This is a genomic window from Lachnoanaerobaculum orale, from assembly GCF_003862485.1.
Classification (GTDB): domain Bacteria; phylum Bacillota; class Clostridia; order Lachnospirales; family Lachnospiraceae; genus Lachnoanaerobaculum; species Lachnoanaerobaculum orale.
Window position 1 is genome coordinate 456,443 of sequence record NZ_RRCM01000001.1, and the last position, 57,671, is coordinate 514,113.

The 57,671-nt window shown below is 39.0% G+C and carries 57 protein-coding genes and 1 tRNA gene (1 of these 58 cut by a window edge); 48 read left to right on the plus strand and 10 right to left on the minus strand.

All coding sequences use genetic code 11. The annotated features are described in order from the left end of the window. Positions 1-146 precede the first annotated feature (146 nt). From EHW90_RS02280 to EHW90_RS02345, 14 genes are all read left to right on the plus strand, one after another. A complete protein-coding gene (locus tag EHW90_RS02280) occupies positions 147-1,025 on the plus strand; it encodes an Rpn family recombination-promoting nuclease/putative transposase (RefSeq protein WP_124950922.1) in 879 nt (292 codons plus the stop codon). A 246-nt stretch (positions 1,026-1,271) separates the two neighbouring features. Further along, entirely contained in the window at positions 1,272-2,003 is a 732-nt protein-coding gene (cas6, locus tag EHW90_RS02285; RefSeq protein ID WP_124950924.1) for a CRISPR-associated endoribonuclease Cas6, read from the plus strand. Positions 2,004-2,211: 208 nt separating this feature from the next. Further along, positions 2,212-3,360 carry an MBL fold metallo-hydrolase gene (locus EHW90_RS02290; RefSeq protein ID WP_124950926.1) on the plus strand — a complete coding sequence of 383 codons (1,149 nt, stop codon included), beginning with the start codon at positions 2,212-2,214 and terminating at the stop codon, positions 3,358-3,360. A gap of 12 nt (positions 3,361-3,372) precedes the next feature. Continuing rightward, positions 3,373-4,458: a hypothetical protein gene (locus EHW90_RS02295; RefSeq protein ID WP_124950928.1), complete on the plus strand. Its 1,086-nt coding sequence runs from the start codon at positions 3,373-3,375 to the stop codon at positions 4,456-4,458. Further along, positions 4,455-7,235 (plus strand): Hsp70 family protein, encoded by a 2,781-nt coding sequence (locus EHW90_RS02300; RefSeq protein ID WP_124950930.1) that lies wholly within the window; start codon positions 4,455-4,457, stop codon positions 7,233-7,235. The genes EHW90_RS02295 and EHW90_RS02300 overlap by 4 nt, the downstream gene beginning before the upstream one ends. Before the next feature lie 20 nt (positions 7,236-7,255). Further along, a complete protein-coding gene (locus EHW90_RS02305; protein ID WP_124950932.1) occupies positions 7,256-8,236 on the plus strand; it encodes a M29 family metallopeptidase in 981 nt (326 codons plus the stop codon). A 205-nt stretch (positions 8,237-8,441) separates the two neighbouring features. Further along, entirely contained in the window at positions 8,442-9,143 is a 702-nt protein-coding gene (locus tag EHW90_RS02310) for a DUF969 domain-containing protein (protein ID WP_124950934.1), read from the plus strand. Then, entirely contained in the window at positions 9,143-10,105 is a 963-nt protein-coding gene (locus EHW90_RS02315; protein WP_124950936.1) for a DUF979 domain-containing protein, read from the plus strand. Before EHW90_RS02310 ends, EHW90_RS02315 begins: the two co-directional genes overlap by 1 nt. An 11-nt stretch (positions 10,106-10,116) precedes the next feature. Next, complete coding sequence (gene pcp, locus EHW90_RS02320) at positions 10,117-10,764, plus strand: pyroglutamyl-peptidase I (RefSeq protein ID WP_124950938.1); 648 nt, start codon at positions 10,117-10,119, stop codon at positions 10,762-10,764. A gap of 168 nt (positions 10,765-10,932) precedes the next feature. Further along, positions 10,933-11,277 (plus strand): cupin domain-containing protein, encoded by a 345-nt coding sequence (locus tag EHW90_RS02325; RefSeq protein WP_060930259.1) that lies wholly within the window; start codon positions 10,933-10,935, stop codon positions 11,275-11,277. A 12-nt stretch (positions 11,278-11,289) separates the two neighbouring features. Beyond that, positions 11,290-11,898: a hypothetical protein gene (locus EHW90_RS02330; RefSeq protein WP_060930260.1), complete on the plus strand. Its 609-nt coding sequence runs from the start codon at positions 11,290-11,292 to the stop codon at positions 11,896-11,898. Between the two features lies 1 nt (position 11,899). Continuing rightward, entirely contained in the window at positions 11,900-12,463 is a 564-nt protein-coding gene (locus EHW90_RS02335; RefSeq protein ID WP_124950940.1) for a hemerythrin domain-containing protein, read from the plus strand. Between the two features lie 132 nt (positions 12,464-12,595). Further along, the gene (locus EHW90_RS02340; RefSeq protein WP_124950942.1) at positions 12,596-13,519 is read left to right on the plus strand and encodes a nucleoside/nucleotide kinase family protein; all 924 of its coding nucleotides are present in this window, start codon (positions 12,596-12,598) and stop codon (positions 13,517-13,519) included. A gap of 9 nt (positions 13,520-13,528) precedes the next feature. Further along, positions 13,529-15,238 carry an alpha-amylase family glycosyl hydrolase gene (locus tag EHW90_RS02345; protein ID WP_124950944.1) on the plus strand — a complete coding sequence of 570 codons (1,710 nt, stop codon included), beginning with the start codon at positions 13,529-13,531 and terminating at the stop codon, positions 15,236-15,238. A 41-nt stretch (positions 15,239-15,279) separates the two neighbouring features. Here the strand turns inward: EHW90_RS02345 and EHW90_RS02350 are convergent, their stop codons facing one another. Further along, positions 15,280-15,738 (minus strand): carbohydrate ABC transporter permease, encoded by a 459-nt coding sequence (locus tag EHW90_RS02350; RefSeq protein WP_330383480.1) that lies wholly within the window; start codon positions 15,736-15,738, stop codon positions 15,280-15,282. Between the two features lie 2 nt (positions 15,739-15,740). Between EHW90_RS02350 and EHW90_RS02355 the strand changes: the two genes are divergently transcribed. From EHW90_RS02355 to EHW90_RS02385, 8 genes are all read left to right on the plus strand, one after another. After that, positions 15,741-16,097 carry an ASKHA domain-containing protein gene (locus tag EHW90_RS02355; RefSeq protein WP_060930264.1) on the plus strand — a complete coding sequence of 119 codons (357 nt, stop codon included), beginning with the start codon at positions 15,741-15,743 and terminating at the stop codon, positions 16,095-16,097. Positions 16,098-16,113: 16 nt separating this feature from the next. Continuing rightward, complete coding sequence (locus EHW90_RS13405; RefSeq protein WP_060930265.1) at positions 16,114-16,374, plus strand: hypothetical protein; 261 nt, start codon at positions 16,114-16,116, stop codon at positions 16,372-16,374. Further along, positions 16,334-16,636, plus strand: a complete 303-nt coding sequence (locus EHW90_RS13410; RefSeq protein ID WP_243113889.1) for a uroporphyrinogen decarboxylase family protein — start codon at positions 16,334-16,336, stop codon at positions 16,634-16,636. Before EHW90_RS13405 ends, EHW90_RS13410 begins: the two co-directional genes overlap by 41 nt. A 179-nt stretch (positions 16,637-16,815) precedes the next feature. Continuing rightward, the gene (locus EHW90_RS02365; protein WP_060930267.1) at positions 16,816-17,421 is read left to right on the plus strand and encodes a TetR/AcrR family transcriptional regulator; all 606 of its coding nucleotides are present in this window, start codon (positions 16,816-16,818) and stop codon (positions 17,419-17,421) included. Beyond that, positions 17,418-18,293, plus strand: a complete 876-nt coding sequence (locus EHW90_RS02370; protein WP_243113890.1) for a CPBP family intramembrane glutamic endopeptidase — start codon at positions 17,418-17,420, stop codon at positions 18,291-18,293. Before EHW90_RS02365 ends, EHW90_RS02370 begins: the two co-directional genes overlap by 4 nt. Before the next feature lies 1 nt (position 18,294). Continuing rightward, positions 18,295-19,521: an MFS transporter gene (locus EHW90_RS02375; protein WP_124950946.1), complete on the plus strand. Its 1,227-nt coding sequence runs from the start codon at positions 18,295-18,297 to the stop codon at positions 19,519-19,521. Positions 19,522-19,588: 67 nt separating this feature from the next. Then, on the plus strand, positions 19,589-19,984 hold the full coding sequence (locus EHW90_RS02380) for a hypothetical protein (RefSeq protein ID WP_124950948.1): 396 nt from the start codon (positions 19,589-19,591) through the stop codon (positions 19,982-19,984). Beyond that, entirely contained in the window at positions 19,981-20,952 is a 972-nt protein-coding gene (locus tag EHW90_RS02385; protein ID WP_124952619.1) for a ketopantoate reductase family protein, read from the plus strand. Before EHW90_RS02380 ends, EHW90_RS02385 begins: the two co-directional genes overlap by 4 nt. A gap of 74 nt (positions 20,953-21,026) precedes the next feature. On the opposite strand, the gene EHW90_RS02390 is transcribed toward EHW90_RS02385, so the two are convergent. Together EHW90_RS02390 and EHW90_RS02395 are read right to left on the minus strand one after the other, a co-directional pair. After that, positions 21,027-22,604 carry a vWA domain-containing protein gene (locus EHW90_RS02390; RefSeq protein WP_124950950.1) on the minus strand — a complete coding sequence of 526 codons (1,578 nt, stop codon included), beginning with the start codon at positions 22,602-22,604 and terminating at the stop codon, positions 21,027-21,029. A gap of 114 nt (positions 22,605-22,718) precedes the next feature. Then, positions 22,719-22,898 carry a helix-turn-helix domain-containing protein gene (locus EHW90_RS02395; RefSeq protein ID WP_243113891.1) on the minus strand — a complete coding sequence of 60 codons (180 nt, stop codon included), beginning with the start codon at positions 22,896-22,898 and terminating at the stop codon, positions 22,719-22,721. 102 nt (positions 22,899-23,000) lie between these two features. Here EHW90_RS02395 and EHW90_RS13415 point away from each other — a divergent pair, with 102 nt between their 5' ends. Together EHW90_RS13415 and EHW90_RS02405 are read left to right on the plus strand one after the other, a co-directional pair. After that, positions 23,001-23,252: a hypothetical protein gene (locus EHW90_RS13415; RefSeq protein ID WP_243113892.1), complete on the plus strand. Its 252-nt coding sequence runs from the start codon at positions 23,001-23,003 to the stop codon at positions 23,250-23,252. 164 nt (positions 23,253-23,416) lie between these two features. Further along, the gene (locus EHW90_RS02405; protein WP_124950952.1) at positions 23,417-23,965 is read left to right on the plus strand and encodes a GNAT family N-acetyltransferase; all 549 of its coding nucleotides are present in this window, start codon (positions 23,417-23,419) and stop codon (positions 23,963-23,965) included. A gap of 44 nt (positions 23,966-24,009) precedes the next feature. On the opposite strand, the gene EHW90_RS02410 is transcribed toward EHW90_RS02405, so the two are convergent. Then, positions 24,010-25,053 carry a cell wall-binding protein gene (locus EHW90_RS02410; RefSeq protein WP_124950954.1) on the minus strand — a complete coding sequence of 348 codons (1,044 nt, stop codon included), beginning with the start codon at positions 25,051-25,053 and terminating at the stop codon, positions 24,010-24,012. A 361-nt stretch (positions 25,054-25,414) separates the two neighbouring features. Here EHW90_RS02410 and EHW90_RS02415 point away from each other — a divergent pair, with 361 nt between their 5' ends. Genes EHW90_RS02415 through EHW90_RS02430 form a run of 4 tightly spaced genes read left to right on the plus strand, consistent with a single transcriptional unit; the run spans position 25,415 to position 29,795 of the window. Then, complete coding sequence (locus tag EHW90_RS02415; RefSeq protein WP_124950956.1) at positions 25,415-26,410, plus strand: metal ABC transporter solute-binding protein, Zn/Mn family; 996 nt, start codon at positions 25,415-25,417, stop codon at positions 26,408-26,410. 17 nt (positions 26,411-26,427) lie between these two features. Beyond that, positions 26,428-27,138, plus strand: a complete 711-nt coding sequence (locus EHW90_RS02420) for a metal ABC transporter ATP-binding protein (RefSeq protein WP_007596019.1) — start codon at positions 26,428-26,430, stop codon at positions 27,136-27,138. 3 nt (positions 27,139-27,141) lie between these two features. Next, the gene (locus tag EHW90_RS02425; protein ID WP_124950958.1) at positions 27,142-28,029 is read left to right on the plus strand and encodes a metal ABC transporter permease; all 888 of its coding nucleotides are present in this window, start codon (positions 27,142-27,144) and stop codon (positions 28,027-28,029) included. Beyond that, positions 28,026-29,795, plus strand: coding sequence for a metal ABC transporter permease (locus EHW90_RS02430; RefSeq protein ID WP_124950960.1), 1,770 nt, complete (start codon positions 28,026-28,028; stop codon positions 29,793-29,795). The genes EHW90_RS02425 and EHW90_RS02430 overlap by 4 nt, the downstream gene beginning before the upstream one ends. A 79-nt stretch (positions 29,796-29,874) precedes the next feature. On the opposite strand, the gene pckA is transcribed toward EHW90_RS02430, so the two are convergent. The 3 genes from pckA to EHW90_RS02445 form a co-directional block, all read right to left on the minus strand. Beyond that, positions 29,875-31,482 (minus strand): phosphoenolpyruvate carboxykinase (ATP), encoded by a 1,608-nt coding sequence (gene pckA, locus EHW90_RS02435; RefSeq protein ID WP_124950962.1) that lies wholly within the window; start codon positions 31,480-31,482, stop codon positions 29,875-29,877. Between the two features lie 196 nt (positions 31,483-31,678). Further along, positions 31,679-32,359, minus strand: coding sequence for an adaptor protein MecA (locus tag EHW90_RS02440; RefSeq protein ID WP_124950964.1), 681 nt, complete (start codon positions 32,357-32,359; stop codon positions 31,679-31,681). A gap of 95 nt (positions 32,360-32,454) precedes the next feature. Next, a tRNA-Gly gene (locus EHW90_RS02445) sits at positions 32,455-32,525 on the minus strand. A gap of 222 nt (positions 32,526-32,747) precedes the next feature. On the opposite strand from EHW90_RS02445, the gene ssnA reads away from it, so the two are divergent. From ssnA to moaC, 11 genes are all read left to right on the plus strand, one after another. Continuing rightward, a complete protein-coding gene (gene ssnA, locus EHW90_RS02450) occupies positions 32,748-34,091 on the plus strand; it encodes a putative aminohydrolase SsnA (protein WP_124950966.1) in 1,344 nt (447 codons plus the stop codon). After that, positions 34,091-37,078: a putative selenate reductase subunit YgfK gene (ygfK, locus tag EHW90_RS02455; RefSeq protein ID WP_124950968.1), complete on the plus strand. Its 2,988-nt coding sequence runs from the start codon at positions 34,091-34,093 to the stop codon at positions 37,076-37,078. Before ssnA ends, ygfK begins: the two co-directional genes overlap by 1 nt. A gap of 59 nt (positions 37,079-37,137) precedes the next feature. Then, positions 37,138-38,529 carry a dihydropyrimidinase gene (hydA, locus tag EHW90_RS02460; RefSeq protein ID WP_124950971.1) on the plus strand — a complete coding sequence of 464 codons (1,392 nt, stop codon included), beginning with the start codon at positions 37,138-37,140 and terminating at the stop codon, positions 38,527-38,529. Between the two features lie 207 nt (positions 38,530-38,736). Further along, entirely contained in the window at positions 38,737-39,768 is a 1,032-nt protein-coding gene (locus tag EHW90_RS02465; protein ID WP_124950973.1) for a molybdopterin-binding protein, read from the plus strand. Positions 39,769-39,785: 17 nt separating this feature from the next. Then, a complete protein-coding gene (locus EHW90_RS02470) occupies positions 39,786-40,814 on the plus strand; it encodes an XdhC family protein (RefSeq protein WP_124950975.1) in 1,029 nt (342 codons plus the stop codon). A gap of 2 nt (positions 40,815-40,816) precedes the next feature. Next, positions 40,817-41,788 (plus strand): GTP 3',8-cyclase MoaA, encoded by a 972-nt coding sequence (moaA, locus tag EHW90_RS02475; protein WP_124950977.1) that lies wholly within the window; start codon positions 40,817-40,819, stop codon positions 41,786-41,788. Position 41,789: 1 nt separating this feature from the next. Next, positions 41,790-42,719, plus strand: a complete 930-nt coding sequence (mog, locus tag EHW90_RS02480; protein ID WP_124950979.1) for a molybdopterin adenylyltransferase — start codon at positions 41,790-41,792, stop codon at positions 42,717-42,719. Between the two features lie 26 nt (positions 42,720-42,745). Next, on the plus strand, positions 42,746-43,657 hold the full coding sequence (gene modA / locus EHW90_RS02485) for a molybdate ABC transporter substrate-binding protein (protein ID WP_124950982.1): 912 nt from the start codon (positions 42,746-42,748) through the stop codon (positions 43,655-43,657). Next, positions 43,650-44,318 (plus strand): molybdate ABC transporter permease subunit, encoded by a 669-nt coding sequence (modB, locus tag EHW90_RS02490; RefSeq protein WP_124952620.1) that lies wholly within the window; start codon positions 43,650-43,652, stop codon positions 44,316-44,318. Before modA ends, modB begins: the two co-directional genes overlap by 8 nt. Position 44,319: 1 nt before the next feature. Further along, positions 44,320-45,351: a sulfate/molybdate ABC transporter ATP-binding protein gene (locus tag EHW90_RS02495; protein ID WP_124950984.1), complete on the plus strand. Its 1,032-nt coding sequence runs from the start codon at positions 44,320-44,322 to the stop codon at positions 45,349-45,351. Between the two features lie 11 nt (positions 45,352-45,362). Next, positions 45,363-45,827, plus strand: a complete 465-nt coding sequence (gene moaC, locus EHW90_RS02500; RefSeq protein WP_124950986.1) for a cyclic pyranopterin monophosphate synthase MoaC — start codon at positions 45,363-45,365, stop codon at positions 45,825-45,827. Between the two features lie 46 nt (positions 45,828-45,873). On the opposite strand, the gene EHW90_RS02505 is transcribed toward moaC, so the two are convergent. Continuing rightward, positions 45,874-46,752: an SH3 domain-containing protein gene (locus tag EHW90_RS02505; RefSeq protein ID WP_124950988.1), complete on the minus strand. Its 879-nt coding sequence runs from the start codon at positions 46,750-46,752 to the stop codon at positions 45,874-45,876. A 275-nt stretch (positions 46,753-47,027) separates the two neighbouring features. Next, positions 47,028-47,396, minus strand: coding sequence for a RidA family protein (locus EHW90_RS02510; RefSeq protein WP_060930289.1), 369 nt, complete (start codon positions 47,394-47,396; stop codon positions 47,028-47,030). Between the two features lie 192 nt (positions 47,397-47,588). Between EHW90_RS02510 and EHW90_RS02515 the strand changes: the two genes are divergently transcribed. From EHW90_RS02515 to EHW90_RS02550, 8 genes are read left to right on the plus strand one after another with little or no spacing between them, the layout of a single operon-like run. Continuing rightward, positions 47,589-48,884 (plus strand): SPFH domain-containing protein, encoded by a 1,296-nt coding sequence (locus EHW90_RS02515; RefSeq protein ID WP_124950990.1) that lies wholly within the window; start codon positions 47,589-47,591, stop codon positions 48,882-48,884. Between the two features lie 21 nt (positions 48,885-48,905). Then, complete coding sequence (locus EHW90_RS02520; protein ID WP_009446670.1) at positions 48,906-49,382, plus strand: methylglyoxal synthase; 477 nt, start codon at positions 48,906-48,908, stop codon at positions 49,380-49,382. Positions 49,383-49,384: 2 nt separating this feature from the next. Further along, on the plus strand, positions 49,385-49,720 hold the full coding sequence (locus EHW90_RS02525) for a zf-HC2 domain-containing protein (protein WP_009446671.1): 336 nt from the start codon (positions 49,385-49,387) through the stop codon (positions 49,718-49,720). Between the two features lie 10 nt (positions 49,721-49,730). After that, entirely contained in the window at positions 49,731-52,373 is a 2,643-nt protein-coding gene (gene polA, locus EHW90_RS02530; protein ID WP_124950992.1) for a DNA polymerase I, read from the plus strand. Further along, the gene (coaE, locus tag EHW90_RS02535) at positions 52,373-52,930 is read left to right on the plus strand and encodes a dephospho-CoA kinase (RefSeq protein WP_060930292.1); all 558 of its coding nucleotides are present in this window, start codon (positions 52,373-52,375) and stop codon (positions 52,928-52,930) included. The genes polA and coaE overlap by 1 nt, the downstream gene beginning before the upstream one ends. A 4-nt stretch (positions 52,931-52,934) precedes the next feature. Next, a complete protein-coding gene (locus tag EHW90_RS02540) occupies positions 52,935-53,729 on the plus strand; it encodes an MBL fold metallo-hydrolase (protein WP_124950994.1) in 795 nt (264 codons plus the stop codon). Positions 53,730-53,753: 24 nt separating this feature from the next. Beyond that, positions 53,754-54,026: an ACT domain-containing protein gene (locus EHW90_RS02545; RefSeq protein ID WP_242867617.1), complete on the plus strand. Its 273-nt coding sequence runs from the start codon at positions 53,754-53,756 to the stop codon at positions 54,024-54,026. A gap of 9 nt (positions 54,027-54,035) precedes the next feature. After that, positions 54,036-55,400, plus strand: a complete 1,365-nt coding sequence (locus EHW90_RS02550; protein WP_124950996.1) for a PFL family protein — start codon at positions 54,036-54,038, stop codon at positions 55,398-55,400. Between the two features lie 44 nt (positions 55,401-55,444). On the opposite strand, the gene lepB is transcribed toward EHW90_RS02550, so the two are convergent. Then, entirely contained in the window at positions 55,445-55,984 is a 540-nt protein-coding gene (lepB, locus tag EHW90_RS02555; RefSeq protein WP_124950998.1) for a signal peptidase I, read from the minus strand. Between the two features lie 294 nt (positions 55,985-56,278). Between lepB and glgB the strand changes: the two genes are divergently transcribed. Continuing rightward, positions 56,279-57,671: the 5' portion of a 1,4-alpha-glucan branching protein GlgB gene (glgB, locus tag EHW90_RS02560; RefSeq protein ID WP_124951000.1), read on the plus strand. 851 nt of this gene lie beyond the right edge of the window; 1,393 of the gene's 2,244 nt are visible here — the first part of the coding sequence; it begins with the start codon at positions 56,279-56,281; its stop codon lies off the right edge, out of view.

The window sequence follows — 57,671 nt, forward strand, 5'->3', positions numbered from 1 at the left end:
AAGAATATTGTTATTGCAAAATATATGTATTCATCATAAAATAAAGTCATATACACGGTTTTATTTTTTCTATGTTCAGTTTAAAGTTTATATCTTATTAAAGTAATTTTTAACGAGTCAAATAAGTCTTATTAAATGGAGGTCGTATGAGAGGAAGCAAGGAAAAAGATATTACACAAAAGGCACTTGAGATGTATAATGATGTTTTTGCAGATATTATAAATGTACTACTGTTTAATGGGGAGAATGTAGTAACGGAAGACAGTTTGACAGATGTATTGCAGGAAAGTATTCTAAAGATAGATGGTAGAATAAGAGCACAGTATAGGGATATCGCAAAATACTGGTACAACAGTAAGATAAAATTATCAATGTTCGGTCTGGAGAACCAAACAAAACCTGAGAAACTGATGCCACTTAGGATCTTTGGATATGACGGAGCGGAGTATACGAGGCAAGCTAAAAAAGAGAACAGTAAAGAAGCAAGATATCCCGTTATTACATTAGTATTGTACTTCGGATATAACGGCAGATGGAGTCATCCAACGAATTTACTTGAACTTTTGGATATAGATAAAAGAATCAAACAATATGTGAATGATTTCAAGATGAATCTATTTGAAATAGCATACCTTGACAGAGAAAAGATAGATATGTTCAAGAGTGACTTTTGGATACTTGCCGATTATCTGTATCAGATGCGTGTAAATAAGGATTATGTAGCCAGTGACACAGTAATTGAACATGTGGATGAACTTTTGATGCTGATGTCGGCAATGACAAAGGACTACAGATTTGAAGAGACCATAAATGAAGTGAAAGGAAAGGAGCATGTGACTATGTGTGAGGTGCTTGATAGAGTAGAGGCAAGAGGAAGAGAAGAAGGGATTAAAGAAGGAATTAAAGAAGGTACTGTAAATACCCTTATTTCTCTGGTAAATGATGGAATTCTAAGCATTGCGGATGCAGCAAAAAGAGCCGACATGAGCGAAGAAAGATTCAGAGGGTATATAGAGCGAGATTGATGCAAATTAGCATATGATTTTGAATATATTTAAATAATATAGACAGACTGGCGGTATAGAATAATAGGAACGAAAAATAACAGTACAAAAAATTATATTGAAGAGTTCATTTTTGAAATAATATATTCTGAAGCCTTATTATACCTTATAATAAATCTTATAGAGGATAAGGTTTTAGATGAAACTGCGTCTAATGTAAGGATTGTGGAAGAGAACAATTAGCGAACATAGAGAGGAAGAAGCTTCATGCTAAATTCACTTAAGATAGAACTTGAAGGTGAGATTGAAAAGAGTAGAAGTGACCTGCTTGGCTCTCTTTTTCAAGGTTTTATAATGGAAAATATTGATAAAAATTATGCAGATAAATTGCATGTGAGTGCATTGCATCCCTACAGTCAGTATGTGACTATGTCGGATGATAAGATTATATGGACGTTGAATACACTTAATAACGAAGCTAAGGAAAAGATAGCTGACAGAGTCAAGCAGATGGAAAAGGTAAATATCAAGTACAAAGGAAAGGAGTACAAGATAGTTTCAACTAAAGAAGGAAGTATCACTTATCAGAGCTTAGTAAAGGAAAGTTATTTGAAAGACGGAATCAGAAGATTAAAGGTATCGTTTTTGACTCCTACATCTTTCAAGCAGAATGGAAGATATGTGATATTTCCAACTGTGAGGCTTATTTTTCAGAGCCTTATGATGAAATTTGATAAGTCATCAAGTGATATGGAGGTATTCGACAAAGACATACTTGAGACTTTTGAAGATTGTACGGAGATAACGATGTATAAGTTAAGAAGTACATATTTTCATTTGGATGGAACAAAAATACCTGCATTTATCGGTGATATTACAATAACAGTAAAGGGACCGGCTCAGCTGGTTAATCTTGCAAATTTGCTCCTGAGATTCGGAACATACTCAGGGGTTGGAATAAAAACAGGAATAGGAATGGGTGGAATAGCATTTGAATAGAGATATGAAAAACTTGTATTGGGTGGGTTACCTATAAACCCACCTATATTTATTTCATGCAAAAATAATCAAGTTTTTTGTAAAATTCTTAGGTTGACTTTTATATAGCTAATGTCTAAAATTTTAATTAGGGCATAGATGCGTGCGTTTTCTATACAGTTTTGCAGAGATAATTATATGAGATAAGTAAATAGTTAAAGGGGGGAAGATGCAACAAGATATAATATTTATACCTCTTGGCGGAGGACAGAGAGTGGGAGCAAGCTGCTACTACTTAAAAGTTGGAGATGCCAACATCATCTTGGATGCGGGAATCGGCATTGACGACGGACTTGAGTTCGGACCGGATTTTCAGTTTCTTATAAGGACACCTTTTATACAATCAATGACACAGATCAATAATATCTTTATATCCCATGCACATATGGATCATGTAGGATACTTGCTGAAGCTTATGAATCAAACAAGCTATGCAGGTGTATATATGACGGAGATTACAAAAGTTTTATCGGAATATCAGCTTTACGACAGACTGTTTATAGGCAAGTCAAGTGATGAGAATACAAGGCTGGCTGCAAGAAGTCTGTTGGAAAGAATTGCAACTGTCAGCTTTATGCAGACTATGGATTTTGGAAAGTACAAGGTTACATTTTATCCGGCAGGTCATATACCCGGTGCGATGATGATGCTCTTTGAAATAGGAAAGAAAAGAATACTGTATACAGGAGATTATTCATTGAATAGTACCGCATTGACACAGGGATGCATGATACCTAAGGACGTTGAAATAGATACTGTTATAATATGCGGACTTCATGCCAAGCATCCTGACTACACCAAAAAGTCGGATGCGATATATAAACAGGCAGGGTATGTGCTACATACGGTAAAAGACAACCGTAGGTCTCTGCTTTGTCAGATACCGCAGCTTAGCAAAGGAATAGAATTCATAAAAAAACTGAATGATTGGAATAATACCGGAGTACCGATATATATAGACAGCTCCATTATGGATATGGTGGTAAAGATGGAAAAACTCTCAGTACCCGTTCTTAACAAATATAACAAAGTGATGGGTGATGAGAAACCGCCAGTGCCACATATATATTTGACATCAGACAGGAATACAAAGTGGGCAGGTCAATATAAAAGTATTAAGGTTGATTTCTCATTACATGAGGATTTTAACGAGATGAAGCAGTTTTTAAAAAGAATAAATCCGAGGCAGGCCATAGTAGTACACTGCGGCAAGGAAAATTCAGTATTTGACGATACGATTGAGCAGGAAATGATGAAGGATGTGGATTGTAGGACACAGTTTACATTTGCAGATGAAGAAGAGATATACAGGCTTTAATAAGGGGGAACTATGCTAAATATCAATGAAGAAAAAATCAATGAAGTTGTACAGAACATACATGAAGCTATGGTCAGAAAAGCCAAGAAAAGCGGAAAGTCAAGTGAGGAGATAGTCACAGAGAGTAGAATTTTTTCCATTATATGCAGTGATTTTGACTTGGCACCGTCAAAGGTTGCTTCGCTTATGAACAGCAACTACGGATATGATATGACCGGTGAAGAAGTTATACGGATTTTTAGGAACAGGAAGATGGCAAATCCGAATGAGAGAAAAGAGCTTTTCAAATGGGCGGACAATGTTGCGAGGCTTTTTAAGGGGGCAATGCTTGGAAAGAAAGAAAAGTTTGAAAAATTTGAAAGCCTTAGAAAAGAACCGGCACTAAAGAGCGGAAAGAAGCACGATTCACAAGACAGGATTGCAGCGATAATGATATATGAAAACTATCCTGAGATTGATATTTTTGATGATAAGAACAGCCTTTATCTGCTTGGAAATACAATGGCAAAGTATTTTTTCTATGATATGGTGGATGCCGTTCGCAATGTATACTTTTTTAATGAAAATGACGGAAGCAGAGCCGGACAAACCGAGAAAAAGAATAAGCTTTCATATGAGCAGGCACTCAGAAAAGTGGAGCAGCTTGAGAGTGCGCTTGAGAGAACTAATACAATGCTTCAGGATTTGCAAGATGAGTTTGATGAGCAGCTTGAAGCGAGCAAGGTAAAGGAACTGGCGGATTTTTTTGCTATGCTCAATTCGGAAAAGTACGGTTGTATACTGGATGAGCTTTTGGTGGTAAGAAAGGGAGTGGATGCTCTCAGAAAGAGTAATTATGAGTTGCCTATAGAGATAAACGGGCTTCTTATTATGGTAAAGAAACTTGTACAGTTTGTGCGTGACAGTCATATAGAACCTATGATGAAGATAGACTCCATAAAGGAAGTGAGTGCTTGTGATATTGAGTTTTGTAATTACGAGGGTTCACCTTTTGACAGTGATAAAACCAAGAAAGTGAGGGTAATATCTCCGGGATGGGTATATAAGGACAAGGATTTGCAGATTTCAAGGCCTAAGGTAAAGGAGGTGAAGTCATGAACGATTTATGCGTAGGAATAGATCTTGGGACTACCAATTCGGTACTTGCAACTATCAATGAGAAGCCCAACGGTGATATTGTAAGTAAAGTTGTAGAGATTTCAAGAGCGGTGGATATGTACAATGCCGTATCGGGTGAAGCTAAGCTTACCACTATGAAAAAGCCGACGCTTCCGTCATGTGTCTACTACAGACAGGAGAAGAATTACGAGCCGCTTGTGGGGGATTTTGCAAAGATGCAATATCCTTTGCGTCCGCATCTGGTAGCAAAATCTATAAAGAGTCAGATGGGCAGGTCTGTGGCGGAAGGTCTGTCACCTGATATTCCGGATAAGACTCCGGCACAGATTTCCTCCAGAATTTTAAAGCATCTGCTTAGAGAAGCGTCAAAGGTTTACAGATTGGATATAAAGGATGCGGTGATTACAGTGCCTGCAAACTTTGACTCCGCTATGTGTAAGGCTACAAGAGATGCGGCGGAACTTGCAGGTATTAAGGTGAAAAATGACGACGGCACTGAAAGAGCTGTACTTTTGTCCGAGCCGAATGCCGTAATTTACGACCTTATAAATCAGATTCACAACGGTGAAATTTCAAGCCATATATTGGATCTCAGTGAGAAAAAGAGAGTATTGGTATTTGACCTTGGTGGCGGCACACTTGATATCACAATGCATGAGATAAAGAGGCGAGAAGACAATAAAGAGATATTAAAAGTAGATGAGATAGCTACCAACAGATATACGCTTCTTGGCGGTGACGACTTTGATGAAGTGATTGCAGGGGCTATGTATGAAAGATATTTGAAACAATACGGCAGCCACCCTGATGTTGTAAATAAGCTTAAAAAAGAAACAAAGGTGATAATGCCGCAGCTTTTGGTATATGCGGAGCATCTGAAACTTGAATTAAATGAAAGATGCGGTGACGACTACGATTCGGGATGGGACGATCCTGATGAAGATATAGAGATTTCCACAGGCGGAAATATGGGAGGTATAGGCTACTCCTATGACGATACATTTACACAAAAAGAAGTGGAAGATATATTGTCGGTATTTATGGGAGCCGACCTGAAATATGAAGATTATAAAAGAATTGAAAGTATAAAGAATACAAAGAATATCATTTATCCCATACTTGATGTTTTGAAAAAGGCTACAGAGAAGCTGAATGTTGATGATATATCTGTAGATGCTGTGATTGTAAACGGCGGAATGTCTAAGTTCTATATGGTTACAGACAGATTGAAAGAATTTTTCGGATTTGAACCTATTGTTGCGCTTGATCCGGATCAGGCGGTGGCAAGAGGTGCGGCCGTATATCATTATTATTTGAACAAGTATGACGAGATGAAGGATGATATGAGAATGCTTGGAAATGAAGCAAGCAGCGTATCATCTGTTCAGAGTAAGAATAACACAATGAGAACCATGCCGCAGGTGGCAATAGAGTGGGGAGATAATATCTTAAATGATTGTTTGTACCTTGGAGTAAAAAACGGTGCGGTTCATGAGATTATTCCAACAGGTGCCAAACTTCCGTACCTGTCAGATACTATGAACGGCTTTAGAGTGGAGCCCGGTCAGAATCTGATTGCAGTACCTATAAAGAGTAAAAATTTGGACGGAACATACAGAACTATTGCAAACGGTAATATTACCTTCAATCAAAAGTATTATAACGGTGCATATGTGGCGTTTAAGATACATATGGGTAAGAACAAGGTAATAAGTATGAAGGCTTGGACCAGCAAAGACCTTGCAGGTAAATCAAAGCTTGAGGAAGGATATACTGAGATTACTATTGACAGTAGTGAACAGTCGGGAGCCAAGTCAAAGATTATGGCACCGACCGGCAGCAAGTTGCAGCCTAAAGATGAGATTAACAATCTGCTTCAACTGTGTCAAAATTATGAGAAGTGCAGGAATAAACTTGAAAAGGTCAACCTTGCAAAGAGGATTTTTACCTGCGGTACAAGTATCTGTAATGCATCCAATAAGGATGAATTTGCAGAGGTGATACTTGACGCACTCAAAAATGTCACCCTTGAGGAGGCCAGAAAGAGATTGTTTGTCATCGCAAGAAAGATAGGAAATTCTTGGAGCGATGATGAAAAAAGAAAGCTTTCAAAACTTTGCATGAGCCAAATAAGTGCTGAAATCAGCGGATTTTCAATTACGGGAGGACCGAAGATTTCCACAAATATTCAGGCTATATATACTCTGGGTATATGTGGCAGTATGGACCAGCTCAGTAAGCTCTCGGCACTACACTCTAATTCCAGATATTTACAGGCCTGCCTTTACACTCACGCAAAGACAAGGTCGGATTTGCAGTGGATTCAGGATGAATTTGAGGCGGATGCCAAAAAGAGCTTAAAGCTAGCCGGCAACAATATCCAATTCAGCGCCTATGCAATAGGAATAGCACTCAGAAAATCAGATTCAGGTACAGAGATACTTTCAAGCTCGGCAAGAGGCAAGATAGTAAAGAATATGTGCAATATCATAATATCCGGAAAGCTGAGTGAAGAGGCGCTTACAAGCTGCATCCTTGCAATTGGTTGGATATGTGACAGCAGAGCAAAAGCTTCCGATATTGACGATACAATAACCGACTATGCACTAAAGACCGTCAGAGATATCAAGTATGTCTATTCACCAAGCACAGTGATGAAGGATGAAAAGATGATCGATATAGTCACAAAGATGATAAACGGTGATTCGCTTGACAGCTATGAGGAAAAATTCCTGTTAACAAAGTTGAATATATAAAAATAATATTGGAATATGTGATGATAAAAGATAGAGAAAATGCCCTGGCAGGTGCCAGATGTATTATTCAAAACTGGTTGGAGGCGAAGGAAAGTGAAGTTATACACTTTATAACCGATGAAAGCCATAAAAAAGAAGCGGATATTTTTGAACTTGCAGCCTTTGAATGCGGAGTTGTTCCGAAGATAAGCATACTCTCTTTGGACGGAGTGCAGTCCGGAGAGGTGATAGACAAGATGAAAAACACCATGTACTACTCGGATGTGATAGTGGGGGCTACACATTATTCATTTGTGACTACGGAGGCTGTGGAGTTTGCACTGAAAAAGGGCTCAAGATTTTTGTCTTTTCCTATGCATACCAATGACGGAAGTTGTATATTTGAAAGAGAATTTATAAGAATGAGCCCGAAACTTGCAAAGAAAATGGGAAAGCCTGTAGCGCAAAGTATAACGGATGCAAATGAAGTTGTAGTAAAAACAAAGAAAGGAACAAATGTTGCTTTTTCTGCAAAGGGCAGAAATGCAGGTATATTTGCAGGAAGTTGTACAAGAAAGGGCAAGGTTGCCTCTTCAAGTTTTGAGGTGTATGTACCGATTGTAGAGACTGCGACAAAAGGCAGAGTTATAGCTGACGGTTCACTGGGTTATCTTGGGAAAATAAGTAATCCGATAGAGCTGATATTTGAAGCCGGATACTTGGTGGAGATAAACGGCGGAGAGGATGCTCTCAGATTAAAAAAGTATATGGAGAGTTTCGGTGACAAAGAGATTTATTGTGCGGCGGAACTTGGTATAGGACTTAATACAAAGTCAAAATGTGACGGTATCTGCTATATTGAGGATGAGTCTACATACGGCACATTTCATATAGGGTTTGGAAGAAATATCGCACTTGGCGGAAAACATGAGGCAAGGGGACATTTTGATATCGTTACACACAGTCCCGATATATTCGTTGATGAAGTTGTTATAATGGAGAATGGGGAGTTTATTATATAAACATTAAAATATTCATACTATTATCGTAAGTAAATTGTAATCAAATATTGCATTTTAACAGCAAATATTCTATTATATACATAAAGAACCATATATTTATCCATAAATATATAGTTTTGTTTGTTATGGGAATATATCATTTTTTACATTAAGCAGTGACTGAGCATTTTGATATTTTCCGAAAATAATAGAAAGTGAGAAGCATATGGAGATTTTAAAACTGATTGGTGTGCTGGTAGTAATAGTAGGTCTTGCTTTGAAACTGGACACACTGGCTACGGTAGTGGTTGCGGGAATTATAACAGGTTTCGTAGCCGGAATGTCACCTTTGGATATTCTTACGGTGTTGGGAAATGCATTTATTTCACAGAGAATATCTACACTTTTTGTACTTGCGCTGCCTGCAATAGGTATTTGTGAGAGATACGGACTTAAGGATAAGGCCGTAGATTTGATAAAGAAGATTGCAAATGCGACTACAGGAAGGATTTTGTCACTTTATCTTGCAATCCGTGTGTTTGCAGCAGCTACCTCTCTTCGTATAGGCGGACATATACAGTTTATCAGACCTCTTATACATCCGATGTCAAGAGGTGCGGCTGTAGCAAAGTACGGAGAGCTTAGTGAGGATGTTGAGGACGACATCAAAGGACTTTGTGCAGGTGTTGAAAACTTCGGAAACTTTTTCGGACAGAACTGTTTCCTCGGTGCTTCAGGTACACTCCTTATAGTAAGTACACTTACAGAGCAGGGAGTCAATGTAATGGAGGACGGTAAGCCTGTTCCTGTAGACGTGCTCGGAATAGCTATGTGGTCTATTCCTATTGCTATAGTTTCTGTAATATTAGGAATTATATATTTCGTCATTTATGACAGAAAACTTGAAAAAGCATTGGGAGGTAAATAATGGACAGTGTATTAAAACTTTCTGAGATTGCAACATGGGGTATGTCAAAAATTGTTGCAGAGATTTTCTTTATAATCATAGGTATAGTTTTCATTCTTGTAGGATTAAAAGCACTTGCAGACAAGCAGTTTGCAAACAGAAATACAAGTGCATTATTTTGGTTTGTTGTGGCATTTACATTTATAGCCGGTCCTTATGTACCTAAGTTTATAACAGGAGTATGTGTAGTACTTATGGCGATACTTACAGCTATAGGCAAGGTGGGACAGAGCGCCAGTGATGTGCCTACAGCCGAGGAGACAAGAGCTAATGCAAACAAACTTGGAAATAAGATTTTTATCCCACCTTTAGTGCTTGCACTCAGTGCATGGATTATCGCTACAGTTTGGAAAAAGCTCGGCGCAAACAATGCTGTAGGACTTTCGGCGATAATTGCATTGATATTTGTATTTGCAGTAACAGGTTCAAAGAAAGAGTATGCCGTAAAGGACGGAACAAGACTTATGGACAATATAGGTCCTGTAGGACTTTTGCCACAGGTATTGGCGGCACTCGGTGCACTGTTTACAGCTGCCGGAGTAGGTGATGTTATTGCAAAGGGAATTGAGATGGTAATTCCGCATAATAACAGACTTATCGCCGTTATAGTATACTGTCTTGCAATGGCAATTTTTACAGCCATTATGGGAAACGGCTTTGCAGCATTCTCAGTTATTACGGTAGGTATAGGTATTCCTTTCCTTATCAATCAGGGAGCAAACCCTTTGGTAGTAGGTGCTATGGGTCTTACAGCAGGTTATTGCGGTACTTTGATGACACCTATGGCGGCAAACTTCAATATTATGCCGGCGGCGCTACTTGAGACGAAGAACAAATATGGTATAATAAAGATGCAATTGCCATATGCAATAGCAATGCTTATAGCACATATTATTTTGATGTATATATGCGCGTTCAGATAGAAAGGACAGTTATGAGATTATTATTGACAGCCTTTGACCCGTTTGGCGGTGATGCAATCAATCCTGCACTTGAGGCGGTTAGACTGGTATCAGAGAAAATAGGAAGATTTGATGTTATAAAGCTTGAAGTACCGACGGTATTTGGAAAGTCTATAGAGGCGGTGGCAACAGCTATTGAAAGCACACAGCCTGATGTGGTACTTTGTATCGGACAGGCAGGCGGAAGATATGAAATAACACCTGAGAGAGTGGCAATCAATATAGATGATGCCAGAATCGCGGATAACGAGGGCAATCAACCTATAGACAAGAAGATATTTGAAGACGGTGAGAACGCATACTTTACTACGTTACCGATAAAGGCAATGGTAGAGGCGATAAGAGACGCCAATCTTCCGGCAGCCGTTTCAAACTCTGCAGGAACATTTGTATGCAATCATCTTATGTACGGTGTGCTTTATACACTTGCAAAGAAGTATCCTCATATCAAAGGAGGCTTTACACATGTGCCTTTTATACCTGAGCAGGTAGCAAGAAGGACACCGGTAGCTCCTTATATGGCCCTTGATGATATAAGAAGAGGACTTGAGGCGGCTATAGCTGCTATTGACAAGCATTTTGACGGTGACATAGATGTCAACGGAGGAAAAGAGTTTTAAATAACATTTGTGAAACCTGTTTTGGAAATCCAAGGCAGGTTTTTTATATATGATTTTAAAAGTATAAAATAAATTTATATATTTAACATATGTTACGGAAAAAGATGTTTAAAAGGGTTATACTACAGTAGCAATAGAGATTTGGATTTAACCATAAAGGAGGACTATATGGATAAGTTTTTAAAGAATATAAATCATGAAGAAGTTTTAAAATTAGCTGATTTGGTTGAAGCAAGTGAAGGACAGGTAGTTTCAAAGACATTGGCACAGAATAAATATGTAAGCATTACAGTTTTTGCATTTTCAAAGGGAGAGGAGATATCCACTCACGAGTCTGACGGTGATGCTTTGGTGACAGTGCTTGAAGGTAGCGGAAAGTTTATAGTGGACGGCAAGGAATATATCCTTAATGCAGGTGAAAGCCTTGTGATGCCGGCAAGAAAGCCGCATTCAGTTCATGCGATAGAGAGTTTCAAGATGCAGCTTACAGTGGTTTTTCCGCTTGAGAGATAAAAGGAGAGAAAGATGAGTGCAATTTTAGGACCAATACATCATTGGCTTTTTAGAAAGATTAAAATACAGAATGATTTGACAAACGCTATTATAGATGTGGCAAAGGATAAGGAGCTTAATGTAGCCCCTCTTGCAGATATAGATGAGAAATTCGGCTCACTTCCTGAGGGTGACCTTGGAAATATTATAGACCCGACCAATATCCACGGCTGGTTACAGGATAAGATAGCTATAGTTGAGAGAAGACTTGCATATGTTACAAAGACTCTTACAGACAACGATCCTGATGCTATAGGAATTATATGTGAGTGTGCAAGGATATTCGGCGTGGAAAATGCGGTAGACCCTAATGCGACTCCGGCAGACGGCTTTGAATACTATGAGAATACTTTTGTCAGCGGAATGCCTTGTGACGGTGTAAATATGGTTGTGAATGAAGACAGTGATGAGATTACTTGGCAGGAGACTGTGGATATTCATAAGCAGTACTGGGATGAAGTAGGTGTGGATGTGGCATTATTTTATGAGATAAGAAATGCCATGATTGAGGGAGTCTTTGCAGGCAGTGATTTGTCATACTATAACCTCGGCAACGGCTCATATAAGTTGGTTAAGGAGTGATATGTACGGAATAGATATTTTAGTTGAAGAACATAAAAATATAATAGAGTTTTGTAAAAGCATGAAGTCTATGTGCTGTTCTATAATAGAGGGAGAAGATGTAGATATAAATCTTGTGAAAGAGTGTGTAGCATTCGGTAAGAACTATGCAGACCACCTTCACCACGGTAAGGAGGAGAAGATTCTCTTTAAGGTAATGCTTGAAAAGCTCGGACCTGTAGCAGATAAGCTTATAAGAAACGGTATGCTTGTAGAGCATGACCTTGGAAGACTGCATATGAATGAGCTTTTAGAGGCGATAGACAGATATGAGAAGGATCCTTCCACACTCAATAAGCTTGATATAATCACAAATGCCTCAGGATATGCAACACTTTTAAACAGACATATCGGAAAAGAAGACGAGGTTGTTTATACATTTGCGCAGAGAGCTCTCTCGGATGAGGATAAGGAAAGAGTGGATGCAGAGACAAATGAGTTTGACGAAGCTCCTGAGAATAAGGCGGATGTAGAAAAGTACTTGGATTGGCTGAAAAACTTTAAGGAAAAGTATCCTGCAAGATAAGCCCCCGTTTAAAAATACATAGAAAAACCGGCAATATTATGGTACACTCCGTGTGAAAGGATTTTCATACGGAGTGTTTTTTGGATACTTGTACAGTCCATTACAGCACAGTTTAGTATATGAGGTGAGCATATGCAGGATTTAAAAAATTGGAAGCCGCCGGTACTGCCTGAGGAAATTGAGCAAGCTGATGTGCCGGGAAGTAAGGTTGTAATAACCGAGTATCATATTGACAGAGCGGGAAGGATTTTTCCTTATTTACTTGAGGAGATTGAAAAAGTTAAGAGTAAAAATGACAACGGAAAGGTAGTTGTATCCGTGTCAGGATGTTCAGGTGTTGGAAAATCAGGAATATCGGCAGTTCTGTCCTATTATTTAAATGATATCGGGATAGGAAGCTATATATTGGGAGGAGATAATTATCCGCGCAGAATACCTGAGTACAATGATGCGGAACGTTTACACTTGTTTAGAGAAGGCGGATTAAAAGGGCTGGTAAAGGACGGTGAGTATACAAAAGAGCGTTTTGACATAGTTCATAAGCTGCAGGAAGACGGAAATGATGCAGACCCTGAAAATGTAAAAAAATATCCATGGTATGAATCATATATAAACGGCGGACGTAATGCGCTGAAGGAGTACCTCGGTACAGCAAATGAGCTTGCATTTAACGAAGTTGAAGATGTTGTCAAGCAATTTAAATCAGGTGCCGACAAAATCTGGTTAAAGAGAATGGGAAGAAGCAATACTCAGATATGGTATGATGATGTGAATTTCAAGGATATCGGAGTTCTTTTGATTGAATGGACACATGGAAACAGTGATTACTTTGAAGGTGTAGATATACCGATACTTTTATACAGTACCCCACAGGAAACTTTGAAATACAGACTTTTAAGGAATCGTGACTGCGGAATAGACAGCCCGTTTACGGCCATGGTACTTAATATAGAACAGGGAACACTAGTAGAACAGGCACATAAGGCAAAGATAATTATTCTCCCGAACGGCGACAGACTAAGCTACGAAGAATACTGTAAATATATAGGAATGTAGGTGAAGAGCATGAAAAGAAATGATAACGGACCTATGCTAAATGCCTACCCTGACAGCCTTGGTGGAAACCTTGGGGATATTGCAAATTTTCTCAGTAAGAAAGAATTGAAGGATGTATTTTCATCATTTTACATACTTCCGAGTCTGTTCAATACAGATTTGGACAGAGGATTTTCGGTAATTGATTATTCTTTGAATGAACTTTATGCAAAAAGAGAGGATTTGGAAAAACTTGAGGAACTTGGAATAGATTTAAAACTTGATTTTATTTTAAATCATGCTTCGGTGCTTTCCGAGCAGTTTCAAGATATAATAAAAAACGGTGAAAATTCAAAGTACAGAGATTTCTTTATAGACTGGAACAAGTTTTGGGACGGCTGCGGTGAAATGACTGAGGAAGGCTATATACAGCCAAAAACTGAGCTTATAAAGGATATGTTCTTTAGAAAGCCGGGTCTGCCTATACTGATGGTTCGCTTCCCTGACGGAAAGGAAGTTCCTTATTGGAATACCTTTTATCAGGAAGTAAGGTATCCGACTTTGGACGCTGTGGATATAAGAAATATCACAGGTGTACAGTATGGCATTGCGGACGGATTGGCAAATTTATTAAATAAAGGTCTTTGTGATGGCAAATCTCCTGAAAAGATTTTAAACGAGGCAAATATCTACACAGACAAGCTTAGTGATAATCAAAAGAAAGAGCTTTGTGAAAGACTGGAGTCTGAGAGAAAGTATCTCGGACAGATGGATCTTAATATCAAGTCGCCTCTTGTTTGGGAGTTTTATGACAATACTTTAAAGACTTTGGCAAATTACGGGGCCAAGATTGTAAGACTTGACGCATTTGCCTATGCTCCAAAGGGAGTCGGCGAGAAAAATTTCTTAAATGAGCCTGCCACCTGGGATGTGCTTACAAAGGTGAGAGAGTTGGCTGATAAGTACAATGTGAGATTACTGCCTGAGATTCATGCAAGCTATGAAGAAAAAATATATGAGAAGATAGCAAATAAGGGCTATATGACTTATGATTTCTTTCTTCCGGGACTTATTATAGATGCCTTTGAACAGCAATCAGGCGAAGTCTTAAAAAAATGGGCCGATGAACTTGTGGAAAAGAAAATACAGGTCGTAAATATGCTGGGTTGCCACGACGGAATACCTTTGCTTGATCTTAAGGGACTTATAAGTGAAGAAAGTATTCAATCTGTTATAGATACTGTGGTAAAGCGAGGCGGATATGTAAAGGATTTACACGGTCAAAAGAATGTATACTATCAGGTGAATGCAACTTATTACAGTGCACTCGGTGAAGATGATAAGAGAATGCTCCTTGCCAGAGCCATCCAAATCTTTATGCCGGGCAAGCCTCAGGTTTGGTATTTGGATTTATTTGCAGGAAAGAACGACCATGAAGCGGTAAAGAGGGCAGGAGCCGGAGGCCATAAGGAGATCAACCGTACAAATCTGACTGCTAAAGAGATGGAAGACGGCTTACAAAAAGAAATCGTACAAAAGCAGCTTGAGTTATTAAGACTTCGTTCCACATTTTCGGTATTTTCAAATGACAGTGAGTTTACTATGAAATGTGATGAAAGTAAAATATTTATGGAGTGGAAGAATAATGAAGAAAGAGCGGTACTAAAAGCCGACCTCTCAGACTTTAATTTTGATATTCTTGCAGAAAAAAACGGTGAGATAATTTATCAATATAAATAATATAAAAAGAGTAAAACCCTATATTAAGGTTTTACTCTTTTTTAACCCTTGATGCTGTCACCAAGCAGTCCTTTTATAAGAAATTTTTGAATGAAAATAAATATTATAAGTGTCGGAATCATGGTGATGACACTTGCAGCCATCTGAGTTTCCCAAGTTGTCTTATAAAGTGACTGATAATCTGTAAGTGCCATGGCTACAGTTCTGTTTTCCGGTGACAATATAAATGTTCGGGCAAAAAGCAGATCACCATAGGCTCTGATAAAGGCAAAAAGCCCTGTTGTAAGCAGCCCCGGAAGTATCAAAGGGGCAAGAATAAACCTTACGACTTCAAGCCTTGTAGCACCGTCCATCCATGCAGCTTCTTCAAGCGTTACAGGTATATCCTTTATATATGAGTACAAAAGCCAGAGACTCATAGGCAGGCATACAGCTACATTTGCAATAATAAGTGCAAGTTTGGTATCAAGCAGTCCGAAGTTTTTAAATACAATATATATCGGTGAGAAAGGATATAAGGCAGGTACAGCTTGCCAAGGGAGCTATATTCTCAGGTATAAGAGCGCTTATAAAAAAAGCCGGCATTGAAACCGGTGATATAACAAGGGTATGTATAGCCGGGCAGTTTGGTAAGTATATAAGTATGGACTCTTTCTTTGGGGTGGGACTTATGCCAAGGGAATTTGAGGGAAAGGTGGAATACCTTGGAAATACCTCTTTGACCGGAGCATATATGGCTCTTCTTGATAAAAATGCGATAGAGTATATGAGTGAAATCTCTGTGGAGACTGAGTATTTTGAGCTTTCAAAGCTTGAAGAGTATGAAAAAATATTTGCAAAGGCTTTGAGATTTGATTGATAATAGGAGAAAATATATGGAACTTAAGATTCATCCTAATGATAAGATGACACCTGTGGAAAGGGCAAAAGCAATAGCTGAAAAAAGAGATTATGACAGAATAATGATGGATCCTTTTTTGGGCGAGATAAAGGCAAGGCTTATAGGAAAAAATACAAGAGAGTACTGGAGAAATGAAGACAGCCTTGTAATGGGAGATATAGTGTCTATGAACCGATTCGGTCTGGACGGAATGGGTGTGGGAACATGTAAAAAATCTGGATATAGGTATCTTTAGTGTGGACAATGAGATGGATATAGATGAAACTTGTGAGTTTTTTGCAGATTCAAAGATGATTGCAGGGAATGTAGCACCGGTTTATACGATCTGCAATGGAACACAGGAAAATATAGAGGATGAAGTAAAGAGATGTATCCTTGCGGGAAAGAAATGTAAAAAGGGCTTTATGCTCACTCCGGGATACAACCTTCCCCTTGCAACAACAGATGAAAAGATAGATATGTTTTTGAATGCAGGAAGGAAGTATAGTTTTATATAATTAATATTAAAATAAGTATATGATCCATCTGTTGTAGTAAATATTATGGCACTTGCTAAGATGCAGGTGTCTTTTTTATTTCTCAAAGCAATTATTGACTGATAGTCGAAAAAGTGTTGACAGTGAGTAAAGGGCGTTCTATAATAAAAACCGACTATTAGTCAAAAAAGGAGACTGAAATGAAAAAAGGTGAAAAAAGAAAACAGGAACTTCTAAATCTTGCCTATCGTATGTTCATAGAAAAAGGCTATGAGAATACAAGTATTGATGAGATTGTGGCTAAGGCCGGTATAGCAAAAGGAACTTACTATTATTATTTTGCGAGCAAAGAAGCAACGCTGGAGGCGGTCATAGAAATGATGATAGAAAAGGAGAGTACAGTAGCCAAAGAGCTTCTTGCGGCACAGCTTTCGATACCTGAAAAGTTGGTTTCGGTTGTAAATGCCTTTCGTCCGGATAAAGAGGAAGCGGTGATTACGGATGTTCTGGAAAGAAAAGAAAATATTATTATGCATGATAAAATCTGCAAGAAAATTGTAGAAGTGGCGGTACCGATTTTGGCAGAGATTGTTCAAGAAGGAATAGCACAGGGAATCTTTTCGTGTACGTATATTGAAGAGCGAGTGAAGATGCTCCTTGTTACGAGTCAGCATATGTTCGATTATGGAAATTTTGGTGAAAAAGATGTAGAGGTGTATATCGATATGCTGGAGAAGTCTCTTGGGGCAAAATCCGGAACCATGCATTTTATCAGTAAGGTCTTAGTAGAGGGGGCAAAGGAATGAACAAAGGAATGAGCAAAGCGCAGTTTATACAGGATAAAGATGAATATCGATATAGACCGTGGTTATTCTTTATCTGCGCTTATTTTTTCACATGGATCTTCTGGATACCGGCAATCTTTGTTTCCGAAGATAAGGGTGCGATATTGATGTTGCTGGGTCTCCTTGCTCCGGCAGTGGTCTCAACTGTATTTGTACTTGTATCCGGCTGTGAAGAGTTGAAGAAAGATCTTAAGGAAAAGATTATAGGCTTTTATAAAGTGAAGTGGATGAATGTGTTTTGGGCAGTGGTTCTTTATGCACTGATTATTGTGTTCTCTATACTTTTATCCCTTTTATTTGGACAATCCTTAAAACAGTTTTCCTTTACGGAAGATTTTTCCTTTACCGGAGTGGGAATAGGATCTGCTTTTGTGACCATTACACTGGCTTCGATTATTGAAGAAGTAGGCTGGAAGGGATATTGTGAAGACTCCATAGGGCAATATATGGACTGGTTTATTGAATCCCTGATTTTTGGAATATTATGGTCACTTTGGCATTTTCCCCTGCTTTTTATCAAGGGGACATATCAGGCAGGACTTATGGTTAATCCCTTGTTTGTCATTAATTTCTTCGTGGGTGCCATTCTCATGGGATATATCATCACATGGGTGTATCTGGTCAGCGACCGCTCCATTCTGGCCTGCATGGTGTTCCATTTGTTTGTAAACTTTATGCAGGAAAAAATTGCGATGACAGCGGAGACAAAGTGTGTGGAAACCATTGTGATTTTCATTGTAACGGTGATTATTGTACTGCTGAATAAAAAAATGTTTTTTGGAACGGAGCATGTTGGAAGACTCTTGAAAACACGATTTGGGGAGGGAAATTAAGATGAGTTCCGGAATGAAAAAGTTTCTCCTTCTTTGGATTGGGGAGCTCATATCGTCTATAGGTGGCGGACTCACTTCTTTTGGACTTGGGGTTTATGTCTTTCAAAAAACAGGCAGTGCGGCAGGAATGGCCTTGGTGACTTTACTTGGATTTCTGCCTACCCTTCTTTTCACTGTTCCGGCAGGAGTGTTGGCTGACCGTTACGATAGAAGAGTTTTGATGATGATTGGAGACGGTTGTTCAGGACTTGGCATCCTTTACATTTTCCTCTGCATGCTACATGGAGAAGCAAACCTCGTTCAGATATGTATAGGTGTGTTCGTCAGTGCCATATTTTCCTCCCTTTTAGATCCTTCTTACAGAGCAACGATCACAGATTTATTATCCAAGGAGGAGTTTTCCAAAGCCTCAGGATTAGTGTCTTTGGCAGGAAGTGCCAGATATCTGTTCTCGCCCGTTATAGCAGGCCTATTGCTGGCATATCATGACATTTCCCTGTTGCTGTTCATTGATGTATCTACCTTCTTTGTTACGATTACAACGACCTTTATTGTAAGGCAAGGGATAAAAGCAAAACAGCCTACAGATAAGCAGTCATTTTTGGAAAGCATGAAAGAAGGCTGGAGAGCAATCCACATAGAGAAAGGCGTTTTTGTGCTTGTCCTGTGTTCCTCTCTGATTACCCTGTTTCTTGGGACTTTGCAAATTCTTGTTGAGCCGATGATTCTTTCTTTTTCAGACTCCAAGGTGCTGGGCATTGTAGAAACCCTATGTGCAAGTGGAATGCTTGTATCGGGAATACTTCTCGGAGGTTTCGGCATTAAGAAAGAATATGGAAAAGTTCTTCAAATCTCATTTTTTATGGCGGGAATCTTTATGATCGGTATGTCAATATTTGAAAATCTGGTCAGCATCAGTATATTTGGTTTCTTTTTCTTTGCTACTTTGCCTCTTTGCAACAACTGCATGGATTATCTTTGCAGGACAAATATACCGGATGCTTTGCAGGGCAGAGCTTGGGGATTTATAGGCTTTCTCTCGCAGCTGGGCTATGTTATTGCCTATGCAGTTTCCGGCTTAGCTGCGGATGGTCTTGGGAGTCTGAGTGGAATGGGTGTCGGACGTGGAGCCGCTTTTATGATAGGGATTTCGGGTGTCTTTCTTTCCCTTGTGGCAGTTACTTTACTTCGTTTTCCGGCTATCGGAGAATTGGAAAAGAAAACGTAATAGGGGAATTGTAATGTGTGATTTACAGATGGCAAACGGAATCTGTGAGTTTAAGGAGGTCTAGTCAATGCATCAGAAAAAAATGAATCTTTTCTTGCGCGTGCTGTTTATCATTCTTATCATAGCGATATCCGGTGCGGCGATCCTACAGATTTTCGCACCGGAATATATGGGAAGAAACTCTGCGTATGGAATTTCTACAGGATGGCAGAGAGAAATCGGCTTTTGGAATATTGCCGTTTTAGTCATATTGATTACGTCGTATAGGCACTACAATTGGACCTATCTAAAGTCTATTTTGCTGGCTCTTATTCTCGGCGGAATCGGTATCGGAAGCAATCATTTTGTCCATTATCTTAAGATGCATCAAATGGTAAATTTGATTGGCGCTGTGGAAAATTATCTTCTGGTTCTTGCCTGGATAATCGGATGGAAAATAGAAGAAAGGAGGCAGAATTTATGAGAATATGCATAGTGGGTCTTGGAGTCATAGGCACAACTTACGGCTATGTGTTCCAAAAAGCAGGGCATCAAGTCGAACATTTGCTGAGAGAAGAGAAAAAATCGAAGGCACAGGAAAGTCTAAATATCAGTTTATTAGATGGACGTTATAACAAAAAAGGAGAAGAAAAAGCAGATCAATACAAGGTGAATCTTACCAAGCCGAATACAGAGTATGATTTTATTATTTTGAGTGTGGCAAGCGGGAAAATAAAGGATGCGATAGCGACACTTTCACAGAACCATATTAGAGGAAGTCTGATTTTATTTTGTAACTTTTGGAACAGTCGGGAAGAGATTGATGAAATAGTGGGTGCTTATCCTTATATTATAGGTTTTCCTACCGCAGGCGGAAGGCTTTTGCAGAATAACTTGGACTGTGTTCTCTTTGACCATATTATGCTGGAAGGTGAGGGAAAAGCAGGGATTTCCAATTACAAAGCTTTAACAGCTCTTCTCGCTTCTGCAGATTTGAAAACGGAGATTCCTCACGACATGGTGGAATGGATATGGCTTCATATGGCCATCAATGCCGGTGTCACCTCTTCTGCGGCCCGGGAAGGGAAAATTGATCATCCGATGCAGCTTGCTCTTAATTTGATGAAGGATGCCCATGCATTGTCTATTACAGTAAAGGTAATAAGAGAAACGATTCAGGTGGTCAAGGCGAGAGGAGTAGACTTAAGCTTCTATAAAAATGAACTTCTCCCGTATAGAATTCCGTCTACCTTTGCCGGAATTTTTATGAAACGAATGTTCAAAACGAATGAACTCACCCGAAAAATCATGACTTTACATAGTGATGTAGGGGATATGCTATATGGGTGCAAATGTGTTTATGAGACCGGGAAGTTAAAGCATCTTGAGTTACCGGTGTTTTACTCTAATATGGATAAACTTTTTATAAGAGCTGACAGTCTACTGTTATGAGAACTGTAGTGGCTGTATATATAAAAATACCGGCTTTATTTTAGGATAAAGCCGATATTTCTATAATTATATTTTTATTGTTCTTTCACCAAAGTAGCCATCTTTTTTACAAGTAATAAAAATTCCAACTTACTTGTATCATTTTTGATATCGGGAATTGAATCAAGTAATGACACAACGCTGTCATAACTTGATTTGCCCTTAAACTCCGAATCACGAAGTAACATGCCGGTCTCTGCTACTGCAGCGGCGAACTTCATATTATCAGACATTTCTGCTTTTATGGCTTCGGTAGTAACAGGGTAGTTTAATCCTTTACTTGTTTCGGAATCAGGCTCTTTATATCTTACTGCAATATTTAAAAGGTCATTAGACTCTATAACAGCACTGCTTTGGTATTTTAAATCCGAGCCGATATCCATTGGAGAGTCTTTATCTACTATCTCATACAATACGGTTACTCTATGTCCTGAACCTATTTCACCGCCATCTTTGGTATCATCCTTAAAGTCCTCATCATCCATGATACGATTTTCGTAGCCTATCAGTCTGTAGCCCTTTATAAACTTAGGATTGAATTCCAATTGGAACTTTACATCCTTTGCTACAGTAAAGAAGTTTGCACCAAGCTCTTCTGAAAGTACTTTCTTTGCTTCAAATCTTGAATCGATATAAGAATAATTTCCGTTACCATTGTCAGCCAGTGCCTCCATCTTATTGTCCTTTATATTTTCTGTACCGAATCCAAGAACGGAAAGGAATACACCGCTTTCTTTTTCTTTCTTTATAAGTCTTGTAAGTTCTCCTTCACTTGTGATTCCGACATTCAGATCGCCGTCGGTGGCAAGTATAACTCTGTTATTTCCGTCTGCTTTAAAGTATTTTCCGGCAATTTCATAAGCTGTCTTTATACCTTCAGATCCTGCAGTACTTCCGCCCGCTTCCAAATCTTCTATAGCAGCCATTATTTCTTTTGAATCCGATCCCTTTGCACCTTCAAGTACAACCTGATCGCTTCCGGCATATGTAACTATTGAAACAGTATCATTTTCTTTTAACTGTTCGCAAAGAAGCAAGAATGCATTTTTAACAAGAGGCAATTTGTTGGGTTCATCCATAGATCCTGATACGTCTATAAGGAATACAAGATTTGAAGGTTTCTTTTCAAGTTCCTCCATACTTTTAGCCTGCATTCCTACCATCATCAGCCTGGTGTCGGGATTCCATGGACATGCGGAAATTTCAGTAGTTACCGAGAATGGCTCACCCTCATTTGGCTGCGGATAGTCATAGTGGAAATAATTGAGCATTTCCTCAATCCTTACTGCATCGGCCGGAGGCAATTCTCCCGAATTTATGAAACGCCTGATATTTGCATAAGACGCCGTGTCTACATCAGCTGCAAATGTGGAAAGTGGTGAAGTAGCTACAGCTTTGAAGTTACTTTCGTCAACAGCATTGTATTCCTCTGTATTATAATTTGCATCATAACTTACATAAGGAGTGGCATATTCAGCCACCTTTCCGGTGTCATAAACCGCACCTTCCGTTTTAGGCTGTGGGCTTGAACATCCGACAAGTAAGGCAAGGGTGCTGAGGGCAAATATCAACATACCTACACTTATCTTACAAAAACTTGATCTATTTTTCATATACTCATCCTCCTAATAAAACAATCAAGTGTAAAGCTTATAATAATAGTAACATTAAATACAATATAATAAATGTAGAAGAGCGTAAGTATTTATTAAAAATTTGGACATAATTTATTCATCAATCTGTGCATCACTTGATTTCCTGTAATGTCTGGGAGAAAGACCATAGGTTTTTTTAAAGGCGTCCTTAAAGTAGTTGCTGTCATTGAATCCGCAGCTGATTGCTATATCTGTTACAGTAAGTTTGGTGGTTGTAGCCGGAGTATATGATGTAAGCGTGGAAAAATGCATATTTGAAGGTACGGACAGAGGGCTTAGAATAAAGACTGGAAGAGGCAAAAGATACAAAACGATTTAACAAATGTTTTAATAGCAACAGCAAAGGATAAGGGCTTGAATGTATCAGCTCTTGCCGATATAGATGAGAAGTTCGGTTCACTTCCTGAGGGTGATCTCGGAAATATAATAGATCCGACCAATATACATGGTTGGTTACAGGATAAGATAGCCATTATTGAGAAGATAGAGGCATATTTGCCCATATTTAATTCTAGAGTTCAAATATTTATAATATTTGTTAAGCCGGCGTATTTAAATATCAATTATATTTTGTATTGTGGAGAAGAAAATTTTAATAATAGGTGATGAATTAAACCGGAAATATTTAGAAGGTTAAAAACAGATATAATAAAAACGCAAAATGCGATATAAAACATTAAAGTTGTGATATAATGCGATTATTACAACAATTAATAATGCCGTTAATAGGTATACATACAACAGTATAGTTGTTTAGAGGAGATGATGAGTTGAAATATTATAAAAAAATAAGACTTGCAAACAATATGCTTTGTATTATAAGAAATGCTACAATGGGCGACGCTAAGAGTGTGCTTGAGAATACAAAGATTATCCGTGAGGAAACAGACTTCCTCCTTTCTTATCCGGATGAAATAAATTTTAGTGTTGAGGAAAAAGAGAAATTCCTTGAAGATAAAGAAAACAGCTCCTGTGAGATACAAATTTGTGCGATTGTTGATGATAGAATTGTCGGTTTAGCCGGAATTTCTGCGGTTGGATCAAAAGACAAGGTAAAGCATCGTGCAGAGTTCGGGATAAGTATTGAAAAAGCATATCATGGGAAAGGTATAGGCACTGCATTAACACAGGCATGTATTGAATGTGCAAAAACTGCCGGCTATAGGCAATTGGAACTTGAGGTGGTTGCTGAAAATACAAATGCTATTGCACTTTATAAAAAATTCGGATTCACGGAAACCGGTCGTAATCCGAGAGGATTTTGTTCTCGTTATACCGGATGGCAAGAACTTATATCCATGTTATTGGTGTTGGATTAAATAACTGTAAAAAGAGGATGTCGCATGCGACATCCTCAAATTTATTATCTGCTCTGTGTCCAAACACCGCTTCCGTCTACATAGTAGCGGTTGTTGTCAACCCACTGGCTTGTAAGCATCTTACCGAGGTTGCTTCCGTCCTCTTTGCTGAGCCAGTACCACTTGCCTGAATAAGGGCTCTTAAGCCATCCGGTCATCATATAACCTCTGTTATCGAAGTAGTACCAGTTGCCGTTAATCTGCTGCCAGTTGTTTATAGTATAGCTTCTGTCGGCATTTATATACCACCAGCCTACATTGTCCTTTAACCAGGCACCTGTGCTGTTTGAGCTTGCACCGTTAGGACCTGCGTTACCGCCGTTATTGTTACTGCTTTGTCCACCGAGATTTGATAAGATATCGTCATCTACATCAAATTCATCAGACTCTGTCCAGTTACCCTTAGTGCCGTTGCTTGCAACTGCACGAATCTTTACAGTGTAGCTTCCCTTGCCGTTCTCACGGATTTTGCTGCGGAAATCATAGCTTGTACCGGATGTTGTTACATTATCTTTGATTGAATTGTTGCGGTACAGCTTTACTTCGTACTTGCTTGCATAGTCGGCCTTGTCCCAAGATATGATAGGGCTGTCATCGTCACCCCAGTTGATATCGCTTACTTCAAGTGCTCCGTTGTCACCTGCGCTTGTCTTTGGAAGTGTAACTGTTACAGACATGCTTGTTCCGCTTGCAGAAATCTTTGATATTGTAGCGCCCTTGCCTGTTTTATCGTTAAGACTGATATTGCCGTTTGGTGTACCCTTGAAAGTATAATCTTCGTCGGACTTTAACTTAAGTGTAACCTTCGGCTTCTTACCGTAGTCGGTATTTGTAATAGCTGCAACCTTTATATCATTGACACCTGTGCTGTCACTGTCAACATCAATATTTCCGGCATTCATATTAGGTGCCAAATCATAATCTATATTGATTTTGACATTCTGTACTACTGTTCTTGTGTTCTTTGCAAATGCCATGCTTGACATTCCAAGAATCATTGATGTTGTCAAAACAACTGACGCCATCTTCTTTAAACTTCCTTGAATCATACAATCCTCCATTCTGCAGGCTCTCCTGCAAGATAAATATTTTAATGTTATGATTATATTCTAAAGCATTTTTTGTAGAAAATATAGTCCCTTAGACTTAATTTTATCTTACTTAATTGTAACTAAAATTGAATATCTTCAGAAAATGCAGAATAAATTTTGAAGATTTACAGAATATTACTTACAGTAGGAACTTTTATCATAATTATCACAAGTATTAAATATAGAAGAGATTATACTTTATTTTATAAAAAATATATCAGTACTTGATTTACTTCTAAAAATAAGGTATAAATATAAAAGTAGTTAGGTAAGCCTAATTATAAAAATAAAATAACCTAATTCATTAGGAGGGGATAATATGTTTAAAAGGAATTTGAGTATACTTATTGCAGCCGCAGGAATGGCTTTATCACTTTGTGCATGTGCAGGAGGGAAAACTTCAGATACTCAGACTAGTGCACAAAATACAGAGTCTAAGTCAATGGAGGAAACATCAAAAGCAAGCAGTGATACCGTGAATAAGAAGAATGTGGTTGTTACAACTTCATTTTTACAGGATATGGTAGAACAACTTGCAGGTGATACTGTTAATGTAGAGCTTATAATACCTGCCGGAGAGGATCCGCATTTATATGTTGCAAAGCCTGAGGACTATACAAAACTTAGTTCTTCAGATCTTACACTTTATCATGGACTTCATTTTGAAGGTAAAATGGTGGAGGCACTTGAAGCTAAAGGTGAGGCTGTGAGCAGAAATTTTCCGAAAGATCGCATAGGGACAATGGATGAAGACGGACAAGTTATTACAGATCCGCATTTCTGGTTTGATATAGGACTTTATAAGATGGCTGTAGAAGCTGCAGGCGAATCACTTGAAAATTTGAATCCTGAATATAAGGATAAGTATGAAGAGAATAAGACAAAGTATTTGGAGGAACTTACAAAGCTTGATGAGTATGTAAAGGAGAATATTTCTTCAATACCTAAGGAGAGCAGATATTTGATTACACCTCATGATGCATTTAATTATTTCTCAAGAGCATATGACATAGAAGTAAAAGCACCTCAAGGTGTAAGCACCGAATCGGAGGTGGCAAATCAGGATATACAAGAAACTATAGATTTTATAGTGGAACATAAAATAAAAGCTATATTTGCAGAGTCCACAACAGATCCTGCACGTATGGAAAAGCTTAGAGAAGGTGCAGCTGCAAAGGGAGCGGATGTAAAGATCGTAAGCGGTGAAGGAAATGAGTTGTTTTCAGATTCTTTGGCACCAAAGGGTGAAGATGGCGATACATATATTGATATGTATAAGCATAATGTAAAACTTATTACCGACAATTTAAAATAGTACCTTTGAGGTTAGATATGGAAAAAGTATTGATACATTTGGAAGACTTTACAATGGCATATACAGATATTCCTGTAATATGGGATATGGATCTTGATATATATGAGGGAAGTATTACTGCAATAATAGGGCCAAACGGCGCCGGTAAATCCACATTAATGAAGGGAATACTGGGGCTTATGAAGCCTATTTCAGGTAAAGTAAGTATTATGGGTAAGTCTTACAAGGAGGTATATAAGCAGATTGCTTATATACCTCAGACCACCACGGTAAACTGGAATTTTCCCACCACGGTAATTGATGTGGTGACAATGGGAAGATATGCGGGACTTGGCTTATTTAAAAGAGTAAATGCTTCTGAAAAGGAAAAAGCTTTGGAAGCATTGAAAAAAATGAAAATGGAAGATTTTGCATCCAGACAGATTTCAGAACTTTCAGGGGGACAAAAACAAAGGGTATTCATAGCAAGGGCAATTGCTCAGAATGCCCTTATTTACTTTATGGATGAACCGCTTGCAGGAGTTGATAAGAAAACAGAGAATATAATTATAGAAACAATGAGGGAGTTTAAAAAAGAGGGAAAGACCATTATAGCGGTACACCATGATTTAAACACCCTATGCGAATATTTCGATCATGTAATTATGGTTAATAAGCAGCTTATAGCAAGCGGAAGGACTGAGGAAACCTTTGTGAAAGAGAATATAGATGCGACATATGGGGAGTAGGCTATGAATATAAGTATTATTACACAGTATTCGTTTATTGTGGTTGCGATAGGAACAATGCTGCTTGCCATGGCAACAGGTATAGTCGGAACTATAAGTATTTTAAAGGGGCAGAGTCTGATAGGTGATGCTGTAGGTCATGCATCACTTCCCGGAATAATTCTGGCATTTATGATATCCGGAAGAAAAAGTTCTCTTATTTTAATGCTCGGTGCAATAGTGGCAGGCATAGTCGCTTTTTTACTGATACAGATTATTTCGGAAGGCTCAAAGATAGAAGCGGACACCGCAATGGCTGTCATTTTATCTGCAATGTTCGGTATGGGTATGGTATTAAAAAGTTATATACAGGGTAATCCGAAATATCAGGGCGCTTCGCAGTCGGGGCTTGCAAGCTATATATTCGGACAGGCGGCATATATACTGAGAGAGGATGTATATATAATACTTACAGTATCGATTATATCTCTTGCCCTGTTTATACTGTTTTACAAAGAGATAAAGGTATATGTTTTTGATATGGTTTATGCGTATACAATAGGGATAAATTCAAGGCTTACCTCTCTTCTTATAATGATAATAACCATGATTTTGATTGCGGCAGGTCTAAAGGCGGTGGGTGCCATTCTTATAAGCAGTATGCTTATAACACCTGCGGTTACAGGTTTGCAATGGAGTAACAGTTATGAGAAAGTCTTAGTGATTGCGGCGGTAACAGGAGCCGTATCTGCCTTTTTAGGTACTTTTATAAGCAGTGCGGTGAAGGGATTTTCCACAGGACCAAGCATTATACTTATTATGTCTGTCATTGCTCTCTTTTCTGTATTGTTTGCACCGAGAGGTATTGTGAGAATGCTTTTAAATATTAGGAAGATGAGGGTAGGGAAATGATTGAATCTTTGTATATTCTTATAATAACCTCTCTTGCCTGTGCTGTTTTGGGAGTGTTTTTAGTGTTAAGAAGACTTTCAATGGTTTCCGATGCAATCTCACATTCCGTCCTTCTTGGAATAGTTATAGGATATTTTGTTACTAAAGATATAGGGAGTGTTTTATTAATAATAGGAGCAAGTCTTTTCGGTGTTTTAACGACTGTTTGTATAGAGTTACTGATAAAAAGTAAAAGAGTGACGGAAGATGCTTCTGTAGGTATAATTTTTCCGCTGTTTTTTTCGATAGCCGTTATACTTATTACAAGATATGCAAGAAATGTACATCTGGATACTGAGATGGTTTTGATTGGAGAAATTATACTGGCTCCGCTTCATAGAATAAATTTCCTTGGATTAAGCCTTCCAAAGGCTTTGGTACAGATGGTTTTTGTGCTTTTGATAAATACAGTATTTATAGCGGTCTTTTTTAGAAAACTGAAAATAAGTTCATTTGATCCTGTATATGCCGGAGTGGCCGGTATTGCAGGGGCAGGTCTTTATTATGTTTTTATGGCTTTGGTTTCATTTACTGCAGTTTCTGCGTTTGAGTCGGTAGGTGCGATACTTACAATATCCTTTTTTATTTCACCGGCTGCAAGTGCATATCTGATTTCAAAGGACCTTAAAATAACAATATTTTTGGCGGCTGTATATGCAGTAGTTAATTCTTGCATTGGTTATTTTCTTGCTGTAAAATTTAATGTATCCATGTCGGGAATGTGTGCTTTGGTTTCGGGTTTAACATTTATGATAACCATTGCAGTATATCCGGGTGGAATCATTACTAAGATGATAAGATATATTAAAAACAAAAATCGTTTCAGTAGAGAACTTTTGATTTTACATATAGATAATCATACAGGAAAGAAAAATGCTCTCGGTGAATTGGGATACAGTACAATTAGAGAGCATATTGCTTGGTCCGACAGAAAGCTCAAATATGTTTTGGACAAGTTGATAAAAAAAGGATATGTTTATCGTGCAAAAGAAAGAGGTGTATATTCCCTGACTGAAACGGGTAAAAAATTAAGTGATGATATAAGAAAACATTACGGACTCAGAGTAAGGGAAAATGATATGGCTAAGATAGACACCGGTAGAGATGATTATATTTCAGCAATTTATGAGCTTATTGAAAAAAAGGAAATTGCAACAAATAAAAAGATCTCGGAGATTTTGGGAGTAAAGGCTGCATCTGTAAGTGAGATGTTAAAAAAACTGGTAGAAGAGGGAGAAGTGTATACTGAGAACAAGTCGATTCTTTTGACGGAAACAGGTAAAATGAGGGCCAGAGCATTACTGACAAAGCATAGATTGTGGGAATTGTTTCTGGTGGAATATCTGGGTTATTCATGGCAGGATGTCCATGAGGATGCAAAGGCTTTGGAGTATGTCACTTCAAACGGACTAAAGGACAGACTGAATGAATTTCTAAATAAACCTATGCACTGCCCACACGGAAATGAAATATACGAAAATCATCCGGATACCGATAAATTAAAAAAACTTTCGGAGGTATCAAAGGGTATTTCATGTCGTCTTCATAAAGTTGAAGATGACAGGGATTTGATTGAATACCTGGAAGAAAAAAAGATTGCTTTAGGAGATGAATTTGTGGTAAAGGATATCGATGATTTTGACGATTCTGTACTTGTAAGCTCTGCAAGTGAAGATAAGCATATTGCGGGGAAAGCGGCAGTAAGGATGATGGTGGAAATTATTTGATATCGGTAACAGGTCGTATAAAAACGGAGCTGCAACTTTTGTCGCAGCTCTGTTAAAATTTTATAAAATATTTAAAGTATTAGTCTACCTTAGGTCCTGCAGCTACTAAAGCTTTGCCGGCCTCGTTTGTAGTATATTTCTGGAAGTTCTTTGCAAATCTTGAAGCAAGATCCTTTGCCTTGATTTCCCAATCATTAACATTTGCATATGTATCTCTCGGGTCAAGAATCTTTGAATCAACGCCCTCAAGCTCTGTAGGAACCTCAAAATCAAAGTATGGAATCTTCTTTGTAGGAGCGTTCTTTATAGCACCGCTTAGGATTCCGTCAATGATACCGCGAGTATCTTTGATAGAGATTCTCTTTCCTGTTCCGTTCCATCCTGTATTTACAAGATATGCCTTTGAACCGTTCTTTGTCATCTTCTTTACAAGTTCCTCTGCATACTTTGTAGGGTGAAGCTCAAGGAATGCCTGTCCGAAGCAAGCTGAGAATGTAGGTGTAGGCTCTGTAATACCACGCTCCGTACCTGCAAGCTTAGCAGTGAATCCGCTGAGGAAGTAGTACTGAGTCTGCTCAGGTGTAAGGATTGATACAGGAGGAAGTACTCCGAATGCATCAGCTGAAAGGAAGATTACATTCTCTGCAGCAGGTCCGTGTGATATAGGCTTAACGATATTATCGATATGGTCTATAGGATATGAAACTCTGGTGTTCTCTGTCTTGCTGCCGTCTTTAAAGTCTACCTTGCCGTTCTCATCAAGAGTAACATTCTCTAAAAGAGCGTCTCTTCTGATAGCGTTGTAGATATCAGGCTCTGACTCCTTGTCAAGGTTTATAACCTTTGCATAGCAACCGCCCTCGTAGTTGAATACACCGTTATCATCCCAACCGTGCTCATCGTCACCGATAAGAAGTCTCTTAGGGTCTGTTGAAAGAGTTGTCTTTCCTGTTCCTGAAAGTCCGAAGAATATAGCTGTATGCTCACCGTTCTTGTCTGTGTTTGCAGAGCAGTGCATTGAAGCGATACCCTTAAGAGGGAGATAGTAGTTCATCATTGAGAACATACCCTTCTTCATCTCGCCGCCGTACCATGTGTTGAGGATAACCTGCTCACGGCTTGTGATGTTGAAAGCAACGGCTGTCTCGGAGTTAAGTCCAAGCTCTTTGTAGTTTGCTACCTTTGCCTTTGAAGCATTGTATACAACAAAGTCAGGCTTGAAGTTCTCAAGTTCTTCCTTACTTGGCTTGATAAACATATTTGTAACGAAATGTGCCTGCCAAGCAACTTCCACAATGAAACGAACCGCCATTCTTGTATCTTTGTTTGCTCCGCAGAAGGCATCTACCACATAAAGTTTCTTGTTTGAAAGCTCATTCTTTGCAAGGTCTTTTAAAACAGCCCAAGAATCCTCTGAAAGCGGATGGTTGTCATTTGCATAATCTGCTGATGTCCACCAAACTGTATCTTTTGAATTCTCATCCATAACTATAAATTTATCTTTAGGTGAACGACCTGTATAGATACCTGTTAATACGTTAACGGCACCAAGCTCACTAACCTGTCCTTTTTCATAGCCTGATAATGCAGAATCTGTCTCAGCTGCAAATAATTCATCATAAGATGGATTGTGTACTATCTCTGTAGTGCCTGTGATGCCATACTGAGTTAAATCAATATTTGCCATAATAATCCTCTTTTCTATAATTTTGATATTACAATGTTTAAAATCATCAACATTGAGATCATCTGCTTAGAGCAATGCCAAGCAATATCTTTTAATAAAGCTATGCACTCTTTAAAGTACAATTGACCTTATTAGAATATACATAACAATCCGCAAAAAAGCAATAATATTTTGAAGTTTGTTAAAAAAATGCTTATTAGATTTTTGCCATCTGTGAGACGGCATTCTCTCTTACCAAAATCTTAAAATGCTCTTTATAATAGTCGTCGCTGAAAGAAGTGGCGGAAAGTTTGTTGCCGTACTCGGACAGAATATTTGCGGCTGCTGAAAAATCCTTTTTATTGTCATTCTTTTTTAGGACCAAAATAAATTTATTATTGGTTTCATCCTTATATAAAGTGTTTTCGCCGGAGTAGCTTCCTACAGCCTTTGCGGCTGTGATAAATTCATCCAGACTGTCAAATGAGAATGCTCTTAAATAAGATTCGCTCACAGCGTTTAGAGAGTTTGGCGAATCGTTTAATTCAATAGCGCCTTCAAGCAGGTTGTCAAGTCTTATATCAAGCGTGGAAAGTATGTCATCCGATATGGCAGGTGCAAACTTTGCAAATCTGGTATCCAGTTCATCAGGGTCGTCAACCTTTGTAATATATATGACAATGTTTTCTCCGGACATCGGAACCGCTTCTATCATAAGAGGAGTGTCGTCAGTATCAAATCCCACTTCATAAGAAGCTTTATGTAACATCTCTCGAAACAGTGCCTTTGCGTTGTCGCTTCCGTATGCCAGCTCCAGTACATTTAAATTTCTGTTTTGTAAATCAACACTTGACAGTGTGCATCTTATCTGATTGGTACTAATCCTTTCAATTCTCAAGGTATCACCTCCTTTAGATGTAATTATATTTTAATACATTTAGCAATTATGTAAAGTATAATAAATGCCTACCGGATATCGGTAGGCACAAAAAAAGCAGGTGATGGGAATCGAACCCACGTATTCAGCTTGGAAGGCTGATGTTCTACCATTGAACCACACCTGCAAAAAATTACATTGCAATAGTATCAAAAATTTATAGAGTTGTCAACAAAAAATAAAGTTAAAAATGTACTTATTTTCGTACATTCGTTCTATCTAAATAATTTTTAGAAAATTGAAAATAAAGTTAGATACCTATTGAAAAGCCTAATGAAAAATGATACTATAAAGGTACATTATTATGTTTTTGTTATTAAAACTGCATAATTCAGAGAGGAGATTTACAATGCTACTAATTGGTAATGGAAGGGTAGTTACTGGAAATCAGGAACAGCCATTGATTGAGGATGGGTCTGTAGTACTGGATGGCAACACAGTTTTAGAGGTTGGAAACTACCGTGATTTGAAAGCAAAGTATGCTGATGCAACTTTTGTGGATGCAAAGGGCGGGCTCATAATGCCGGCATTCATAAACACACATGAGCATATTTACTCAGCTATGGCAAGAGGCCTTAGCATCAACGGTTACAACCCGCATGGATTTTTGGAGATCTTGGACGGCTTATGGTGGACCATAGACAGAAACTTAGACAACGAGCTCACATATCTGTCTGCTATGACCACTTACATTGATTGTATCAAGAACGGTGTTACAACTATTTTCGATCATCATGCAAGCTTCGGAGAGATCGAAGGAAGTCTTTTCGCTATAGAAAAGGCTGCAAGACAGACAGGAGTCAGAAGTTGTCTTTGCTACGAGATATCCGATCGTGACGGTGAAGATAAGATGAAGGCGGCTGTTAAAGAGAATGTTGATTTTGCAAACTATGTGAAAAAAGATGACAGCGATATGATTGCCGCTATGATGGGAATGCATGCAAGCTTTACCATTTCAGACAAGTCAATGGAATACGCTATGTCAAGAAAACCGGAAGATATCGGTTGCCATATTCATGTTGCAGAGGGTATTGAGGATTTGCACTCATGCTTAAAGGAGCACAGCCAGAGAATAGTTGACAGACTCTATGACTGGAAAGTACTTGGTAACAAGTCATTGCTTGCTCACTGCATCTATGTTAATCCGCATGAGATGGATTTGATTAAGTATACAGATACCTGTGTAGTACACAACCCTGAGTCAAATATGGGTAATGCCTGCGGATGCCCTCCTACAATGGAGCTTGTTCACAAGGGTATAGTATGTGGACTCGGAAGTGACGGATATACACATGACATTACAGAGTCATGGAAGGTTGCAAATGTGCTTCATAAGCATCATTTATGCGATCCTAATGCAGCTTGGGGCGAAGTTCCGAAGATGCTTTTTGAGTACAATGCAAATATTGCAAATAGATACTTTAAGAAGCCTCTCGGAGTGTTAAAGCCGGGTGCTGCAGCCGATGTTATCGTTGTTGATTATACACCAAATACACCTATGACCGCTTCAAACATCAACAGTCATCTGTTGTTCGGAGTATGCGGAAAGGATGTAAGAACTACAATTGCAAACGGAAATATCTTGATGAAAGATAGAGAGCTTCTTAACATTGATGAGAAAGAAGTACTTGCTAAGGTTAGAGAAGGCGCAAAGAGACTTGCAGATAAGATCAATGGAAGGAGCAACGCATAATGGGCGATATAATGACACCTATTCCTTTTGACAGGATAATGGACAGACTTTTTGATGAGATGGCAAAAGAGGGGTCTTGCTTTGGAGTAAAGAAAGCATATAAGGCCGATAAGAATAAATTTTACACGATTTTCGGAAGAAAATTGGAGACACAGATAGGTCCTGCAGCAGGTCCTCATACACAGCTTGCTCAGAATATCATTGCAGGATATTATGCAGGTGCAAGATTTTTCGAGCTTAAGACAGTTCAGAAGATGGACGGTAGAGAGCTTGCGGCTTGTGTGGCTAAGCCATGTATTACAGCCGAAGATGAGTGCTACAACTGCGAGTGGTCAACAGAGCTTACAGTTCAGGAGGCTTTTGATGAGTATATCAAGGGTTGGTTTGCACTTAAGGTTATATCAAAAGAGTGGGGCCTTGGCGGCAGCGACGGTTTCCAGTTCAACATTTCTGTAGGATATGATCTTGAGGGTATCAAGCTTCCTAAGGTTGACAATTTCATCAACGGAATGATGGACGCTTCCAAAACACCTATATACAAAGAGTGTAAGGAATATCTTGAGAAAAATCTCGGTAAGTTTGAGCACTTTACAAAGGCCGATCTTGATGCTATCACTCCGGATATTGTAAATTCCGTAACAGTATCTACATTGCACGGATGTCCTCCACAGGAGATTGAGGCTATCGCATCATATCTTATTACAGAGAAGGGATTGAACACATTTGTAAAATGTAACCCTACACTTTTAGGATATGAAGTTGCAAGAGAGATGCTTGACAGCATGGGATATGACTACATCGCGTTTACAGATCTTCACTTTAAAGAGGATTTACAGTACTCGGATGCAGTTCCTATGTTAGAGAGACTTATGGCACTCGCTTCTTCAAAGAACCTTGAGTTCGGTGTTAAGATTACAAATACATTCCCGGTTGATGTAAAGAACAACGAACTTCCATCACAGGAAATGTATATGTCAGGAAAGTCACTTTATCCGCTTTCAATGTTGGTTGCAAGAAATCTTTCAAGAAGCTTTAACGGCAAGCTTAGAATTGCATACTCAGGCGGTTGTGATTACTTCAATATAGATAAGGTTATAGACAGCGGAATCTGGCCTGTAACAGTGGCAACCACTATCCTTAAGCCGGGCGGATATCAGAGATTTATTGAGATGTCAGAAAAGCTTGAAAAGCCTGAGATTAAGGCTTGGTCAGGAATTGATGTAGAGGCTCTTGAGAAGCTTGTTTCAGAGGTTAGAACCGACAAGCATCACGTTAAGCCTGTTAAGCCGCTTCCTAACAGAAAGGCCGATAAGAAGGTTCCATACCTTGATTGCTATATGGCACCATGTGTAAACAGATGTCCTATAAATCAGGATATTACAACTTACGGAATCCTTGTTAATGAAGGAAAGTATGAGGACGCTCTTAATGTTATACTTGAGAAGAACCCTCTTCCGTTCATGACAGGTCATATCTGTACACATACCTGTCAGAGTGCTTGTACAAGAAATCACTATGAGACAGATGTACAGATCAGAAGAAACAAGCTTATTGCCGCACAAAACGCCTTTGAAAGTGTTGTACCTACATTAAAGAGTGCAGATAAGAAAGATTTGAAGGTTGCTGTAGTAGGTGGCGGTCCTGCAGGTATCGCGGCTGCATTCTTCCTTGCAAGAGAAGGTGTGGATGTTACCGTATTTGACGAGAGAGATACTATGGGTGGTGTTGTTGCAAACATCATTCCGGGATTCAGAATTCCTGCGGACGATATACAGAGAGACGTGGAGCTTGCAAAGGCTTACGGAGCAAAGTTTGTTACAAACAAGAGAATTGATGATATAAATGCACTCAGAGCTGAAGGCTTTGATAAGGTTATCCTTGCAATCGGTGCACATAAGGAACTTCCGCTTGAGCTTAGCGAAGGAAAGGCAATCAATGCACTTCATTTCTTAGAGGACTTCAAGAAGTCTGAAGGAAAGATGGAGCTTGGCGAGAATGTTATCGTTGTAGGTGGTGGAAACACAGCTATGGACGTTGCAAGAGCGGCTAAGAGAGTTCCGGGTGTTAAGAATGTATACCTTGCATACAGAAGAAATGCAAGATATATGCCTGCCGATGAGGAAGAACTTCACGAGGCAATTGAGGACGGTGTAGAGTTCGTTACACTTGTTTCTCCAAAATCATTTAAGGGCGGAAAACTTGTATGTGCTAAGAACGTACTTGGTGAGCCTGATGCAAGCGGTAGAAGAGGTGTTAAGGAGACAGATGAACTTGTTGAATTACCATGTGATACACTTATCGCATCTATCGGTGAGAGTGTAAGAGGTGACTTCTACACAAGCAACGGCATTGAGATTGACAAGAAGAACCTTCCGGTACTCGATCCTGTTACTCTTGAGACAAGTGTTAAGGGAGTATATGCTGCAGGTGACGGCGCTAAGGGTGCATCTGTTATCGTAAAGGCTATTGCCGACAGTAAGAAGGTTTGTGAGGCTATCGTAAATCACGCAATCGGTGAGCTTAAGATTTCCGATACTACAGACGAGAAGGTTTACGACTACAGAGGAACTTTAGAGGAGCCTGTAGAGAAGAAAGCTGACGACAGATGCTTGGCTTGTGACTATATATGTGAGAATTGTACAGAAGTTTGTCCAAACAGAGCTAACGTATATGTGAATGTAAAGGGTAAACATCAGATAGTTCATGTGGATTATATGTGCAACGAGTGCGGTAACTGTGAGACATTCTGTCCATACGCTTCTGCACCGTATAAGGATAAGCTTACATTGTTTGCAAGTGAAGCGGATATGCTTGACTCAAAGAATGACGGCTTTGTAATCACAAGAGGATGCAAGGATGTTAAGGTAAGAATAGACGGTCAGGAACTTGTATATAGAATAGGTGAGTCAAATGATAAGTTGAACTACAGATATGCTGAGCTTATCGACACAATCTATAACGAGTATGATTACTTACTTCTAAAATAAAATAATTTTTACAGATATGCCACCCTAAAAAGTGGCATATTTACTTTTAAGGAGAACATATGAAGAAAGTATTTATAGAAGGTGGAACTATTGTAAATTCAAAGGAAAGTTTTGTGGGAAATATACTTATTGAAGGTGAAAAGATCAAGAAAGTATTAAAGCCTGATGATTTTATAGAGCTTGACGATGATACAAAAGTAGTGGATGCAGGCGGAAAGCTGGTATTTCCGGGATTTATAGATGCACATACACATTTTGACCTTCATGTTGCAGGCACTGTTACCTGTGATGATTTCTATTCAGGCACAAAAGCAGCGATAAGCGGCGGTACCACAACCATCATCGACTTCGGTACACAGTACAAGGGAGAAACTCTTAACGAAGGCATGGACAATTGGCTTGAGAAGGCTAAAGACGGAGTATTCTGTGACTACGGAATACATATGTCAATCAGTGACTGGAACGAAGAGGCTAAGCGCCAGTGTCAGGATATGATGGACAGAGGAGTGACCACTTTTAAGATTTACCTTACATATGATATTCTCCTAAAGGATGATGAGGCTTTTGAGGTAATACAAAGACTGAAAGAAGTGGGTGCAATCACAGGAGTTCACTGTGAGAATGCCGGACTTATCTTTGCACTTCAGCAGGAGTTTGTAGAAGCCGGATTACAAAAAAAGGTTTCATCACATTATAAGACCAGACCGGCTGCTGCCGAGGCGGAGGCTATAGGCAGAATCCTTCATCTTGCAGAGGTGGCAGGCAGTGATATAATTGATGTGCATCTTACCTGTAAGGAAGGCCTTGACGAGATAAGAGCCGCCAGAAAAAGAGGTCAGAAGGTATATGCCGAGACCTGTCCGCAGTATCTTACTATGACCAACAGTCTGTATGAGTTACCAGGATTTGAAGGAGCTAAGTATGTTATAGCGCCACCACTTAGAGAACAGTCCGATATTGATGAGCTTTGGAAGGCTATTGCAGACGGAGAAATTCAAACTGTAGCAACAGATCACTGTTCTTTCACATATGAGCAAAAGAAACTTGGAATGGAAGATTTCAGAAAGATTCCGGGAGGAATGCCGGGAGTTGAGACCAGAGGTATTGTAATGTACTCGGAAGGTGTTACCAAGGACAGAATAAGTTTGGAGAAGATGTGTGAAGTACTTTGTGAAAACCCTGCAAAACTCTACGGACTTTATGACAGAAAGGGATTCATAGAGGAAGGCTTTGATGCCGATATTGTTATACTTGACCCTAAGGCACAGACTAAGATTACTGCCGCTACTCAGGTTTCAAAATGTGACTATGCTCCTCTTGAGGGTAAGGTACTTAACGGACATATCGATAAAGTGTTCTTAAGGGGCAGTGAAATAGTTGACAATGCAAAAATTAAGGATACTCCTGAGGGCAAGTTCCTTGAGAGAAAGCCGTATAAGAAGTTTTTATAGGATAAAATCAAACCGAAGTGTTTGTCTTTTATACAGATTTATAAAAAGCACATGATTTAAGACAATAAGAGTTCCATCCATTTATCGAAATATTAAATAAATGAATGGAACTTTTATGATTTATATAGTATAATGCTTTGGTATAAACAAATTTTAAATGTATAGTTACAGCTTGGTAATATATAAACTTTACATAGAAGGGGAAATATGCGACTTATTGATACAAAAGATGCCGTAGGGCATATGCTCTGTCATGATATAACACAGATTGTAAAGGGAGAAAAAAAGGGACCTGTATTCAGAAAGGGTCATATAATACAGCCTGAGGATGTGGAAGTACTGCTTTCGGTAGGTAAGGACCATATCTATATCTGGGAAGTAAATGAAAATATGCTGCATGAAAATGATGCTGCACTGATGCTTTATGATATGTGTAAGAACGACCATCTTACAAGAGATCCTGATATAAAAGAGGGCAAGGTGGAACTTATTGCGGAATGTGACGGTCTTTTAAAGATAGATAAGGAAAGAATAAATAAGCTCAATTCACTTGGCGAGATGATGATTGCAAGCATACATGACAACTTTCCTGTGAAGAAGGGACAACATCTTGCAGGTATGAGAGTTATACCTCTTATAATAGAAAAAGAAAAAATGGAAAAGGCAAAGGAAGTTGTGGGAGATAAGCCTCTCTTTGAACTTTTACCATACAAACAAATGAAAGTCGGAATAGTGACTACAGGTAATGAAGTTTACTATGGTAGAATCAAGGATACCTTTACACCGGTGGTTATGGACAAGGTAAAGGCTTTCGGTGCAGAGATTATAGCACATGAGATAAGCAGTGACGATGTGGAGATGGAAATTGAGTGTATCAAAAAGGTCATGGCTGCCGGAGCGGATATTGTACTTTGTACAGGAGGAATGAGTGTGGACCCTGATGATAAGACGCCTTACGCTATAGGGCAGAATGCAAGTAGGGTTATTACTTACGGTGCACCTGTACTTCCGGGAGCCATGTTTATGCTTGCCTACGGCGGTGAGAATGAGAATATTACATTTATGGGGCTTCCGGGCTGTGTAATGTATGAAAAGAGAACAATATTTGATCTTGTACTGCCGAGGATTATGGCCGGAGAAAAGGTGGAAAAATCAGACATCGACAGCTTAGGTGTAGGCGGATATTGTATGCACTGTCCGGTGTGTATCTTTCCGAATTGTGCATTCGGTGTGTCATAAATAAAAGGAGCAAAAATATGGACAAGGAATTATATAAAATAATAGACGAATCAAAGAAAAAGGGCTTAAGAACATTTGTATTTACATCATTAGGCGATAAAGACTACGGCAGCAAGGCGGTTTTACGAGAAGGTGAACTTGTTTGGATAAGCCCGGATACAAGTTTTTTTAAAGATAATTTTGATGAAATAAAGAATATAACAAAGGCCGGTATAACGGAAATAGCAGGTAACAGAGTATATGTGGAGCATATATGTAATGTAAGCAAGATAGTAATCTGTGGAGCCGGACATACAAGTATCGCACTGATAAAGATGGGTCAGATGATCGGATGTGAGATGATCGTTATAGAAGACAGAGAAGAGTTTGCAGCCAAGGCAAAAGATGAGGGTGCCGACAGAGTTTATTGTGAGGATTTTTCATCAGCACTGAAAAAATTTGACTCGGACTATGACACCTATTTTGTAGTGGTAACAAGAGGGCATCAGTGGGATAAGGAATGTATCAGAGAGATTCTAAAAAAGCCTTATGCCTATGTAGGACTTATGGGTGCAAAAAGAAGAGTCGGTTTCGTACTTGATGCAATTAGAAGTGAGGGATATCCTGAGGAGAAGATTGAGGAAATCTATACTCCGATAGGACTTGATATAAAGTCTGAGACTCCGGCGGAAATCGCCATCTCCATACTTGCAGAGATAATATCGGTAAAAAATTCAAAGACCAGGAATGTGGGCTATGTTGAAGGAATGCTTGAAAAGATCAAAGAGAGCAATGAGAGAATGGTTATGGCAACTATCGTAGATAAAAAGGGCTCGGCACCGAGAGGAGTCGGAGCAAAGGCACTGTTTTTAAGAGACGGAAGCTTTATCGGAACTATCGGTGGCGGAAAAGCCGAACATGATATTATGGTTAAGGTGGATGAGGTATTAAAAAGCGATGAAGATATAAAGCCTTATCTGTTACATGTCAATCTTACAGACAGTGAAGCAAGTTTGGAAGGCATGGTCTGTGGAGGAAGAATAGAAGTACTTATAGAACCGGTTTAGATATGAGAGATTGTTACAACAGAGAGATAGACTATATGCGTATCTCGGTTACAAACAGGTGTAACTTCAGATGCACATATTGTATGCCTGAGACAAAAAAAGTTGAAGAGACTTTGAGCTTGGATGAAATATACGAAGTGGCGCTTGCGGCAAGCAGATGCGGCATAACCAAGTTTAAGATAACAGGCGGAGAGCCTCTTATAAGAGACGGAATATCGGATTTTATAAAAAGACTTCATGATATAGACAGTGTAAAAGATATCACTATGACAACAAACGGGTTCTATCTTTGTAAATATGCAAAAGATTTAGCTGAGGCAGGACTTTCAAGTGTGAATGTAAGTCTGGATTCGCTAAAAAAAGACAGGTTTTTAAAAATTACAGGTGTGGATGCACTTGATGATGTTATGGAAGGTATCTATAAGGCTGAGAAGTCGGGATTAAGTACAAAGATAAATGCCGTCTTACAAAGAGGAGTAAATGATGATGAACTCTTTGATATTATAGGGCTTGCAAAAGACAATAATATAAATATAAGGTTTATTGAAATGATGCCTATAGGTCATGGCAAGGAGTCTGACGGTGTTTCCAATTTTGAGGTATCGGAGAAAATAAAAGAGAAATATATTGTAAGCGCGGATAATAAAATACACGGTAACGGACCTGCAAAGTATATAAAGCTTGAAGGTTTTAAAGGTTCAATAGGATTTATCAGCGCAATACACGGTAAGTTTTGTGACGGATGCAACAGAATAAGGTTTACATCAGGCGGAAAACTAAAGCCGTGTCTTTGTTACGCATCAAATATAGATCTGAAGGATATTATAAAGGATACTACAATAGGACCTGAAAAAAAAATAGAACTACTTGAAGAGAAGATAAGAGAGTGTATAACTACAAAGCCGAAAGCACATGCCTTTGAAGATTTATCTAAGGTAAGTGAACTTAAGGATATGGTAGAAATAGGTGGATAAGATGGAAGTAAAAGCTGAAGTTTTGGCAGTATGTATAAGTGAGAAAAAAGGAACAGAGAAAAAAGAAATAGAGAAGGCCGTATTAAAGCCTGATTGGGGTATTGAAGGAGATGCCCATGCCGGAAAGTGGCATAGACAGGTAAGTCTTTTGGCATTTGAAAAGATAGATGATTTCAGAAAAAAAGGAGCCGAAGTGGACTTCGGTGCATTCGGAGAGAATATTATTGTATCAGGTGTTGACTTAAAAAGTCTACCTGTGGGAACCGTACTTGAAATAGGAGATGCAATCTTAAAGGTAACACAGATAGGCAAAGAATGTCACAGCCACTGCAATATATATCATAAAATGGGAGACTGCATTATGCCCAGAGAAGGTATATTTGCAGAGGTTTTGAAGGGAGGCTGTATACAAAAAGGAGATAAAATAAATATAATTGAAAAAGAAGTCGGACCTTACAGGGTAGGTATTATCACTGTTTCAGACAGGGCGTCACAGGGAGTATATGAGGACAAATCCGGCCCTGTTATAAAAGAGCTTGTTGAGGAAGCCGGGATGGAAGTGATTGACTGCCTTATCGTACCGGATGAGAAAAGTGAAATAGTAAAAAAGCTGCTTCACTTCAGTGATCAGAGACAGGCGGATCTTATATTTACTACAGGCGGAACAGGTTTTTCAAAAAGAGATGTTACTCCTGAGGCTACAAAACAGGTGGTTGAAAGAGAAGTTCCCGGTATAGGGGAAGCACTTAGAAGCTATTCGATGACCATTACACCAAAGGCAATGTTAAGTCGTCAGACCGCAGGAATAAGAGGAAATACTCTTATAATAAATTTGCCGGGAAGTCCTAAAGCCTGCAGAGAGAACATTGAATATATAATTAAGCCGCTAAAACACGGACTTGGAATACTTAGCGGCAGAGAAAGTGACTGATATTATAAAATTAAAGGGAGACTGTTATGAAGTTGAAAAGTATTTGTAAAGTATTGGGTGTTGTTGCGGCAATCGTGCTTACAGGATGCGGTAGCACAAAGACTGCAGAGAGTAAAGTCGCAGATACTACCGCACAGACAAGCGCAGAGGAGTCGAGTGCGGAGTCAAGTGAGCAGACAAGTGCACAGGAGAGCAAGGCTGCAAGCGACCCTTCGGCGGTAAATGTATTTGCGGCGGCATCGCTTAAGGGTGCGATGGATGAGATAATCTCGGAGTACAACAAGGCAAATCCTGATGTAAAGATAAATTTAAATACGGATTCATCAGGTAAGTTGCAGACTCAGATAGAAGAGGGATTTGCTTGTGATATCTTCTTCAGTGCGGGAAAAAAGCAGATGGAGAAGTTAAAAGAAGAGGGACATATAAAGGACGGTACGGATGTAGATTTGTTACACAACAAACTCTGTATTGTAGCACCTAAGGATTCGGACACAAAGGTTACAGGAATTGCAAATATTAAGGAAGCAAAGTCAATATCAATAGGTGAAACAAATGTACCTGCAGGTGCATATGCAAGAGAAGCACTTTCAAAGGCTTATCCTGACCTTGGCATTACAAAAGAGAGTACAGGTGCAGAGCTTAAGGAGAAGCTCGGCATGGAGATAATAGAGAACTCAAATGTTACAAAGACACTTTTGTCTGTAGTGGACGGATTCGGTGAGGTAGGATTTGTATATCTTACAGATACATACGGCAATAATGATGTGAAGGTTATCGAGAAAGTGGACGAGTCTTTGACAGGAAAGATCACTTATCCGATAGCAAGAGTAAACAATGATGAGGCTGATGAGAAGGTAAGTAGTGAGGCCGATAAGTTCTATGACTATTTGAAGTCGGACTCCGCAAAGAAGGTATTTGAAAATTATTTATATGAATAATGTTTTAGCACATTTAGATTGGAGCCCTTTTTTTATAACCCTAAAAATAGGGCTCTTTTCTACAATAATATGTTTTTTTCTGGGTGTGGGACTTGCATATGTAAGTCTATATATGAACAAAAGGATAATGGCGGTATTTGACAGTATACTTACACTTCCGATGGTACTGCCGCCTACCGTGGTGGGATTTTTTCTGCTTCTTATATTCAGCAGAAGGAGACCTGTGGGGATGTTCTTATACGGACATTTCCATATAAAGATAGTCCAAAGCTTTGTGGGATGTGTAATCGCAGCCTTTATTATTGCATTTCCGCTGATGTATAAGAACGCAAAATCGGCATTTTTACAGCTTGATAAAAATTTGATATATGCAGGCAGGACTTTGGGGCTGTCGGAGTTTAAGATTTTCTTTAAGATAGTATGCCCTATTGCATCGCCTTCGCTGTTTTCAGGAGCGATACTCAGTTTTGCAAGGGCTATAGGTGAGTACGGTGCAACTTCAATGCTTGCCGGTAATATATCGGGAAAGACTTCGACAATATCACAGCAGATAGCGATTCTGGTACAAAACCAAAATTATCTTGAGGCAGGTATATGGGTAGCTGTTGTACTTTTTATTGCATTTCTTATAATGCTTTTGATGGAATATATACAGAGGTAGTATGCTTGAACTTAATGTAAAAAAGAAGCTGAACAACTTTACTTTGGAAATAAATTGCAGCCTTGACAGCAACAGAATAGGAATTTTGGGCGGCTCAGGTGCCGGAAAAAGTATGATTTTAAAGATGATTGCAGGTATAGAAAAACCTGACTCCGGTTATATAAAGCTGGACGGTAAGTTGTTGTTTGACTCACAAAAAAATATTGATATAAAGCCGCAGGACAGACATATAGGATATTGCTTTCAAAACTATGCACTTTTTCCACATCTTTCAGTGTATGAAAACATTATTATAGGACTGGACAATAAAAGTAAAAGTCTTGCTGATGAGTTTTTGGAAAAATTTGGGCTGACTCAGATAAAAGATGCCAAGCCGAACAGAATAAGCGGAGGTCAGGCGGCTAGAGTGGCAATGGCAAGAATACTTATAAGAAAACCGAAAGTGTTACTGTTTGATGAGGCGTTTTCGGCACTTGATATATATCTCAGGGATCATATACAGGAAGAGATAGCATCAATACTAAAAGACTTTGAGGGCAGTGCAATATTTGTATCACATTCAAGAGATGAGATATACAGACTTTGTGAAAGTATGATAGTTATTGAGAGGGGAAGAATAACCAATCTTGGAAACACCAAGGAAATATTCAAAAATCCCGAGACGAAGAATGCCGCAATACTAACAGGTTGTAAAAATATTTCCGATATAAGATATATTGATGAAAATACATTGGAAGCTCTTGACTGGGGAGTAAGTTTTAAGTTTTCAGAGACATTACCTAAGGGATTATCTTCAGTAGGAATAAGAGCACATGATTTTCATCCTGTATGGGGCAAATCTGAGGGAAATATATTTGATTTCAGATTAAAAAGTAAGGCCAAGTTGCCGTTTGAGGATAATTATTATATAAAGACAGGTGGCGGACAGGATATTACCTGGCTTGTTCAAAGAGAGATGAAAGAGTTGATAGAAAAAAAGGGGTTACCTGATTTTTTGAAAGTAGATGAGAATGATATATTGTTATTAAAATAGATTGGAGAAAAATGGAGTTTACACATTTTGATGAAAATAAGAATGCCGTGATGGTGGATGTATCGGATAAGGATATAACAGACAGGGTTGCGATTGCGACAGGCAGGATTACACTCTGTGATGAGGCTATGGAAGCGATAAAGGGCAGAAAGATAAAAAAGGGAGATGTTCTGACCGTAGCACAGGTGGCAGGTATTATGGGACAAAAAAGGACCTCGGAGCTTATTCCTATGTGCCACAATATCAATCTGACCGGATCCAAGATAACCTTTGAGATAGAAGGCAATGATATAGTGGTACTTTCAAAGGCGAAGACTGCCGGCAAGACGGGAGTTGAGATGGAAGCGCTGATGGGAGTAAATATTGCACTTCTTACAGTCTACGATATGTGTAAGGCTATAGACAAGAGGATGCTTATAAGTGATGTGCATCTTGTAGAAAAGAAAGGCGGAAAGAGCGGAGACTTTTTCTTTTGATAAAAAGGCTAATCGGGCGATAACCTGATTAGCCTTTTGAGTTATATTATTGTGCCGGCTTAATATATGCGCTTGCTACATAAGCCTGTCCGCCGTTGTAGTTGATGATGGCCCAGTTGGCATCCTGTGCTCCGACATATTCGACACTTACACCTACATTAAGTGTAGCCAAAAGATCGCCGTCTTTTGAAGGTGAAGAGCGAACATTAAGCTTGGTTGTTGTAATGTATTTTGTGGTTGTCGCCTGTGCACTTGTTGTTTCCGAGCTGCTCTCCGAGCTTTCACTCCCTTCGCTTGTAGCGACGGTAGTAGTGGTTGCGGTCTTTGTTTTGGTACCTTTGCCGCCCTTTAGAGGATTGAGTGATCTGAATAAAATTATCAAAATAAACAGAATAACCACACCTATAAGTACTTTTATTAAATCGGGTGTGTTTACAGTCGGCTTTTTCTTTTTAGGAGTTTTCTTTGCGACCTTCCTTTTAGGAGCGGCCTCACCGCTTTTTGTAACAGGTCTTCTTTGTACATTGTCATTACGTACAGGAACCGGAGTTATCTTGCTTTTTTTAGGTGAGTAGTCGCGTATAAAAGTCTGCACTTCCTCTGTGAGCAACTGATATGCTGTAGTGGCATTGAAGCCGTCGTCATTATTTTCGTGTACGGCTTTATTGCTTATAACACAAATCTTATGATAATGTTCACATGATTTTTCTGAAATGGTTTTGTTTTCGCATAAGGAATTTATAATGTCTGTCAGGCTTTGATCGTCATAGTCGTCTCGTCCGCTAAGCTGCTTTATCATAATCTCCAAGGTCTGTCTTGCCTTAATCATGGCAAGATTATATTCCTGACCGGATAGAAGCTTTTCTGTATCATAAACCCCTGCCTGAATCTGCTGCCAGGCACTGTGAGTGGTTGAGTTTGCCATTAGGTAAACCTCCTATATTCTTTGTGTATCTGTGAATAAAAGTGTAAATACGAACTTCACAGAACCCTAAACTTATTATACAATAAGAAGCTTATAAAAGACAATATTTAGCAGATTTTTTTATAAAATATCTTATAAATCACTGAGAATTCTTGAGTTTTAATCTCTTTGCAATCCGTAATCCCCTACATTACCTTTCATTTAAATCCCCCACTTTTAAATACAAAAAAGGAGTGTTACAAAAGTGCAACACTCCAAAAAATATTACTGTAAAATTATGCCTCGGCGATGCACTCGATTTCGCAAAGAACGCCCTTTGGAAGATCCTTTACTGCGAAACAGCTTCTTGCAGGCTTTGATGTGAAATACTTTGCATATACTTCATTGAATGCTGCAAAATCTGCAATCTCTGCAAGGAAGCAAGTTGTCTTTACAACCTTGTCCATACCTGAACCTGCAGCCTCAAGGATAGCAGCTACGTTCTTGCAGCTCTGCTCTGTCTGTGCGGCAATACCCTCAGGAACTTCTCCGTTGGCAGGGTTTACAGGAATCTGTCCTGATGTGATAACCAAGCCGTTTGTGATAAATCCCTGTGAATATGGTCCGATTGCACCCGGTGCATTTTTTGTATCGATTACTTTCATGATAATCTCCTTTTTTCTTTTTCTTATATTTTATACTAATTTTCAGATTTGTACAGTCTATTTTTTGATACTGGAAAATTGACGATATTGACATAATATATATTTAAGAATTGTATTACTGGTATTACATATGAAAAATTGATATAATTAACTAAATGACGGCTTTAAATAAATAAACAGGAGGGTATAATTATGGGACTTATTTCAGCTATAGCAGGTGCGGCAGGAGGAGTGCTGGCGGACTCATGGAGAGATTTTTTCTATGAAGATTCAATGGATAATGAGCTTCTTGTAACCAAAGGTAAAAAAAGAGTGGACCAAAGAGGTTCAAACAATAAATCTACAAACAATGTTATTACAGACGGCTCCATTATCGAAGTTGCAGACGGACAATGTATGTTGGTGGTGGAAAACGGAATGATAAAGGATGTCTGTGCACAACCCGGACAGTATGTCTACAGTAATACTGATGAACCTACTATTTTTGCAGGTAATTTAAAGGAAACTGTAAAAAGAACCTGGGAGCAGTTTAAGAACAGATTGGTATTTGGCGGCGGTGCTACAAGAGATACAAGAGTTTATTATGTAAACACAAAGGATATCTATGGAAATAAGTACGGTACAGCAGAACCGATTCCATACAGGATAGTGGATCCCAATATCGGACTTGATATAGAAAGTGCGGTAAGATGTCATGGAGAGTTTGCGTTTAAGATTGTGGACCCTATACTTATGTACAAGGAAGTTGCGGGAAATACAGGCGGAGAGTTCAGAATGGATGAAGCATTCAGAAGACAGATGACTTCAGAACTGCTTACTTCGCTTCAACCTGCACTCGGAAGACTCTCAGGAATAGGGGCAAGATACAGCGATATCCCGAATCATACCAAGGAAATTGCAAATGAACTTAACAGCGTAATGTCAAGTGAATGGGGAGACAGATACGGTATTGAAATAAGTTCATTCGGAATAAGCAGTATTACCATCTCAAAGGAAGATGAAGACCTTATAAAGCAGCTTCAAAGAACTGCGGTATTCCAGAGAACATCAATGGCGGCTGCAAACTTAAATGCCGCACAGGCTGACGCTATGAGAGATGCTGCAAAAAATACAGCAGGTGCAATGATGGGATTTGCAGGTATGAATATGGCAAATCAGATGGGCGGTATGAATGCAAATCAGCTTTTCCAAATGGCACAAAACGAACAGATGCAACAACAGTACGGTCAGCAAAATAATATGCAGCAACAGTACGGACAAAATAATATGCAACAGCAGTACGGACAAAACAATATGCAGCAGATGAATCAGCAAGCTATAAATACATGGACTTGCAGCCACGGACATGGCGGAAACACAGGTAAGTTCTGCTCCGAATGCGGTGAAGCAAAACCGACAGGTGTTGTAAGCTGTGCTTCATGCGGATACACACCTGCAGATCAGTCACATCTGCCTAAGTTCTGTCCTGAATGCGGAAAGCCGTTCTAAACCGATATAGATGGAGTTAGTATGAATAATATAGATAAGGTAACACTTACAATACCGAAAGAAAAAAATATTGCATTGATTGCACATGACGGTAAAAAACCTGATATTATCAAATGGTGTGAGGAGCATAAGGAAGTTCTGGCTAAGCATAAGCTGTACGGAACAGGAACCACCGCCAGACTTATAACTGAAAAGACAGGACTTACAGTAAAGGGATATAACTCGGGTCCGCTTGGAGGTGATCAGCAGATAGGCGCAAGAATAGTGGAGGGAAAGATAGATTTTGTGATCTTCTTTACAGATCCGCTTACGGCACAGCCTCATGACCCTGATGTGAAGGCACTGTTACGTATAGTACAGGTATATGATGTGCCTATGGCTATCAACAAGTCAAGTGCGGACTTCATTATCACATCATCTCTTATGGATGAAGAGTATGACCATGATGTGATAAACTTTAAAGAGAATGTCTCAAAAAGGGTAAAGGAAATGTCATAAAAATGACTTGCAAGGAAGCAAGAAAGCTCATCATACCTTTTATACATGATGAGCTTTCTATGGAAGATACAAGAGATTTTTTACAGCATGTAAGAGGCTGCAAGGCCTGTATGGACGAGCTTGAAATATACTATATAGTTGAGGTGGGACTTGACGGCAGCGGAAATGACGACATCAACTATAATATGACGGAGGCTCTGCACAGCCATATAAGAGAGGCATATCAGAGAATATTTATAATATTCCTCGGGCAGGTGTTTAAGTATGTGGTAAATACACTTATGATTTTCGGTGTGTTTATTATCGCAATGATGCAATTACGAAATTGGTTCTTTTAGTAGGAGATATATGAAGAAATTAGTTCTGATAGACGGACATAGCATTTTAAACAGAGCATTCTACGGAGTACCTGAGCTTTCAAACTCACAGGGACTGCATACGAATGCCGTTTACGGTTTTTTGAATATTATGTTCAAGATTTTGGACGAGGAAGCGGCTGATTATATAGCAGTCGCTTTTGACTTGTCTGCACCCACATTTAGACATAAGGCATATGCAGAATATAAAGGCACAAGAAAGTCGATGCCTGACGAACTTAGAGAGCAGGTTCCGCTTATAAAGGATGTGCTTTCATCCATGAATATACCGATCCTTACAAAGGAAGGCTATGAGGCGGACGATATAATAGGAACTATTGCAAAGAGATATCAAAGTGACGATGTCTTTGTCAGTATAATATCGGGAGACAGAGACCTTTTGCAGCTTTCCGATAAGCATATAAAGATAAGAATTCCAAAGACATCAAAGGGAGTTACTACAGTTCACGATTACCTTCCCGAGGATGTGATAAGTGAGTACGGTGTGACACCGAAAGAGTTTATAGATGTGAAGGCTCTGATGGGAGATACCTCCGACAATGTTCCGGGAGTGCCTTCAATAGGTGAAAAGACGGCTACAAAGATAATACAGGAGTACCACTCTATAGAAAATGCAATCGAGCATGTGAATGAGCTTAAGCCTCCGAGAGCGTCAAAGGCACTGGCAGAAAATATTGAAGAAGCCAAGTTTTCAAAGATGCTTGTTACGATAGTCACAGACGCTCCAATAGATACCGATATTTCAGATATGGCGGTCGGAAATCTGTATACAAAAGAAAGTCTTGAATGGATTAACAAATTGGAGTTTAAGTCGTTCTTAAAAAGATATGAGAATATGGAAACTGCCGCAAGTATAGAGCTTGATATAAGTGATATTACAGATTTGAATGATTGGAACACTCTTTATGAGAAATTAAAATCTGCAAAGGAGTTCGGTATAGCCATATGTTTGGATGAGAGCGTTATAAAGAGCTATACAGTAAGCGAACTTTATGCAATTTCAATTACCTTGGATAACAGGACATATCTTATAAAAGACATTGAGGGAATTGATGATATTTTGGAGCGGATTATCTGTCTGGATGCCAAAAAATATATACTTTCACTCAAGCCTCTTATAAAGCAGGTAAAGGATATGAAACTTGCAAAGAATTTTTATGATTTGTCTGTGGCGGCATATCTTATCAATCCGCTTAAGGACAGCTATTTTGTGGAAGATATTGCAAGAGACTATATGGGAAGCAGTGTTTCTTCAAAGGCTGAAATGATCGGAAAATCAAAGCTTGGTGAAGTATTAAGGTTCAATGATGAAAAGGCGAAAAAGTACTTTGCAAGTGAAAGCCACGTGGCACTTTTTGCAAGTGACAGTTTACTTAAAAAGCTTAATGAACTTGAGCTTACAAAATTGTATGAAGATGTGGAGATGCCGCTGATATATTCTCTTGCCAAGATGGAAAACACCGGAGTAAGGGTGGATGAAAAGAGGTTAAAAGCTTATGCGGATACACTTCTTGAAAAGATATCAAAGCTTGAAGCAAGTATTACAGATAAGGCAGGAGAGAGCTTCAATATAAATTCTCCGAAGCAGCTTGGAGAGATACTTTTCGGCAAATTAAAGCTCTCAGGCGGAAAAAAGACAAAGACGGGATATTCCACAGCGGCTGATGTGCTTGAAAAGCTTGCACCGGAGCATGAGATAATAAGAGATATACTTGAATATCGTCAGCTTACAAAGCTTAATTCCACTTATGCTACAGGGCTGGCAGGCTATATAAGAGATGACGGACGTATACACGGTACATTCAATCAGACAATAACCGCCACAGGAAGAATCTCATCCACAGATCCGAATCTGCAAAATATTCCTGTAAGAACGGAGATGGGAAGCAAAATAAGAGATATCTTTGTACCTAAAGAGGGCTATGTATTTGTGGATGCGGACTACTCACAGATAGAACTTAGAGTTCTGGCTTCGATGTCGGGAGATGAAAAGCTTATAGAAAGCTACCATATGGCAACAGATATTCATGCGGCTACGGCTTCAAAGGTATTTCATGTGCCGCTTGATGAGGTGACACCTGAACTTAGAAGAAACGCAAAGGCTGTAAACTTCGGAGTTGTCTACGGTATATCGGCTTTCGGACTGTCTGAGGACTTAAGCATTTCAAGAAAAGAGGCGCTTGATTATATCAACAATTATTTTAAAATCTATGAAGGCGTAAAGAAATTTTTAGATAAGCAGGTGGCTGATGCCAAGGAAAAAGGCTATGTAAAGACTATGTTTGGCAGAATAAGGCCTATACCTGAGATAAAAAGCTCAAACTTTATGACAAGATCATTCGGTGACAGAGTGGCGATGAACTCACCGATACAGGGAAGTGCGGCTGATATTATGAAGATTGCTATGATAAAGGTGGATGAGGCGCTTAATAAGAGCGGATATGATGCGGATATTGTACTTCAAATCCACGATGAGCTTTTGGTGGAAGTAAGAGAAGATGAGGCCGACAAGGTAAAAGAACTTGTTGAAAAGTCAATGAGAGAGGCGGTAAGCCTTAAGGTGCCGCTTGAGGTGGACGCACATATCGGCAAGACATGGCTGGAGGCAAAGTAATGAATATTTTGCTTTTGGGAGGTATAGGTTCAGGTAAAAGTGAAGCTTTAAAGATACTTAAAGAAGAACATAATGCAAATATTATTGAGGCCGATAAGGTGGCACATTTTTTGTATGAAAAGGATAGGGCAGGATACACTGCCCTAAAGTCTTTATTCGGCGATACTATACTGGATGATAAAAAAGATATTGATAGAAAAAAATTAGGTGATATACTTTACTATGATAAAGACAAACTACGCAAAGTAGATGAAATAATACATCCGTTAGTAAATGCTGAAATTAAAAAAAGACTTTTAGATAACAGGTTGAATGTAGTTGAGCAGGCGCTTATGCCTGATGAAAACTTCTATGATTCTGTCTGGTATCTGTATACAGATATGGAGGTAAGAATAAAAAGACTGATGTTATCAAGAGGTTTAAGCAGAGAAAGGATAGAGACAATAATCTCAAAACAGCCAAAAGAATCTGATTTTGAGTCTATTGCCGACAAGATTATAAAAAATAACGGAGACAGGTCTGAATTAGAGAAAAATATAAGAGAGGCTTTGAGGTGACACTTTGAGACTGGTAAGCTTGGCAAGCGGTAGCGACGGAAATTCCACATATATCGGCAGTGAAAAGACGCATATCTTGGTAGATGCCGGTATATCAAATAAGAAAATAGAAACAAGGTTAAATGAACTTGGGCTTTGCGGCAAGGATATCTCCGGAGTTTTTTTGACACATGAGCACAGTGACCATATAGCGGGACTTGAAGTATTTGTAAGAAAAAATGAGATACCTGTTTTTGCATCAAGGGGTACACTTGAGTATTTGAAAGACAGAGACAAATACTCAAGAATTTCAGATTATTTTAATATTATTGATTCGAAGAATAACATTATATTGGGAGACCTCAATATAAAAGCGTTTGATATTGACCACGATGCAAACGAGCCGTTCGGATACAGAGTGGAATGTGGCGATAAAAAGATGGCTGTGGCTACAGACCTTGGGAGATATACAAAGGATATTGTAAAAAATCTTTCAGATCTTGACGCACTGCTTGTAGAGGCAAACCACGATATCAGAATGCTTGAGACAGGTCCGTACCCTTATGAACTTAAGAGGAGAATCCTAAGTAATAAGGGACATCTTTCAAATGAGAATTCAGGTAAGTTGATATGTGAGATATTAAATGATAAGATAAAAAAGATTTTCTTGGGGCATTTGTCGGATAAGAACAATCTTCCCGAGCTTGCACTTGAAAGTGTGAGGTTTGAAATTTTTGCAGACGACAGACCATACAATCCTAAGGATTTTGATATAGAAGTGGCAAAAAGAGATGCACTCTCAGAGATTTGCTACGTGTAGTGATATTTAGAAATGGAGAAGTTTATGAACAAGGTAATAATAACTGTAGTAGGTAAGGATACAGTAGGTATTATAGCAAAGGTATGTACATATCTGGCCGAGAATAAGATAAATATACTTGATATATCACAGACCATAGTAAGCGGCTACTTTAATATGATGATGATTACAGATATGGAAAATGCAAGTGTGGACTTTGAAAAAACAGTGGAAGATTTGGATGCTCTTGGGGACGGTATCGGGGTAAAGATAAAGGCGCAAAAAGAAGAAATTTTTGAATCAATGCACAGACTCTAGGAGGAAACTATGTTTGATATGTTTGAAGTAATAGAGACCAACAACATGATAGACAAAGATCTGTTGGATGTCAGAACTATTACGATCGGTATAAGCTTACTGGACTGTATTGATACAGACCTCAATAAACTTTGTGACAATATTTATAATAAAATTACAAGGGTGGCAAAGAATCTTGTAAAGGTGGGAGATGATATCTCAAGAGATTTCGGTGTGCCTATTGTAAATAAAAGAATATCCGTTACTCCTATAGCTTTAATCGGCGGCAGTGCCTGTAAGAGTGTGAATGACTTTGTTCAGATAGCAAAGACTCTTGATAAAGCGGCAAAGGATACAGGCGTAAACTTCCTCGGAGGGTATTCGGCTGTAGTATCAAAGGGAATAACGGCGGCGGACAGACTTTTGATGGAGTCAATACCGCAGGCACTTAATGAGACCGATTTTGTATGCAGCTCAGTAAACTTAGGTTCTACAAAGACAGGGCTTAACATGGATGCTGTCAGACTTATGGGTAAAATAGTAAAAGAAACCGCAAAGATTACAGCGGACAGAGATTCTATCGGCTGTGCAAAGCTTGTGGTATTTTGCAATGCTCCCGATGACAATCCTTTTATGGCGGGTGCATTCCACGGTGTAACCGAGGCGGATGCAGTTATAAATGTAGGAGTCAGCGGACCGGGTGTAGTAAGAGCAGCTCTTAAGCAAGCCAGAGACAAGGACTTTGAGGTACTTTGTGAGACTATAAAAAAGACCGCATTTAAGATAACCAGAGTCGGACAGCTTGTGGCAAGAGAGGCTTCAAAAAGGCTCGGTATACCTTTCGGAATCATCGACCTTTCACTTGCACCTACTCCTTCGGTAGGTGATTCGGTAGCTGAAATCTTACAGGAGATAGGTCTTGAGAGAGTGGGAGCACCAGGAACCACAGCCGCACTTGCACTTTTAAACGATCAGGTCAAAAAGGGCGGTGTAATGGCTTCTTCATATGTAGGAGGACTCTCAGGTGCGTTTATACCTGTTTCTGAGGATCAGGGCATGATTGACGCGGTGAATGCCGGTGCTTTGACTTTAGAAAAGCTTGAAGCGATGACCTGTGTTTGTTCAGTAGGTCTTGATATGATTGCAATACCGGGAGATACTTCTGAAGAGACTATTGCGGGAATCATTGCCGATGAGGCCGCTATAGGAATGATAAATCAAAAGACTACCGCTGTCAGAGTAATCCCCGTTATCGGAAAGAAAGAGGGAGAAGTGGTAGAGTTCGGAGGACTTTTGGGATACGCTCCGATAATGCCTGTAAACGGTTTTTCATGTGAGAAATTTGTAAACAGAGGAGGCAGAATACCTGCTCCTATACACAGTTTTAAGAACTGATATAAATAAAGGCTGTTGCATCAAAAAGTGCAACAGCCTTTGTTTTACTTTATCATCTTAAATCCCGGGAAGTAGCGGAAGATTACCTTTGCGATTATCTTATCCTTGTGTACAAAAGGGTGAACCCAACGCCTTGAGTCCGCGGAATTGTTCCTGTTGTCTCCCATACAGAAGTATGAGTCTTCAGGTACTTCAAAGTGCATCGGCGCCTCAGGAATCATAGGCTCTTTTATATAGTCTTCTTCAAGCGGAGTCTCTGAATTATTCAAATATATCTTGCCGTCCTTTATGTCAATGACATCTCCCGGCTCACCGATAATTCTCTTCACATAGTAAAGACTCTCATCGTCAGGGAACTTGAATATTATAACATCACCGCGCTTGGGCTCCTGGAAAAGATATGTAAGTCTGAAGCCGACCACTCTGTCACCTGTCATTATTGTGTTCTCCATAGATGCTGAAGGAACTCTTGAGTTTGCTATAATAAAGAGGTTCAGAACCAGCGCTATTACGGCAGCCACCACTATTATGGAAATCCAACTGAAGATTTCTTTTACAACATCAAAATCTGAATTCTTATTCATTATCTTCTCCAATCCGTTTTTAACATAGTTTTTAAAACCTCTACTATTTTACGCTAATTAAAAGTAGAATACAACCAAATGATAATATAATTATGAAAATAGTAATAAACATTTTTTTAAAAACGCAAGTATAAAATATTATATGATAATAATCACATTTATATTGAGTAGCTTATAACATTTGCTTTTAACTTTGGCAAAAGAATAGTATAATCTATATAAATGTTATGGAGAGGATAAGCGGCAGTATCTTATCTGAACTATTACTCATATTGTAGGAAGAAAGGTTAGGCTATGGATAAGAATTTATATGATTTGATGGATTGGGCAGCAATAGAAGAAATCGCTTATTCTGAATGTGACAGACCGAAAAAGATTCTTGGTTCACATAAGGTGGAAAACGGTTTTTTGGTTCAGACTTTTATACCTCATGCAAAGAGTGTTGAATTGTTGATTGACGGCAATAAAAATCCTGTTGCTATGGAATGTGCGGATGAAGTGGGATTTTTTGCATGTCTTGTAGGTAGAAGCAAGGAGTTTAAGTATCAGTTTATAGTGACATATGATAATGATAGTGTGCAGACAATCTATGATCCGTATTCCTTTGACAGTATTTATACAGAGGAAGATTTGTCAAAGTTTGAGGCGGGAATAAACTACGAAATTTATGAAAAAATGGGTGCAAAGCCTATGACACTTTCAGGAGTGGAAGGTGTAAATTTCTCGGTTTGGGCGCCTGAAGCTATGAGAGTGTCCGTAGTAGGTGATTTTAACCTGTGGGACGGCAGAAGGCATCAGATGAACAAGCTTGGAGACTTCGGAGTATATGAACTGTTCATACCGGGGTTGAAAGCCGGAGACCTTTATAAGTTTGAAATAAAAACCATGAAGGGAGAGCCGATGTTGAAAGCGGATCCGTATGCTTTCTATTCAGAACTCCGTCCGAATACTGCAAGCATAGTGGCAGACATTTCAGGATTTGAATGGAGTGATGAGGACTGGATGAAGAACAGAGATGTATTCCAGTCCACAGAGACTGATAAATCTCCTGCAATGAATATATATGAATTGCATCTCGGCTCATGGATAAGAAAAGAGATGCAGTATGGTGAAGACGGTGAAGAGGTAAACGGTTCGGTATTCTATAACTACCGTGAGATAGCGCCGAAGCTTGCCACCTATGTGAAGAAGATGAACTATACACATATAGAGCTTATGCCGATTATGGAACATCCTCTTGACGGAAGCTGGGGATATCAGGTTACAGGATATTACAGTCCTACAAGCAGATACGGTACACCGGATGACTTTATGTATTTTATGAACTATATGCATAAAAAGAATATCGGTGTAATACTTGACTGGGTTCCGGCACATTTCCCAAGAGATTTGCACGGACTGGGCTGCTTTGACGGCAGTCATGTATATGAGCATCCGGATCCAAGAAGAGGTTCACATCCTCACTGGGGCACTTTGATATACAACTATGCAAGACCGCAGGTGAGCAACTTCCTTATTGCAAACGCACTTTTCTGGGCTGAAAAGTACCATGTGGACGGTATCAGAATGGATGCGGTGGCTTCCATGCTCTACCTTGACTACGGCAAGAATGCCGGAGAGTGGTTGCCGAATATATACGGCGGAAATGAAAATTTGGATGCAATAGAGTTTTTGAAGCATCTTAATT

Bases quoted from the DNA above. Each gene is read 5' to 3' on its own strand.
- EHW90_RS02385 (WP_124952619.1), top strand. From the start codon at position 19,981: ATGAGAATATGCATAGTGGGTCTTGGAGTCATAGGCACAACTTACGGC.
- EHW90_RS02305 (WP_124950932.1), top strand. From the start codon at position 7,256: ATGATAAAAGATAGAGAAAATGCCCTGGCAGGTGCCAGATGTATTATT.
- lepB (WP_124950998.1), bottom strand. From the start codon at position 55,984: ATGAATAAGAATTCAGATTTTGATGTTGTAAAAGAAATCTTCAGTTGG.
- EHW90_RS02295 (WP_124950928.1), top strand. From the start codon at position 3,373: ATGCTAAATATCAATGAAGAAAAAATCAATGAAGTTGTACAGAACATA.
- cas6 (WP_124950924.1), top strand. From the start codon at position 1,272: ATGCTAAATTCACTTAAGATAGAACTTGAAGGTGAGATTGAAAAGAGT.
- EHW90_RS02325 (WP_060930259.1), top strand. From the start codon at position 10,933: ATGGATAAGTTTTTAAAGAATATAAATCATGAAGAAGTTTTAAAATTA.
- EHW90_RS02465 (WP_124950973.1), top strand. From the start codon at position 38,737: ATGCGACTTATTGATACAAAAGATGCCGTAGGGCATATGCTCTGTCAT.
- EHW90_RS02380 (WP_124950948.1), top strand. From the start codon at position 19,589: ATGCATCAGAAAAAAATGAATCTTTTCTTGCGCGTGCTGTTTATCATT.
- EHW90_RS02495 (WP_124950984.1), top strand. From the start codon at position 44,320: ATGCTTGAACTTAATGTAAAAAAGAAGCTGAACAACTTTACTTTGGAA.
- EHW90_RS02515 (WP_124950990.1), top strand. From the start codon at position 47,589: ATGGGACTTATTTCAGCTATAGCAGGTGCGGCAGGAGGAGTGCTGGCG.
- EHW90_RS02525 (WP_009446671.1), top strand. From the start codon at position 49,385: ATGACTTGCAAGGAAGCAAGAAAGCTCATCATACCTTTTATACATGAT.
- EHW90_RS02395 (WP_243113891.1), bottom strand. From the start codon at position 22,898: ATGCATTTTTCCACGCTTACATCATATACTCCGGCTACAACCACCAAA.
- EHW90_RS02510 (WP_060930289.1), bottom strand. From the start codon at position 47,396: ATGAAAGTAATCGATACAAAAAATGCACCGGGTGCAATCGGACCATAT.
- EHW90_RS02410 (WP_124950954.1), bottom strand. From the start codon at position 25,053: ATGATTCAAGGAAGTTTAAAGAAGATGGCGTCAGTTGTTTTGACAACA.
- EHW90_RS02425 (WP_124950958.1), top strand. From the start codon at position 27,142: ATGAATATAAGTATTATTACACAGTATTCGTTTATTGTGGTTGCGATA.
- pcp (WP_124950938.1), top strand. From the start codon at position 10,117: ATGAGATTATTATTGACAGCCTTTGACCCGTTTGGCGGTGATGCAATC.
- EHW90_RS02300 (WP_124950930.1), top strand. From the start codon at position 4,455: ATGAACGATTTATGCGTAGGAATAGATCTTGGGACTACCAATTCGGTA.
- EHW90_RS02310 (WP_124950934.1), top strand. From the start codon at position 8,442: ATGGAGATTTTAAAACTGATTGGTGTGCTGGTAGTAATAGTAGGTCTT.
- EHW90_RS02545 (WP_242867617.1), top strand. From the start codon at position 53,754: ATGAACAAGGTAATAATAACTGTAGTAGGTAAGGATACAGTAGGTATT.
- EHW90_RS02430 (WP_124950960.1), top strand. From the start codon at position 28,026: ATGATTGAATCTTTGTATATTCTTATAATAACCTCTCTTGCCTGTGCT.
- ygfK (WP_124950968.1), top strand. From the start codon at position 34,091: ATGGGCGATATAATGACACCTATTCCTTTTGACAGGATAATGGACAGA.
- EHW90_RS02370 (WP_243113890.1), top strand. From the start codon at position 17,418: ATGAACAAAGGAATGAGCAAAGCGCAGTTTATACAGGATAAAGATGAA.
- moaC (WP_124950986.1), top strand. From the start codon at position 45,363: ATGGAGTTTACACATTTTGATGAAAATAAGAATGCCGTGATGGTGGAT.
- pckA (WP_124950962.1), bottom strand. From the start codon at position 31,482: ATGGCAAATATTGATTTAACTCAGTATGGCATCACAGGCACTACAGAG.
- EHW90_RS02550 (WP_124950996.1), top strand. From the start codon at position 54,036: ATGTTTGATATGTTTGAAGTAATAGAGACCAACAACATGATAGACAAA.
- modA (WP_124950982.1), top strand. From the start codon at position 42,746: ATGAAGTTGAAAAGTATTTGTAAAGTATTGGGTGTTGTTGCGGCAATC.
- ssnA (WP_124950966.1), top strand. From the start codon at position 32,748: ATGCTACTAATTGGTAATGGAAGGGTAGTTACTGGAAATCAGGAACAG.
- hydA (WP_124950971.1), top strand. From the start codon at position 37,138: ATGAAGAAAGTATTTATAGAAGGTGGAACTATTGTAAATTCAAAGGAA.
- EHW90_RS02420 (WP_007596019.1), top strand. From the start codon at position 26,428: ATGGAAAAAGTATTGATACATTTGGAAGACTTTACAATGGCATATACA.
- EHW90_RS02330 (WP_060930260.1), top strand. From the start codon at position 11,290: ATGAGTGCAATTTTAGGACCAATACATCATTGGCTTTTTAGAAAGATT.
- EHW90_RS02390 (WP_124950950.1), bottom strand. From the start codon at position 22,604: ATGAAAAATAGATCAAGTTTTTGTAAGATAAGTGTAGGTATGTTGATA.
- EHW90_RS02520 (WP_009446670.1), top strand. From the start codon at position 48,906: ATGAATAATATAGATAAGGTAACACTTACAATACCGAAAGAAAAAAAT.
- EHW90_RS13405 (WP_060930265.1), top strand. From the start codon at position 16,114: ATGGAACTTAAGATTCATCCTAATGATAAGATGACACCTGTGGAAAGG.
- EHW90_RS02375 (WP_124950946.1), top strand. From the start codon at position 18,295: ATGAGTTCCGGAATGAAAAAGTTTCTCCTTCTTTGGATTGGGGAGCTC.
- EHW90_RS02345 (WP_124950944.1), top strand. From the start codon at position 13,529: ATGAAAAGAAATGATAACGGACCTATGCTAAATGCCTACCCTGACAGC.
- EHW90_RS02415 (WP_124950956.1), top strand. From the start codon at position 25,415: ATGTTTAAAAGGAATTTGAGTATACTTATTGCAGCCGCAGGAATGGCT.
- EHW90_RS02335 (WP_124950940.1), top strand. From the start codon at position 11,900: ATGTACGGAATAGATATTTTAGTTGAAGAACATAAAAATATAATAGAG.
- coaE (WP_060930292.1), top strand. From the start codon at position 52,373: ATGAATATTTTGCTTTTGGGAGGTATAGGTTCAGGTAAAAGTGAAGCT.
- modB (WP_124952620.1), top strand. From the start codon at position 43,650: ATGAATAATGTTTTAGCACATTTAGATTGGAGCCCTTTTTTTATAACC.
- mog (WP_124950979.1), top strand. From the start codon at position 41,790: ATGGAAGTAAAAGCTGAAGTTTTGGCAGTATGTATAAGTGAGAAAAAA.
- polA (WP_124950992.1), top strand. From the start codon at position 49,731: ATGAAGAAATTAGTTCTGATAGACGGACATAGCATTTTAAACAGAGCA.
- moaA (WP_124950977.1), top strand. From the start codon at position 40,817: ATGAGAGATTGTTACAACAGAGAGATAGACTATATGCGTATCTCGGTT.
- EHW90_RS02470 (WP_124950975.1), top strand. From the start codon at position 39,786: ATGGACAAGGAATTATATAAAATAATAGACGAATCAAAGAAAAAGGGC.
- EHW90_RS02290 (WP_124950926.1), top strand. From the start codon at position 2,212: ATGCAACAAGATATAATATTTATACCTCTTGGCGGAGGACAGAGAGTG.
- EHW90_RS02365 (WP_060930267.1), top strand. From the start codon at position 16,816: ATGAAAAAAGGTGAAAAAAGAAAACAGGAACTTCTAAATCTTGCCTAT.
- EHW90_RS02280 (WP_124950922.1), top strand. From the start codon at position 147: ATGAGAGGAAGCAAGGAAAAAGATATTACACAAAAGGCACTTGAGATG.
- EHW90_RS02340 (WP_124950942.1), top strand. From the start codon at position 12,596: ATGCAGGATTTAAAAAATTGGAAGCCGCCGGTACTGCCTGAGGAAATT.
- EHW90_RS02315 (WP_124950936.1), top strand. From the start codon at position 9,143: ATGGACAGTGTATTAAAACTTTCTGAGATTGCAACATGGGGTATGTCA.
- EHW90_RS02505 (WP_124950988.1), bottom strand. From the start codon at position 46,752: ATGGCAAACTCAACCACTCACAGTGCCTGGCAGCAGATTCAGGCAGGG.